This window comes from Marinobacter sp. S0848L (genome assembly GCF_023016065.1).
GTDB lineage: Bacteria > Pseudomonadota > Gammaproteobacteria > Pseudomonadales > Oleiphilaceae > Marinobacter.
On record NZ_JALKAQ010000015.1, the window covers coordinates 1 to 57,671 of the forward strand.

Genomic DNA, 57,671 nt, shown 5'->3' on the forward strand with positions numbered 1-57,671 from the left:
AGTTTGATGCGGGGTGGAGCAGTCTGGTAGCTCGTCGGGCTCATAACCCGAAGGTCGTTGGTTCGAATCCAGCCCCCGCTACCATATAAAAGAAAGGCAGATCAGTAGCTTACTGGTCTGCCTTTTTGCGTTTGGGATGGGGAGAAAATGGCCGCGATCCATTTTCCCGTTCATGGCATTTCCTTTCCTGTTGTCTGAATCGCTCGACGGCTTACCTGCACCTATTTATAATGCGCCGCTCCGCAGGAGAGTGGGCTAGCTAGCCCCGCCGAAGGCGCAACCTCCCATAAACGCTCAGGCACATGTACTGCGGGCATCGTTCAAAGCCGTCTGGAGAGAGGCTGCCAAGGCAGTCCACCGAAGGGGCAAGCAGAACCATGTTCTGTAAACTCTCAGGTATCAGGGACAGGGGGAGAGGCAACATGAATGCAGGAGCCCTGTATGTTGACCTCTATCTACATGATAGCGATTACCGCTGAAGCCATGTCTGGCGCCCTGGCCGCGGGCCGGCGGAATATGGATTTGTTCGGTGTCGCAGTGATCGCGTTTTTTACCGCCCTGGGCGGCGGGACCGTTCGCGACATCCTTCTGGGTAACTTTCCTGTGACCTGGACTCAGCATCCCCGCTATATCTACATGACCATTGCCGGTGGCCTGGTGACGGTTGTGATTGCGCGTTTCATGCGCCACCTCAACCAGCTTTTTCTCGTTCTGGATGCTGTCGGACTGGTGGCCTTTACGGTCATCGGGTGTAATGTCGCGCTGAGTTTGGGGTATGACACCGTTGTTGTTGTGATGGCTGGCATTACCACGGGCATCTTTGGCGGTATTATTCGAGACATTATGTGCAACCGGACTCCGCAGGTGTTGCGTCATGAGCTCTACGCAAGTGTTTCTTTGATTGTCGCTTTGCTCTACTTATTTTTAGTTCAGCAAGGCGTGAGTGAAAACATTACGCTGCTCGCGGCCTTCAGTCTTGGCCTTTTGGTGCGCATGGCGGCCATTCGCTGGAATGTTTCACTGCCAGTGTTCAATTACTCCCAAGACCGCTGGGCGGAATAGCTTTAAATCGCCTCACGCACGACCTTATTGGCCGAAGAGCATCCTGACCTCGTCTTAGCTGCCATATCGAAAAACGTGACATAAGTTCACATTACCCGCGCTCGAGTCATAAAGCTGACACATGTTCACGTCATGCTTTCGGCCAATCGAAATCGTCGCGGGAGTTTTTTGATGAAGCGCAGAGATTTTTTGGTAAAAAGTAGCGCCGCCGGGGTATCGCTGGTGGCGTTATCAGCCTGTAATGGTGCTGGGTCCGGGGGAGAAGAAGTAGTTACTGCCACTTCTGACGGCAATGCCGGAGGTTCGGGTTTAGCCGGAACGTCGGGGCTCGCAAAACCGGCTATGCCGGAATGGGGTGGGCCATCACCTTTTCAGCACAGTGTTGCTAGTGGCGATCCGCTGGCTCGACAGGTGATTTTATGGACCCGGATTACAGCTGAAGGGTTGGACGAAGTGCCTGTTATTGTTCGTGTATCACGAGATCCTGAGTTTAGCGATGTGGTATACGAAGGCGTGGGTTATGCCCGGTCGCAAGCGGATTACACCGTCAAAATCGACGCGATGCTCCCCGAAGCGAATACCACATGGTTCTATCAATTTGAGTCTCTCGGGTACTTCTCGGCAATAGGGCGAACCAAAACAACCGCCCACGGTGATCAGTCGGTGGAGCATTTACGATTGGCGGTCATGGCCTGCGCAAACTATTCCTATGGCTACTTCAACGCCTATCGAAAAGTCGCTTTTCGTCGTGATCTGGATGCGGTGCTGTTTCTGGGGGATTACATCTATGAATATGGCCCGGGTGAGTATGGTGATCCTGAGGTAGAGGCACTTCGACCGCTCGATCCTCCCCATGGAATCGTTACGCTGTCCGACTATCGGCGCCGTTACGCCCTCAACCGTACCGATCAAGATCTTCAGGAATGTCATCGTCAGCACCCTTTTATTTGTGTGTGGGATGACCATGAGTTTGCGGATAACACCTGGTCTGATGGGGCGGCCAACCATAACGAGGGTGAAGGCGATTTCAGTGACCGTAAGCGCGCCGCAGTTCAGGCCTATTACGAATGGATGCCTATAAGGCCTGTCTTGCCGGACCGGCAGGTGCGTATCTACCGGTCGTTCGAGTTTGGTCAGCTTGCTTCGCTGATGATGCTGGATACCCGTCTGATCGGCCGCGATCAACAAACCGATTCCCCGGTCACGGCTCGTGATCGAAACCGCTCTCTGCTAGGGGATGACCAGCAGAATTGGCTGTTCGAACAGTTGGAGCATTCTCAAACCCGTGGTGCCCAGTGGCATTTGCTGGGCCAGCAGGTGATGTTGGCGCCGCTCACTCTGGGCGCCCTGCCAGATACGGCCAACCTAGATTTGGGCGGCGGTGCGCAGGTGAATTACGACCAGTGGGATGGATACGAAACCAGTCGTCGCGCACTGTTGGGGCGTATTGAGGCGATGGGCTTGGATAATGCCGTCGTGTTGACGGGGGATATTCACTCGTCATGGGCGATGGATGTGAGTCTCGACCCCGGTAACTGGTTCGCCTATAACCGCTTCACCGGTGAAGGTTCCATAGCGGTTGAGTTCGTTACCCCGGCTGTTTCATCTCCTGGCGCACCGACCAAAGGAATATCGGATCTGGCCAAAGCATTTCTTATTCCGGCGAACCCACACATCAAATGGCTCGACTTCTACCATCGGGGTTACATGATTTTGGATGTCACTCCAGAGCGCTGCCAAGCTGACTGGTTCCATTTGGAAACGGTGTCTGAGCCCAGCAATCAAGAGCACTTTGCGATGGGTTGGTATACCGCAAGCGGAGATAACCACATTCAGGCGAGTAAAGTTCCCTGTGCACCCAAGCACAATGCCCCGCCATTAGCGCCCGAACACAACGTGCAACAGGAGGCTCTGGCATGAGTAACGATCGTCGCGCATTTTTGCGCCAGTTGTTAATTGGTGGTGCCAGTGTTTCAGCGTTGGCCGCATGTGGAGGGCAGGGCGGTTCCGAGGGTGGGGAGGATTTGCCTGACGATCCGCCAAAGGTAAACCCGGAGCCCGATGAGCCGCCCGTCGAGTCAGGGGGAGTAAAGGGTACTGAGTCGATGAGTTTTATTGCTATCGGCGACATGGGTACGGGTAATATTGGTCAGTACCATGTGGCTGAAGCAATGCGGCAGATTATCGAGGCCCAAGGATGTGATTTTGTTCTCGGTGCGGGAGACAACATCTACGAAGATGGCGTCACCTCCGTTGATGACAACGGTTTTCTGGACAGCTTTGAGTATCCGTATCAGAACTTGGATGTGCCCTTTTATATGTGCCTTGGAAATCATGATTGTGCCAGCACCATATTCGGTGGTGGTTCTGATAACCAGCGTGGCGACTACCAAGTAGATTACCATTACAGCGACAAGAGGTATTCCACAAAGTGGCGGATGCCAGCTCGTTTTTACAAAGAGTCCTTTGGAAAGCTGGCCCAGGAAAAGCCGTTTCTGGACCTGTTCGTGGTGGATTCCAATCCGTTGACCAGCTTTTACATCGATTTTGATGAGCGGTTCAACTGGAAGAATTATGGCTATCCTCAGCAGTTATGGATGAAAGAGGCTGTTAATGAGAGTGAAGCCCATTGGAAGATCGCCATGAGTCATGTGCCCTACCTTTCAAACGGTAAGCATGGCAATGCCGGGAATCTGGATGAAGGGATGCGGGTGATCTTCAGTAACCCGGATGCGGATGGGCAGCGCTATAAGCTGTTCTTGGAAGAGGCGTTCAGCCATAAGATAGATATGCTGGTAACCGGTCACGATCACTCTTTGCAATGGATTAAGCCGGTAGAAAGCATGGGGCCTGCGCATATTATCGTTTCTGGAGCCGGTGGCAAATCGGATAAATTCCAAGATCCAGAGCGCAACCCGACCCATTATCAGGCAGAGAATGAGCTGGGTTTTGTGTGGGTTCACCTGACGGAAGAGCGCATGCTGTTGGAGTTCTATCTCGTCAACGAAGACACTGGCGAATTTCGCTTGGGTTATTCTCGAGAGGAGACTAAGCCTGTGCAGGAGGTTGCGGCACCCACGCCTGCGTGAGGTGCCGTTCGGGGGCCGGGTGTTTGCCCGGCCCATGCCATTTTAAGCAATTTGTTTATAATTTTGTTCACTAAAAAAATTCCATAAGAGTATATTTGAGATAAGGCATTGCTGGTGGTTCGTAAAAGTCTTTTTAGACCTTTGAGTTCCTCAAGTCGGCATACACACCCTGAGACGTTCGCCTCTGCCCTGATTCTGTATATCTAGTTTTTGCATCAGTTTTGCAGTTCTTCATCTCAAGCAACCTTTGCGAACTGATCGCCAACGGCCTCGGGCATCGAGCGATCCAAACGATCAAACGAAGTCAGAACCAGCTTTGGTGCGGATATGAGAATCTGTGTGAGGAAAAACTGGCCGCGCAAGACTTCGTTGAATTGTGTGATCGTTATTCAGGGATTTTCCTGAGCGACGTGCCGCGGCTGTCTGGGGGAGTGTGGCAAGCGGCCATAGCCCGGGGCACCGAAGATGGTGCGACTCAGGTCGTGGCCGGTAAGTCTTCTTTAGAGCGTTCTCTTAGTCTTCGATTACCTCTCGTTCGAACCTGCCCAAAATAACCACCGTGACAAGTGCAAACCCCGTTAGCAAGCCGGCCAGCACCAAGGTGCCAAGCCCGCAGGCTACGCCTAGGGCCCCTGCAATCCAGATGGATGCGCCTGTGGTAATGCCCTGAACTTTGCCGCGGCTTTGTATGATGCAGCCAGCCCCCAAAAAGCCAATGCCGCCCACCACGCCTTCTACGATGCGAGTGGGGTCTATCCGGGCGGAAGGGTCACCTTCCGCCGTTGCCAGCAGAATGTGCATTCCCATCATGATGAAGGCAGAAGCCCCTAAAGACACCAGTATGTGAGATCGCAGCCCTGCGGGCTTGCCTCGTAACTCTCGTTCAAGGCCAAGTACGAAGGCAAGTCCTGCGGCCGAAAGCAGGCGAATGGTCATATCCAGCAGAGAAATTTCGCTCTCGTCCATAGTCGTCTCCGGAAATGAAAAGATGTGTTCATCTTGGAAAGAATAGCAGTTCCGGTTTGAAACGTTTGGGGTGTGCTTTCAAGGCCTTGGAGGGCGTCTAAATGCCGTTCGTTGGCCGAATTGACGTTTTTGCCGGTGGCGGCGTCATTTCTGCCATAGGCGAAAATGTGACGACGTACTCATAATGCAATGCGACGGACTATCACGTTTCTCAGTGGTGCCGGCACAAAACAACAAAAGATAAAAAACACGGAGCCCTTATAATGCGTTTAACTGCCCCGCTAACACTGCTTTTCATGGCACTGATACTCGCCGGCTGCATGGGTGAAAACGACAGTGCGGGTGAAAGTAAAGGCTCCGCAGAGCCCCAGAATTCCACGGTTCAAACCGAGCCCGAGAGTGAACCTTCAGTGACCGTGCCCGTCGAGGATGGCGCCAACCCTGTGGTATTCGTTGGCAGCAACTGGGACGGGGTTATCGATGTCATTGACGGCGAAAGCTACGTAAAGATCGGCCGCATCAACGGCATTCCGGACAAAGACGAGCGGATGCGGGAAATTTGGCTTAATCCGATCAAGCTGGCTGCTTTTCATGGCATCGCACTGTTGATCGGGGAGGGGCATAACCAATACGTCGATGACATGTACAGCACCCGCAACGGGGAGTTGTTGATTGTTTCCCGGCCGAGCTTTGCGGATGTGGTCGCCATTGATATTGCCTCAAACGACATCGTCTGGCGGTTTGAGGTTGACGGTATTCGCTCTGACCACATGGCGTTGTCTCCGGATGGCACAGAGGTGGCGGTCTCTGCTTCAACGGGCAAGGTTGTGCACATTCTCGATGTGTGGACCGGCGAAGAAAAAGCCCGTTTTCCAACCGGTAACTCCCCTCATGAAAACGTGTACTCGAAGGACGGCAAAAAAATTTATCACGCCAGTATCGGGCATGTGTTCACCGCGGCCGACCGTGGGGCACTTAAGAACATAAAAGGCGAGCGCATCTTTAAAGTAGTGGATACGGAGACTTGGGAAGATATTAAAAGCTTCGATATCAGTGAGAAACTGGCGGATGCGGGCTACCCCGACATGAGCCCGGCCATTCGTCCCATGGCGCACACCGAGGATGAAAAGTTCTTCTATTTCCAGCTTTCGTTCTTTCATGGATTTGTCGAATACGATATGGAAAACGACAAAATTACCCGAGTCGCGCACCTTCCCAACCAGGTTCCCAACTTACCGGTCGAGCTTTACGTAAATGACTCCGCACATCACGGCATCTCCATGGGCGGCGGTGACGAAAAACTGTGCGTTGCCGGCACCATGAGTGACTACGTGGCCATCGTTGATCGCGAAACCTTTGAATATGAATTGTTGGAAGGCCTGGGTGAGAAGCCTTACTGGATCACCCGCGACGCGTCGGGCGAGAACTGCTTTGTGTCCTGGAGTGGCACCGATCAGATGTCGGTGATCAACATTGAGCGAGCCGAGGAAGTGGTTCGAGTCGATGTTGGTGACCATCCACAGCGTATCCGTGAAGGCAGTGTGCCCGATGGCTGGACCACACCGTTCTGAACCCCGAAGCACTGGTAACAATTTACAGGAAATTCCATGAACAACTATAACGTCCGTTACGCATCTCGTTACCTGGGGGTGGCCCTTGTCAGTGTGGCTTTAATGGCTTGCGGGGGCGATCAAAGCAGCTCCGAAGACGCCTCTCCAGCGACGACTCCGTCTGAGCCAGAGTCATCGGTTGACGTTGGGCCGAGCGAGGCATTTTTCGCAAAACCTGAACTGGCACAGTGTGTGATCGACAGCCCGTTGCGAGACATCGGCAATGGCATGGATGCGCCTTCGGTGACGAATTCTGAAGCTATGGCCGCGCAGGTTATGGCCCAAGACGCCATCGGGGCGTGCGCCGCCAATCAGGAATTCCGGTTTGGCAGTGGGTTGTCAGACATTACCGGCCCCGTTGCTCTGAAAAGCGGCGCGGGCTGGGAAGATACCGGGCAGGTGATGCATGGTTTGCATCAGCGCCAATATGCCCGGGCGTTCGCCATAGAGTCGCCCTGTAACGGCAAACGAGTGATGTTTGTGTCAGCCGACATCGGCTTAATGTGGGGCTCTATTCGTAATGGCGTACTTGAAGCTTTGGCAGAAGATTCTGAGCTGGCCGCCAAATACACGGCTGAGAACCTCATGCTGTCCGCCACGCATACCCACAACGGCCCCGCCGGGTATGCGCACCACGAAGCCGGTAACGCATTGCACTTAGGGTTCGATTCTCTGGTCTATAAAACCATCGTCAATGGCATTGTGGATGCCATCGATCGAGCGCATCGAAATATCGAAGCCAATGACCAGACAGCACCGATCGAAATGGCCGTAGGCGAGTTGTTGAACACCAACATCAACCGGTCACGCCCGGCCTATGCCATGAACCCCGAGCAGGAGCGGCAGCAATACCTGAATATCCGGGGCGAAGAGGTGGATGTGGACAAAACCATGGTGCAACTGAACCTTCGCCGCAGAAGCGGTAGCCCGGTGGGTGTGATTAACTGGTTTGGTGTGCATCCAACGGTTATGGGGCCAGAAGTGCCTTTCGTGAGCTCCGATGTGAAAGGGTTTGCGTCGCTTGGCTTCGAAGAAATCATGGTCACGAAGTATCGGGCAGAACCGGGCGAAGACAGCTTTGTGGCGGCGTTTGCGCAAGCGGACGAAGGGGATGCGTCCCCGAACATATTTATTAACGAATTTCCGCATCCGGACCCTCGCCGGGGTGGCGGCGAAACCCCCATGGATTCGAACGCCATTTCCGGAACCAAACAACTGGCTCGTGCGCTTGAACTTTGGCAGGAAGGCCGGTCGTTGTCGGGCGGGGTGGATTACCGGTTGATGCATGTTCAGATGAACAAGATTACCGTCACCGATCCGAACGTTCTTTCCCGACTTGAGCATCCGCCGGAACTGGATGAGCCTAAAAAGCAAACCTGTAATGCCGCCCTAGGTGTGTCGTTTCCGGCCGGCGCGGAAGATGGGCCGGGGCCCATTAGTCAGGAAGGCTTAACCTGCAGCGCCTCACCCGAGCTGTTGCGCAGCGCCGCTGAGGACTTTTCCGGGTTAACCGAAATGGCCATGCCACTGAAGCTGGTCAGTGACCTGTTGTTGTGCAACGTGCAGCATTTACCCGTGCTGGGGCTCGGGTGCCATGCTGAAAAACCTATCTTGCTTCCCACCAACCTGGGTGAAATTGCGGGGGGGCTACCGAACAAGGTAGCCGGATTGCTGGGCTTAACCTCTAATTTCGAGCCAGCGGTGCATCCGTTGCAGATATTCCAGCTTGGCAATTTGGCATTGGTCGGTTTGCCATGGGAAGTCACCACCATGTCAGCCCGGCGTATAAGGAATATGGTTCAGGAAGAGTTGGCGCCGGTAGGCGTTGATACCGTGGTGATTGCCGGGCTCGTGAATGGTTACGTGCATTATTTGACCACCCGGGAAGAATACGCCAGCCAACAATACGAGGGCGCTTCAAACACGTTTGGCCCCTGGAGTCTTGCGGCCGTGATGCAGGAACTCTATAAGTTAACGGATTCGATGGTGCGGGGTACGGTTTTACCGGTTGGGCCGGAGTTACCAAAAGTGACGCCCGTGCTCCGCAGGCTTCCCTACATCCCCAGCGATAGCCCCGGTGAACAAGCGTTCGGAACCGTGCTTGCAGATGTGCCGGCGATCGCCGCACCGGGTGATGAGATCTCTGCCCGCTTTCAGGCCAGCCACCCCCGTAACGATTTGATGTTGAACGACAGTTATGCGTATGCAGAACGCCTCAACGAGGATGGCAATTGGGAAGTGGTGGCAACAGACCGTTCGCCAAATCTTTTATACACCTGGCATCCGAAATTCTTGCCTCCGTTTACCATGGAGCTGCCTTATACCGGCGCATCGGAAGCGTCAGTGAACTGGAACTTGCCAAGAAATCTGAAACCCGGCACTTATCGCCTCAGAACGAAAGGTGTCGCAAAGCCGGGCGGTGCCTGGGAGGGTGTGAGTGGCGCCTTTGAAGTGGCTGGAGCAAGCGAAGCGTGTCCGTAGAGCTTGCGTGAACTGGGGGCAGAGTTAGCCGGTAGAGTCGGTGGTCGACAACGCGTTTTGCGATACCGTACAGTTTCGCCCGGCGGCTTTGCCCTGATACAGAACGTTGTCTGCTCTTTTCATTAGCGAATCGTATGAATTATCGGTCGGTAGGAATGTGGCTACCCCCATGGTGGCGGTGGCCCTGAAGCTTACCTCATCGAGTTCAAATTCGGTTTGTTCGATCATTTTACGTATGCGTTCGGCGAGCGTTTCGGCATCTCCCAGATTCGTATTCGGGAGAATAATCGCAAATTCTTCTCCGCCAATGCGGCACCCGACGTCCAGTGGCCGTAGCTCCCGGCGCACCAGTTTTGCCGTGGTGGTGAGCACCAAATCGCCAGCGGCGTGGCCGTATTGATCATTGATGTGTTTGAAGTGATCAAAATCGAACATAATCACGGAGGTGGGCAGCCCCCAGCGAACGTATCCTGAAAGCTGTGCGTTTAGCTGAGTTCTGAAGTGTTTCCGGTTATAAAACCCAGTCATTTCGTCAGTTAGTGATTCTAGCGTCAGTCGCGCTTCTAACTCGCGCTGGTAGGTCACATCTCTAACCAATGCCATGGCTACTTTTACACCGTCTAAAACGATGGTGTTGATCATGATATCAACCGGCACTTCTTGCCCGTTGGAGCGCATGCCGGAAAAACGTTTTTCTTCGACCATAGGGCGCAGCACCGGTTTTTTAAAGTAACCATCGACGTGGTTTCGGTGGGCGTTGCGCAATGGTATGGGGATGATGGTGCTTAAATCTGCACCGTTCAGATCGTGCACAGCATAACCAAACATTTGGCTCGCGAGGCCGTTCACAAGAACGATTTTATGGTTCTTGTCAACAATAACTACCGCATTCGGCAACGACTCGATAAACGGCAACAGGAGATCGGATGTTGTGGTGAGCGGCGCATTATTGTTGGCTGGCATGGGCAGCTGTACCGGGTTGGGGAACCGTAAATATATGTACTCTTGAAGTATATATCGCGAACCTTTGAAATCCTATTCATTTCTATTGAAGCTTTAGATCGGTCTACGGTGAACTCGATATTTTGATGCAGCGCATCGGGACATCCAATGAAGAAAACACCGATAAGGCTCTGGTTTGGCGAACCTTTGGGCGTATAGTATTGCTAGTTTTTAGGAAAGTGAATAGTTTTGCTCGGTTATTAAAACCATAACGTGGTGGCCCTCAACCAATGACCTCTTATTTCATTCAGGCGTTTATCTATCTCTTGGCAGCCGTGATTGCGGTGCCCCTGGCCAAGCGACTCGGGCTGGGTTCTGTGCTGGGTTACCTGGTGGCCGGTGTGGTGATTGGCCCGGTATTTGGGCTTGTTGGGCAGGAAACGACCACTATTCAGCACTTCGCTGAGTTCGGCGTGGTCATGATGCTGTTTCTGATCGGGATGGAGATCGATCCGAAGGCGCTCTGGGCAATGAAAGTGCGATTGCTGGGGCTGGGTGGCTTGCAGGTGGTGTTAACGGCAATGGTCGGCATGGCAATAGCTTGGTGGGTGGGGCTTGTCTGGCAGACCGCTTTAACAATCGGCCTCATTTTCGCGTTATCGTCGACCGCGATTGTGCTGCAAACCCTGGATGAAAAGGGATTGACCAAAACAGAAGGCGGCCGCAACACGTTCTCGGTTCTGCTGTTTCAGGATATAGCTGTTATTCCGATGTTGGCGCTGATTCCCTTGCTGGCGCTGCCGAGCCTCATGGGTGGCGACGATTCAGTCTCTCATGCAGAATCCGGCCTGAGTCTGGTCGCACATCTGCCTGGGTGGGGGCATGCCCTGGTTGTGGTAGGGGCCGTTGGTGTTGTGATCGTTGGTGGTTATTACCTGAGCAGGCCACTGTTTCGTTACGTGGTGCAGTCAGGGCTGCGTGAGGTGTTCACGGCCACTGCGTTGATGTTGGTCATCGGCATTGCTGCTCTTATGAGTTTGGTGAATTTGTCACCCGCCTTAGGGGCGTTTCTGGCCGGAGTGGTGTTGGCCAACAGTGAGTTCCGGCATGAGTTGGAGGCGAACATTGAGCCATTTAAAGGGCTGTTGCTGGGTTTGTTCTTCATAACCGTGGGTGCCGGTATCAATTTCGATGTGTTGGCGGCCGAATGGGGCACGGTTTTATCGCTTGGAGTCGCGGTGATAGTCGGCAAAGCTCTGGTATTGTTGGTGCTTGCACAGTTGTTCGGAATCCGCAGCAGTAACGGCTGGCTGTTTACTCTGGGCCTTGCGCAAGCCGGCGAGTTTGGCTTCGTGCTGCTTACCTACAGTGTCCAAAATAACGTAATTTCTCCGGATGTTTCCCAGATTCTGTCGCTGGTCGTCGCGCTGTCCATGTTCCTCACGCCGCTGCTATTCATTGCTTATGACTACATGGTATTACCCCGTTACCGGCGCTCTGAAAGCAGTGAGCCAGAGGCCGATACAATTGACGAGGAAGCTCCGGTTATCGTTGCGGGCGTGGGACGCTTTGGCCAAATTGTGTGTCGTTTGCTGCGAGCTAATAATGTTCCCATTGTGGTGCTCGATCACGAGCTTGAGCAGATCGAGAACGTTCGCCAGATCAATATCAAGAGCTTCTTTGGAGATGCTAGCCGGCCCGATCTGCTGGAGAAATCCGGCATTGCGAAAGCGCGCCTGTTGGTGGTGGCGATCGACGACCGGGAACGGGCGGTTGCTATGGTGGAGCATGTAAAACGGTTTTTTCCCGGTGTCTGGGTGCTGGCCCGGGCATTTGATCGGGGCCATGGCTATCAGCTGCGGGCAGCCGGTGCCGATGATGTTGTCAGTGAAACCTATTATTCGGCGCTCGAGCTCGGTAGCCATGCACTCACCGCCATGGGCGTGCATCCACTGAGGGCCCGGCAGATGACGTGGACCTTCGTTGATAACGAGCGCGCCCATGAAGACGAATTGTTCGAGGCCTGGAAAGAGATCGAAGAAATTATTCATTTCAGCCCAAAGTATGGCGAGTTGTTTATGAAGCTGGAAGGGGCATTGAACAATGCGATGGATCGCGAATGGGGAGAGCCCAAGCCAGAAGATGTGCCTATTTGGACACCACCCAAAACATAATAGGTGCTATGGTGAGTTATGATGCAGCGGGTAGTCGCATGATTTCTTTGGTTTTGTTGGGGTAACTTTTCGCTTCATTGACGCGGTCCGCGTATTCGCCCATGGCTTGCGCTGAGTTTGCCGAGAGTGCGAGTAAAGCATCTGCGAGAACCAGTGTGACCTTGTTCATGGTTGTTCTCCTTTTCATGCTGGGTATTGTTAGCAGGCGAAAGCCTTGTTGCTGCCATTACCTTATAGACACGCAAACGACCAGCTTGTTACACCGGAGTGTGCGTTGCCTCAAGAGGCTATCTCTGGAATAATTCGCGCATTATATGGATATACAGAAAAGTTTCGCCGCGAGGCGGAGCAGACGTGGGTACGCGTTCTTACTCTAAAAGACGCGAAACGCCCGCGATCACATAAAAGGGCAGATCAGTAACAGGCTGATCTGCCTTTTTGTTTTCTGGGTGACAGTTGTTCCGGTGGCGCATGAGTGCCGGGGAGTGCGCCCGTTTTCGAACACACAACAGGAGCTTGTTATGTCCGCTCGGCTTTACAGTATATTTCGCCCGCTTCTCCAACTGGGCCTGATTACCCAGATTGCCATCGGCATTGTTGCTGGCGTGATTCTGGCGATCTTCCTGCCAGAAATGGCCCAGTCTTTCTCATTGCTCGGCCAACTATTCATCAAAGCTCTGAAGGCGGTGGCACCGATTTTGGTGTTCGTGTTGGTGATGACGGCGATTTCAGGTCACCAAAAGGGCCAGCCCACGAACATTCAGGATGTCATCATCCTATACGGAATAGGCACGCTGGTTGCCGCACTGGTTGCGGTCGGTGCCAGCTTTGCTTTCCCGACGGAACTGGTTCTGGATATTCCGGAAGTCAGTGGCAACCCACCGGGCAGTATTGTTGAAATTCTGCACAATCTGGTGTTGAGCGCGGTGACCAACCCGGTAACGGCGCTGATGGATGCTAACTTTATTGCCATTCTCGCTTGGGCGATTGCTTTGGGCTTGATGCTGCGTCACTCCAGTGAGGCCACCCGGAATGTGCTTAGTGATATGTCCGATGCCGTCTCCGGCGTTGTGCGCATGATCATTAGCTTGGCACCGCTCGGTATTTTTGGTCTTGTGGCCAACACCCTGGCCACGGCCGGCATTGGTGCGTTGTTAGGCTTCGGGCAGCTGCTTTCGGTGATTGTTGGCTGTATGTTGTTTGTGGCGTTGGTCACCAACCCGCTGATCGTGTTTTTCAAACTGCGCCAGAACCCATATCCGCTGGTGTTTGCGTGCCTGCGCGGTAGCGCGATTACTGCCTTCTTTACTCGCAGCTCTGCCGCTAACATTCCGGTAAACCTTGAGCTCAGTGAGCGCCTGAAGCTGGACGCAGATACCTATGCCATTTCAATTCCGCTGGGTGCGACCATCAACATGGCGGGCGCAGCCATTACCATTTCCGTGATCACGTTGGCGGTGGTCAACACGTTGGGCATCCCTGTGGACTTCCCGACTGCGTTGTTGCTGTGTGTGGTGTCTGCGCTGGCGGCTTGTGGCGTATCAGGTGTGGCCGGCGGTTCGTTATTGCTGATTCCCTTGGCAACCAGTCTGTTCGGCATTCCCACCGAAGTGGCGATGCAAGCGGTGGCGATTGGCTTTGTGATTAGCGTGGTGCAAGATTCCACGGAAACGGCGTTGAACTCCTCAACAGACGTATTGTTTACCGCGACGGCCAGCCGTGCCGCTGAAGCAAAAGCAAAAGGCAAGTGATGGTAGCGGATACTCGAAACCTTGTGTTTATCGGCATGCCGGGCAGTGGTAAAAGCACCGTTGGCGTATTGGTAGCCAAGCGCCTGGGGCTTGGCTTTGTTGATACGGACCTGCTAATCCAGCAGGAGGCGGGGCGTACCCTGCAGGACATTGTCGATCAGGATGGCTACGAGGCACTGCGCCAGATTGAAGAGCAAGTGCTGCTCGGGCTCGACGTGCAGGGGCAGGTCATCAGCACCGGTGGCAGTGCTGTTTACAGTGAAAGTGCCATGAAACATCTCAAAGCCAATGGTACCGTGGTGTTTCTGGATATCCCTCTGCAGTGCGTTATTGAGCGCATCGGAGATTACAGTCTTCGGGGGATTTCCCGGCGCCCTGATCAGTCGTTGTCGGATCTGTTTGACGAGCGTTTTGCGCTGTACACACAGTACGCCGATTTGACGGTTCAAGGCGAAGGTATGAATCAGGATCAGGTGTGTGAGGCTGTGATCACAGGGCTCGGAGCCTGAAGCGCATAGATTGTCGGATTTCTCTAAGGAAGGTGGTATGCCGAGGTTTTTGCACACAGCGGACTGGCAAATGGGGCGTTCCTATAGCCGGTTTGACATCGAAGACGGCGCGGCGCTGGTAGAAGCCCGCTTCGCGGGCATTGAAAAGCTTGCCCAATTGGCCAATGAACATCAGTGCGATGCGGTGCTGGTAGCTGGCGATGTATTCGATGCCCAAACCGTTTCGGATCGCACCATTCGCCGTGTGTTTAATGCCACCAAAGGCTTTGATGGCCCTTGGGTTATGCTGCCCGGCAATCACGATGCCGCACTGGCGGAAAGTGTGTGGACCCGGGCTCAGCGATTGGGTGCTTTACCAGACAACGTGCATCTGGCGCTGGAACCCGGTGTTGTTTCCCTCGAGGCTCAGGGGCTGGCAGTACTTTGCGCGCCCCTGACGCAACGCCATACCTACGGCGACCTGACAGAGCCCTTCTCGCAATACGAAACCCCGGATGAACTGCTGCGAATCGGCCTAGCCCACGGCAGTGTTCAAGGACTGTTGTCCGATGATATTGATGCTACCAATCCGATTGCACCTGATCGTGCGGAAGTCAGCCGCTTGGACTATCTTGCGCTAGGGGACTGGCACGGCACCAAGCGAGTCAACGAACGGACCTGGTACAGCGGCACCCACGAAGCCGAACGATTCCGTAATAACGATGCGGGCAATGCCCTCATCGTCGAGATTACAGGGCCCGGCGCCATCCCCTCCGTTACTCAGGTCGTGACCGGCCGGTACCAATGGCATCAATGGCGTGAAACGCTGGCAATCGAGTCTGACCTGGAAGAGCTTCTTAACCGGCTGACCGCCTTACCGGATGCGTCGGTGGTGGATCTTCGTCTTGACGGTGCAATCACCTTAGCCTGTGAAGAACGGTTACTAGAGGCATTGTCAGTTGCAGAGGCGCGATTCCGCAGCATTCAATGCGACCGCAGTAAACTTCAGCTTGAGCCCACAGAAGATGATCTCGCCGAATTGCATGCGGATGGTTACGTCGGTGAAGTGATCGGTGAGCTTCGCCAGCGCCAACAGGAGCAACAGAGTGAGGAAGCCCGGGATGCCTTGGCGATTCTCGCGAGCTTGCTTAAAGGACGAGCGCAGGAGGGTGGCCAATGATACTTCAGAGCCTGCGCATCGAGCAGCTGCGCCAGTTCCGGAACCCTTTTGTTCTGGGCAACCTGCAGCCGGGTTTAAACCTGATACATGGCCCGAATGAGTCTGGCAAAAGTACCCTGGTCAGGGCAATCCGTGCCGCTTTTTTTGAACGTTATCGCTCAACCGCGGTGGATGATCTGCGCCCGTGGGGAGATTCTGCCGCCGCGCCGACCGTGGCGCTGGAGTTTGAACACCAAGGCGAGCTCTGGCGGCTGACCAAAAGCTTCCTGCAGCGCAAACGGTGTGACCTCACCATCGGTACTAGCAGCTTCAGTGAAGACGAGGCAGAAGAAAAGCTGGCTGAATTGCTGGGCTATCAGTACCCCAAGCGCGGTGCCAGCAAAGCCGAGCACTGGGGGATCCCCGGTTTGCTATGGGTGGAGCAGGGTACCGGGCAGGATTTGGAGCAATCGGTTGAGCATGCCGGGGATCATCTGAAATCGGCTCTGAATTCTCTTGTTGGCGAGGTAGCCAGTTCTGGTGGTGATGAGGTTATTGAAGTGGTTCGCGCTCAGCGCAACCAGCTTCTGACCGGCACCGGAAAGCCGCGCGGTGAATACGCACAATTGGATAAAGATTGTTTGGCGTTCGAACAGACGATTGGTGAACTCAAAGAGCGCATCCTGCGGTATCAGGAACAGGTAGACCGTTTGGGAAAGCTCACCCGGGATTACGAACGTACTGAAGCGGAGCGCCCGTGGGAAGAAGTGCAGCGGCAGCTGGAACAAACTCAAGCGCGCTACCAACAAGTTCAGCAGTTGGAACAGCTGCAGGCTCAGGAGAAAGAAACGCTCGGTCAGTTGCTGCAGAGCCGGCGTTTGCTTGAGCAAAACAAAGAGTATCAGGAAAACGTGGGTCGGCAGCTGGCGGCACGCAAAGTCGAGTTGGATAAAGCGCAAGCCGATCTGCACAGGCTGGAACTGCAAAAGCCAGCGTCTGAGGCGCGGTTGCGCGACGCTAAGGCGGCTTATGAAACCGCTGCACAGCAAGTAAAACAAGCGCGTTTTCAGGAAGCCCGAACGCGACTGGCACAGGACGTAAGGCGATTGGAGCAGCGTATTCAAAGCCTGACACAAAATCTTGCCAAGGCCAGCGACTATCAGCAACAGCTTGAGCAAGCGCGCCTGCAGGCGCGGGAGAACCGGATTGATGCGGCCGAGGTAAAACGCCTTAAGACGGCGGAGCATCAATTGAGCGAGGCAACAATCCGTTCAAGCGCGATAGCGACGCGCTTTAGCTGGGATTTGGAGCCAGAACGTTCGGTTATTCTGGACGGCGATACTCTGAAAAATCAGGGTGAGCAGCAGTTGTTGGAAGAATCCAGTGTGGTGATTCCCGGGGTGGGTAAGCTGGGTATTACCCCGGGCGGCGAATCTTTGGCCAGTACCCGACGCACTCTCGCGACCTTACAGCAAACTGTCGCCGAGCTGCGCGCCTCCTTGGGTGTGGATTCGGTGGTATCTGCGGAGGAGCGGTTGTCGGCGTTTGAAAAAGCCGGTCGAGCGCAGCAGCACGCCGAAGAGTTGCTCAAATCGGTTGCACCTTCGGGTATGGACCCTTTGGTGATCGAACAACGTGAAGCACAGCGGGAATTGGAAGCTGCCAAAGAACAGTTGTCGGCTACACCCAATCCGGATGCTTCTATGGAGACGCCTGATCTGGCCACGGCCGACGTTGCGTTTGAGCGTGCCGCGGCTGCGTTAACGGTTGCAGAATCGGAAGATCAGGAGCATCGCACCGCACTGATGTCGGCTCAACAAGCCCGCGACACGGCGCAAGCAGAGTGGCAGCGGCTTGCCGACGAAGAGCAAAGCCCTGAGCGCCAGCAACAGTTGAAACAAATTGCGGAGGAATTGCTTGGTTTAGAGCAGAAAGCCAAGACACTTGAGCAAAGGCTGGAAAGCCGTTCCCGAGAAATCCTCGAGGCCCGCCCGGATCTGTTAAAGCAAGATATCGAGCGCTATCACAGCACCGTCAACAACCTTCGCCAAACCCACGAGGATCGCGGACGTGAGCTTCGGGATATTAAGGTCCGCTTAGAAGCTTGGGGTGCGGAAGGGTTAGAGGAGCAGCTTAATAATCAAGAGGCGGAGCTGGAATGGTGCAATCGCCGCTATCAAGAGCTACACCGTCGTGCGCAAGCGTTAGACCTGCTGTTGAACATGCTGACAGAGAAACGGCAAGCGTTGACGCGGCGCCTGCAAGCACCGCTACAGAAGCACCTGGATCACTACTTATCCGTGTTGTTTCCCCAAGCGACTCTCGAGGTGGATGAGCAGCTGCGCCCCGGAACGTTCACGCGAGGCTCTGAACTTGGCCAGGTGACGGAGTTGAGCTTTGGGGCCCGCGAGCAGATGGGCTTAATCAGTCGTTTGGCTTATGCAGATTTGCTGCGCGAAGCCGGCCGTCCAACTTTGGTCATACTGGATGACACGCTTGTTCACAGCGATGAAGAGCGGCTGGACGACATGAAACGTATTCTGTTCGATGCTGCCACGCGCCATCAGATACTGCTATTCACCTGTCATCCTGAAAAGTGGCAAGACCTTGGCGTACCGCCGGTGGATATCCAGGCGCTGAAATAGCCTGCTACGCTTACTCGAGGTGCAGCAAGGCCTGCTCTCCATTTCCCCTCAGTTAGCAAGGAGTTTCAAATGACGCTTCCGGTAATGATTAACGGCGAATGGTTCAAAGGGCAGGGTGCGGCGTTTTCGTCGCTGAACCCGGCTACCGGTGAGGTGTATTGGCAGGGCAATGCCGCCGACGAGGCTCAGGTTTCGGCGGCTGTAGCGGCCGCAAGAAAGGCCAGTACCCAGTGGGTGGGGTTGGGTTTTGATCAGCGAGTGAACATCGCCCGTAGATTTGCTGAATTGCTGGGCGAGCAGAAAGAGACGTTTGCCACCTGTATTGCTACCGAAACGGGCAAACCGCTCTGGGAAGCTCGAACGGAAGTGTCGGCCATGTTCGGGAAAATCGAAATTTCTGTAAAAGCCTATAACGAACGTACCGGCCAGCGCAGCAGCGAGGTTGCGGGCGCTCGGGCGGTGTTGCGCCATAAACCCCATGGCGTGGTGGCTGTGTTTGGCCCCTATAACTTCCCGGGCCATCTACCGAACGGACACATAGTGCCAGCGCTGATCGCGGGCAATACCGTGGTATTCAAGCCCAGCGAGTTAACCCCTGCCGTGGCCGGGAAAATGGTCGAGTTGTGGTTGGAAGCCGGCTTGCCGAGCGGCGTGTTGAATCTGGTGCAAGGTGCCAAAGATACCGGCATTGCGCTGGCAAACCATCGCGATATCGACGGTTTGTTTTTCACCGGCAGCTCCTCCACCGGGCAAATTCTGCACAAACAATTTGCGGGCAATCCCGGGAAGATTCTTGCACTCGAAATGGGTGGCAACAACCCGTTGATTGTTGACGAACCTGCGGATGTGCAAGCTGCAGTCTACGAAACCCTTCAGTCGGCTTATATCACCTCAGGGCAGCGTTGTACCTGCGCGCGACGATTGCTGGTTCCGGAAGGTGATTGGGGAGACCGTTTTTTGGCGGCACTCACGAAAGCGGTAGAGTCGATTAAAGTGGGCGGTGCTTTTGACGATCCCGCGCCGTTTATGGGGAGCGTGATATCGGAATCTGCTGCCGACGGTGTTCTGGCGGCACAAAAGCAACTGCTGAGCCGGGGGGCTGTGGCGTTGGTTGCCGGCAAGAAGCTCCGCCCGGGTACTGGCTTGCTGTCGCCAGCACTCATAGACGTTACACCGGTTGCTGACATCGAAGATGAGGAGGTTTTCGGGCCTTTGCTACAGGTGATTCGCTACCGTAATTTCGATGAAGCCATCGAGCGGGCCAACGATACCCGTTTCGGCTTGTCAGCCGGGTTGTTCAGCGACAGCGAAGAACGCTTTGACTATTTCTATCAGCGAATCCGCGCCGGCATCGTGAACTGGAACAAGCAACTCACCGGTGCATCCAGTTCCGCGCCTTTCGGTGGTGTGGGAGCCAGCGGTAATCATCGGGCCAGTGCCTGGTACGCGGCCGACTATTGTTCCTACCCGGTTGCCGGTATGGAGGCGGCGAGCCTTTTACTGCCCGATACATTCGCCCCGGGTTTGAAACTGAATTGAACGATTTGCCAGCGTTTGTAACTGACGCGGCGAAATGTTGACGAATTAACAACAAAAAGACAGACGTTTCTCGTATTAGTCATTCCGTCGGTTTTATAGAATTTCACAAATTCGACGGAAAGCTGGTGCGAGATGATCGAAAAACGCGTCATTAAAGTGTCAAAGGCGTGGATTGCCGCGTTTGCTCTAGGATTGGCGATGACAGGTTGTGGAGGCGGTGGATCGGGTGGATCTGACTCTTCGGCGTCTAATTCAGCCGGAACGAATAGTTCCGCCTCGACTGAACCGGGTAAGGGCTCGTCAGCCAATTCGGAGGGGACAACGGAGTCCGAAGCGGCAGAAGAGAGTCGTTCAGCGGTGTTGAGCTGGTCTGCACCTGCTACCCGCGTCAATGGCGATGGCATTGCCATGGGCGAGCTGGATAAATACGTGATCCGCTACGGCCAGAACATCGACGATCTCAATGAAGAGATTGTTCTTGAGGGGGCTGATTCCTACCCGGAAATGTCCCACACTGTAGAAAATCTCGATACGGGCGATTGGTATTTCACGATTCAGGTTCAGGATAAACAAGGGCTGATCAGCGAGCCTTCAGAGCCGGTGAGTAAAACCATCCAGTCTTGATACTCGGCTTCCCGTTACCCCATCGGGTCGGCAATCGGAAGCTTTAGGGTGAAGGTGGTGCCTTCACCCAGCATTGAATCCACGTAAATCTTCCCTTTATGCTTTTCCACAACGGTCTTAACGAACGCCAGGCCGAGCCCTGTGCCGTGGTTGCCTGCAATTTCGTTATGGCGCTGACGATGGTACCGGTCGAACAGATAAGGCAGTTCGCGTTCATCAATCCCTGAACCTTCGTCTGAAATGGCGAGTCCGGCAATGTGGCCTGCCTGGTATACCTGGATGGTAATCGTGGTTTCCGGCGCACTGTATTGAATGGCGTTGGTCAGCAGATTTATCACAGCCCGCTCCAGCAACTCGGCATTGCCCTGTAACCACAGATCTTCGGTATCGTTCAGTTCTAGGCGAATGTGCTTCTCGTAGGCCTGTTCACTGACGCTGTCGCGTGCGTTTTCAACAATCGCCAGCAGGTCGCAATCGTAAAACCGGGTTTCGGACAGCTGTTCTGCTCGGGCCAGGTTTACAAACTCTTCCGCCAGCGAATAGCTGCGCCGCGCCAGTTTACCGAGCTGTTCAATCTGGTATTCGTTGATGTTCGATGGGTCTCGTTTTAACTGCTCGATCAGCGCGAGCTGAGACACCAGCGGCGAGCGAACATCGTGAGATATGAAGTCGATCACCTGGCGATGCTGACGCTGCTGTTCGCGCAGTTCGGAAATGTCAGAGAGATTGGCAATGATGCCGGATTGTCCGTCTCCGGGAAGCGTCACCGGGGCCAAATGAAGGATAAAATCCCGGCCGTGCACTTTCAGGTTTACCGTGCGGCTTTCGTTAAGGGTGAGGGTTTCCGACACAATTTCGTGCCAGGCTGGCTGCTCTTTCGGGTCATGGCCTTGTAGCAGTTTGATCAGCGGCATACCGCTGAGACTGGGCATCGGTTCGCGAAACCAGTCTTCAATATGGCGATTGGCAAAGCGGATCACGGCCAGTTCATCAGTCACGATGATGCCGTCGGGCATGTGCTCGAAACTGTGTTGAATGAACGACTGCATCTGGCTAAGTCGTTTGTTTGCCAGCTGCACTTTCTCTAACCGAGGCGAGAACGCCTGAACGGAGTGCTGGATGGAATTCGTGTTGGTATCGCTTTCCAGTTCAAGATCACGCAAATATTGTTGGGTCACCTCGCGGCTCAGGTCATTTTTCAACGTCAGCCCCAGCACATAGGTTGAGCTACCCCGCTCGAGCTTGATCCAGCTTTGATTCAGCTGATGAACCCAGTGGCCTGCTTCGGACAAATGGGGGGCTTGCGCCATGGTCATACCATGGATTTGAAGCAGTTCTCCGTTCTCCCACAGTAACCAGCCTTCGGGTTCAAGAAAGGCTTGAAAATGTTCCAGCAATTGGGCCGGTTGCCTTTTCGCCGGTTGCGGCAGTGACAGGTGCGGGGTGCTCGCCATATCGTCCAGCTGTTGATTCAGGAAGCGGTTGGTCATGGCAAGCCGGTAGCCCGTGGCGATGGGGACCGCAAAGAGTATCAGCAGCACAGTGTTGATAATGGGTAGCTGAATCCGTAGATAAAACAGCAACAGAAGATAGCCGGCAATAAGAAGGCTACACAATGTCATACAGGCGATCAGCGTATAAGAAGGTGTCAGTCGCGGTAGCAGAAGCGCCAGAATGACTAGCACCAGTAGGCTAAGAGCGAAGCTGGTCCATTCGGGTGCCTCGGCAATAAGCAGACGCTGCTGGTCGGCGGAAAAAATGTTGGCTTGAAACTCTACGCCCGACAGGGGCAGGCCAAAGCCAGAGAAGGCAGTGGGTAAGATGTCACCGAAGCCCGCTGCTGTTGCGCCAACGAAAACCGTTTTCCCTGCAAACATCTCGTCGGAATGGCTGCCCTCGAGGACGGCAGCGTAAGAGGTACTGGGAATGGTTCCCGCGGCACCTGCTAAAGGTACTTTACGATAGTCTGCGCGTACGTTTACGTAAGCCGGAACGTCGTTCTCCGGCAAAGGCAGGTGGAGGCTTTGTTGCGCCAAAGCGAGTGTCGGCCACAAACGGTTCGCCATGCCGTTTCTCAAATAGATGCCTCGGGCAACGCTGTCGCTATCGAGTTCAACGTGGACATGGCCGAGCGCGCTGGCAGCGGTCGCTAGCTCGGGCGTGGGCAATTGCTCGCGGATAAGTTGGTGCGGTGGGTTGGCTGATAAAAACACCGGCAGGGCAACCCGGCCATGCCGGCTCATGGCTGCAGCGAGGGTCGGGTCGTCCGCGTGAGGTTCCGGAAACAGAAGATCGATCACGACTGCTTCAGCCCCCGCCTCGTAAAGCTCATCAATCAGCTGGGCGTGGCGTTTTCGAGGCCAGGGCCAGCGGCCGAGTTGACTGAGGCTGTACTCGTCAATAGCAACCACGGCGACTTTTTCGCTCACTGGGGCAGGCCATGTGGTGATGGCCTGATCGTAAAGCCATAACTCAAGGCGGTCGGGCAGTCCGGCGCTTTGAAATACAAACAAGCTGAGCAGCAACAGGAGGCCCAAAGCCCACGGCGCGTTTTTTATGGTAAGCCAGTCCTTGGTCATGGGCCTCGTGCTATTGCAGGTTCAGTCGGTGATTAGTCGAGATACAGCTCGCGGCCAGGGCCCCAACGGCTAGCCGCAGGCCCCTCGGAAACCGCCTTCACGCGCACAAAATACCGCCGCCCGGGAATCAGGCGTAACGAGGCTGTGGTGTCTGGCACATCGGCCTCTTTGATAATGTTCTGGAAGCTGGGTTCTTCAGAAAGCTGTAACCGATATTTCTCGGCGGAATCGGCTTGCTCCCAAAATACCCGGACCTGACTGTCCAGGTAATTGATGTTGATGATTCGAACCGGTGGTAGTGTACCGTTGACAGTGAACTGTCGGGCTTCCGAGGCTGCGAACGATGTGCCGCCCGCTTCGGTCGCCACCCGCCAGAAGTAGGTGCCCGGGCTTAGAGCTCGCGAGGGTAGCGCACGACCTTCCGGCGCCCATTCACTGGTGCTGACCAGATTCTCGAACGTTGGGTCGTGTGAAATCTCGACACGAGCGACCTCGTTAGCGCCATTCAGCTGCCAACGAAACTCCGGCATGTCATCATCGACACTGGTATCGTGCTCAGGACTGACGAGTGTCGGGGTTTTAGCCTGTAACGCCACTTCGATCGGAACCACCGAAGGTAGTCCCGCAATGCCGCGTCGATCAAGAGCGGCAACATGAACTTCGTATTGACCGTTGTCGAGTTGGTCGATCGGGAACTGACTGCTGGTGACACTGCGGCTTTGTACCCACCCACCTGAGGATGTTTCAAAAATATCGATTCGATGAGCGGGCGCAGGCGTAGTTTGCCAAGACAATTCCAGTGGTAGCTGGCTGACCACAGGCTCTACGGGGTTGATCTCGGGGGCTGGTGGCAGTTGGCGGATGCGCAAACGATCAGATCCTGTCGTCGCTACGCTTGCACCATAGCCCGCGGGAATGCGTTGCGATTTGCCGGGCCGCCCGAAATCTACAGCACCCTGCTGAACCTGAATACTGGTGCCATTGGCATTTGCCTGTAACGTAAATGCGGTGCCACGCACGGCGGCTACGGCCGATGGTGTTGTTAGTTCGAACCGGGCCCCGTTTTCACGAAGGGGTTTTACGCGGGAATGCACTTCACCTTTGTGCAGCCTGAGCCGTGTGTCTACCATGCCGGTTTTGCCGTACTGGGTCAGTCGGTTGAACATGAGCCGGGAGTTAGGCGAAACCCGTAGTTCCGAGCCATCGGCCAGTGTCAGCGTGGCTGAACCGGCGCCCAACAAAAGTTCGTCCCCGACCCGAATAAACGATTGCTTGGTCAGCGCAGTTTTTCGGCCATCAGACCCCGAAATGTGCTGAACGTTTCCGCTGACCGACGATACCCGAGCAGGCTCGGGCTGACGTTTGAGCCAGGCAATCGGTATGCGCAGTGATTGTCCAGCCTTAAGGCTGGTGTTAGCGGACAATCCGTTGTGTGCAAGCAGCCGGTAGCTGTCTCTGGGGTTTTGCAGAAACGATTCGGAAATGCTGGCCAACGAGTCATTCTTTTGCAGAGTGTAAATCCATTCCGGCATGGTTTCAGCCGAATAGGAAGGCGCAGGCGCGGAACCTTGAGCAACCGTCCACTCTGCCACAGCGAAACCGGGCACGACAGCAAGGGCCAGCGCGAGCCAGCAGGTCAAAAGGTTGCGCAAAGCAGGCACGATCGGCTCAGGCATGGGAAGCAAGGTCACTCGCACGTGCAGTTGCTACGGCTGGTTGAACGGTTTCCAAACGGTACCCCCGCTGATAGATGGTTTTAATCCGAAAACCGTTGTCCGGATTGAGCCCCAGTCGGCGGCGTAGTCGGCTGATGTGGGTGTCAACAGTACGAGTGTTGATGTCTCGCGCCACCCCCCATACTCGTTCCAGAAGTACGTCCCGTGTGAGCAGACGTCCCTGATTCTGGAACAGGAACAGAGTCAGGTCGAAATCTTTATCCGTCAGGGCCAGGAGTTCGCCGTGCAGGCGAATACTGCGCTGGTTCATGTTGACTTCGAACGGGCCAAAATTAAGCAGCTCTTTATCGCTATCCGGGTTACTGCGGCGTGCCAGAGCATTCAGCCGCGCGATTAATTCGGCAGCGCGGGCCGGCTTGGCCAGAAAATCGTCCGCACCGGCATCGAGTGCACAAACAATGTCGCTTTCGCTATCGTGCTGGGTCAGGAATATCGCCGGAATCGCCCAGTCGAGGTGGGTGCGCACGTTTTTCAGAACGTCGATACCCGTCATGTCCGGTATCTGCCAATCCAGAATGATCAGGTCGTAACTTCTATGCAGTACGGCGCTCAGGAAGGATTGACCGGTAGCAAAGCTGTCACATTTGTGCCCTTTGTCAGACACTATTGCTTGGATGTTTTGCGCTTGTTCAAATTCATCCTCAAGCAGAGCAATGCGCATTGAGCCTGGCCTCTATGGTGATACTTGGTGCGGGGTCGCTTTTGCAGAATGAAGAAATGGTGAACTCTGCAGCAACGCCAATTATCCCAGAAAAAGTGCAGTGTTTCAGTGACGATATGTACTATTCCGTAACACTAAAGCGGGTTTTCCATTGTCGTCATTAACTGTTTGTCGGCACGCGGGGAAATTACTGCAGCCCCAGAACCAACCTTTTTTGCTTTGACGACGAACCAACGGCGAAAAACAGTGGGGGCAGGGCACCGGTTTCTGGCTGGTGCCATCCTGGGGTTCGCTGTCTTCCATGGGGCGCGTGCCGGTGCACTTAGGGTAACGGGTGCAGGCATAGAATGGCCCGAATTTGCCCTCTCTTTGAACCATCGGCGTTCGGCACTTGGGGCAATGTATGCTGGTCTCGCTCTGGGGCCTGCCTGCGGGAGCGTACTGCTGGTCGATGAAGCCCCGTATTTCGTTTTTCAGGGTTTCAAGGAACGCTCTGGGGTCGTCTTCACCCCTGCGAATGCCTTCAAGCGTCGCTTCCCATACTGCCGTGCGGTCTGGTGTTCGAGCAGAATCCGGTAGCGCAGCAATCAGAGCTTTGCCTTTATCGGTGGCGCGAATGAACCGTTTTTCCCGCAGCAGATAATCACGCCGGAACAACGTATCAATGATCGCCGCCCGGGTTGCTTCTGTGCCTAGGCCATCGGTTTCTCTCAAGGTTTTGCGCAGTTCGGCATCCGCAACAAATCGTGCGATGTTGGTCATAGCCGAAAGCAGTGTGGCATCGGTGAAATGCTGGGGCGGCTGGGTTTTACGCTCTTTCACCTCAGCCTGTCGGCAGATGGTCGGTTCGTCACGTTCGAGCCGTGGCAGCGGAGGTTTCGGAGGCTCCCCGGTTTTATCTTTAAGCTTCAGCTCCAGCACTTTCCAGCCGGGGCTGAACACCGCTGTTTCCGTCGCGCGGAACTTATGCTCCTGTACTTGCACAGTGAGTTTGCCCTCCCGGTGGATGGCATCTTCACAGAATTGCATCAAGTAGTAGCGGCTGACCAGGTCGTAGATTTTCTGTTCCGCAGCCGTGAGCTTACCGTTCGCGGAGGGCCGGACGGTGGGAATAATCGCGTGGTGTGCATCAACCTTTTTGTCGTTCCAGGCTGCTGACTTGTGTTGGCTGTCGAGTTGTTCGGTGTGACCTGCCAGATCGGGTGCGGCCCGGCCAATGGCCTGGATCACCTGCTCGCGCTGATTAAAGTGCTCTTCGGGCAGGTAGCGTGAATCCGAACGCGGATAGGTAATAAGCTGATGTCGCTCGTAGAGATTCTGGGCCGTATCCAGCACCTCTTTTGCACCCATGCGGAACAAACGACCGGCTTCAATTTGCAGCGCCGAGAGCGACAGGGGCAATGGTGGCGGCTCGGGTCTGTCTCGAAAGCGTGAGTCCACAATGCGCCCGGGCCGGCCGTCCACGGCGTTGGCGATGTCGTTCGCAATGTCGCGATTGAGCAGGCGGCCTTCTTCATCCAGATGGTCCTGGAACTGATCGTCTGGTAGCCAGCGAGCGGTGAACGGCCGAGGGTCTGATTCTTCTTCCGACGCCTGAAACACACCCTCAATCCGGAACCAGGGTTTGGGCTCAAAGTGTTCGATGGTGTTGTCCCGCTCGACCACCAGGCCCAGAACCGGTGTTTGCACACGGCCAACCGAATAGACGCCCTGCTCGCCTTGTTGCTGATAGGTGAGTGTGTAAAACCGCGTAAGATTAATGCCGTAAAGCCAGTCCGCTCTTTGCCGGGCCAGAGCGGAGTGAGACAGGCTTCGGAACGCGCTGTTCTCTTTCGGGCTGGCGATGGCTCGGGCAACAGCATTGGGAGTCAGGTCGTTTATCAGTACACGTTTGACCGGCACCTTTGCGCCCACAAACCGAATAACCTCATCCACCAGCAACTGACCTTCGCGGTCCGGGTCGCCAGCGTGGGTGATCAGCCTGGCGTTGCGGATGAGCGATTCGAGCACTTTGAACTGCTGCTTAACGCTGTCCTTCGGGACCAGCTGCCATTGATCCGGATACAACGGCAAATCTTCGAGGCGCCAGCGTTTCCACGCCGGGTTGTAGCTGGCCGGTTCTGCTGGTTCAAGCAAGTGGCCAATACACCAGCTAACGGTGACCGATTCATGCCCTTCACCACAGCGTATCCAGCCTTGGCCTTTTTGATAGGGGCCGGGCAGGGCGGCGGCAATGGCACGTGCCAAACTGGGTTTTTCAGCTATATAGAGGTGCATGGTATTCGGATTCTATAAATGGCACCGGAATGTGGCCCTTTCGCTCATTGGTGTCAAGGTTCTGAGCTAGCACGCTTTGTGTAGTAGACTGGGTTTATATTGACGGGAGGGTAAGTGACTATGCAAGTTCAGAACGCCATTGAAACCAAGCTTGCCGACGCATTCGAAGTGCAGCATCTGATGGTGGAAAATGAAAGCCACATGCATTCGGTGCCGCCCAATTCCGAAACGCATTTTAAAGTGACGTTGGTTTCGGGCGAGTTTAACGGAACGATGAAAGTAAAACGCCACCAGTTGATTTATAAAGTGCTGGCCGAAGAGCTTGCAGGGCCAGTGCATGCCTTGGCGTTGCATTTGTATACGCCGGAGGAGTGGGCGAATACGGGGCAGGCAACACCCGATTCGCCAAATTGTATGGGCGGTTCCAAAGGCGATGCCTCGATGGCCGCCAAGCTGAAACAGGGAGTTAATTCATGAGCCAGTTTTTTCAAATTCATCCCGAGAATCCGCAAAAACGTTTGATCAAGCAGGCAGTGGACATCATCCGCAGCGGCGGTGTGATTGTGTACCCAACCGACTCCGGATATGCACTGGGTTGTCATCTGGGGGATAAGCAAGCCGCTGATCGAATCAAGCGCATTCGCCAACTGGACGACAAGCACAACTTCACGCTGGTGTGCCGTGATCTCTCTGATATTGGTGTGTATGCCAAAGTTGATAATACCCAGTATCGGCTCCTGAAAACATTTACCCCCGGGGCCTACACCTTCATTTTGGATGCAACCAGTGAAGTACCGCGCCGTTTGTTGCATCCCAAGCGTCGGACCATTGGTGTTCGTGTGCCAGACAACGCGATTGTGCGGGATCTGTTGGGTGAATTGGGTGAGCCGATCATGAGCAGCACGTTAATATTGCCGGGTGAAACCGAGCCCATGACAGACCCGGAAGACATTCGTGACGCTTTGGAGAAAGAGCTGGACCTGATTATTGATGGCGGGTTTTGCGGTATGGAAGCCACCACGGTGGTGAACTTTACCGGAGATGTACCCGAAGTGACCCGAGTCGGCAAGGGCGACCCCGCACCGTTTGAAGGGTAACGCTCTAAGGTGTACTTGAACGTCCGGCTGGAAATCAGGCCCGGGCGTTCAAGTTAAAGGCATAGCGCTGTGAGTTGCTCGTGGCCACGGGCTGATTGACGCTGGTGTTTCGGCGAAGGCTGTCGTACCGATGCAGTACATCCTGCAGGCCGTTAAATTGTTGGTTTTCACTCACCAGTGCGCTTAACAAAGAGTTGCGAACGCCGTAAGCCTGGTTCAGCTTCAGCGCGTTATCCATAAAATGCAGCGTCGGTTCACTGACGCTCAGGCGACTGAAGGCGTCTGTGAAATCCCGGTTGTTGTTCAGGTCTTGTTCAATTTTCCCTCGAATCTCATCGGGTACCTTTCCTTCGACAACCGTTCTTCCGTCTTCGCCTTTGCTTACGTTCAGAGCGGTAGCAGGGTGTACGTTGTACTCGGCAAGTTTGTGCCGCAGCGTGTCCCGGATGTACGAAAGATCCTGTGCCACGGTTTGTTTATATTGATTCAGTGGTAGTTTTTGCACCTTTACGTCAGCAGGGTCTAGCGCCTTTTGTTCCGATGGCGTGAAGCGATCGCCATCCGGGCTGCCGGTAGCTTCGAGCTTCGAAGTGTTAGTCGTCACTCCGTCGCCGGGGTTACCTGTGGGTGCCTGACGGGTGTCCATGGCTTGCTGAAAACGGGTACTGGCTTGGATCAATGATGTCAGCAACGACATGGTCTGTTTCCTCCTGGGTGGCAAAAATCTGCCGGATTTCCGATGCCTGAATGGTCTATTAGCTAAGCAGCAGTTTTCGTGCCAGCTCGTGCAACGTTGGTTTAAAGAAAGGTGATGTTTTGTAAGGAGGCTATCTAATTGTTGGGTTGAATGATCTGGGTCACTAAAAATAGAAACAGAATCTATAAAGTTATGGCTCGACCTGCCGTCATATCCTGTATTCCTCTTTTGATGATCCGCCCCCGGAGCAACATGAAAAAACACTATTCCATTCGTTTCCTATTGTTGTCCGCACTGGCAACGGCGTTTTCCGTGATATTGGTTTTCACGGTGGTGTTCAGCGCCCAGTCTCAACGTGCGCACTTGGAAGACTACAGTCAGAAATACGTTGAAGGCTTAGCGAAATCGTACTTTGATGGCCTGAATACCATGATGCTGACAGGCACTATTAGTAATCGGGATATGTTGCGTGACAAGGCGATAGCGTCTGAAGAGGTTCTGGATGTTCGGGTGATTCGCAGTGATCAGCTGAATGCCATGTTTGGTGCTGGCAGTGCATCGGAGCGCAAACGCGAACCTTTGGACAAGCGTGCGTTGGCGGGCGAACGCGTGGAGCAGTTCTCCAGCAATGAGGATGGGCGAGTGTATACATTGGTTGAACCGGTCATTGCCCGGTCAGACTACCAAGGTGTGAATTGCCATAGCTGCCATCAGAGCGAGGAAGGAGATGTTCTGGGCGCTATCCGAGTGGATTACTCGCTGGCGAAAAGCGATGCCCGGCTTCAGAAGCAGCTCCTCTTTGGTGGAGGGGTGCAAACCGCCATATTGCTGACGATCTTCATGCTGACCGCTTTGGTGTTGGGCCGATTGGTTTTCTCGCGCTTGCGTCGATTGCACGACAGTATGGATGAAATCTCCCGCAACTCCGATCTCTCGGTTGAACTCGACGTGTCCCGCAACGACGAAATTGGTTCTGTTTCGCGCGCCTTTAACCGAATGATGGCCAAAATTCGCGAGAGCATGCATACCGTCATGGAAAATGCCGCCGAAGTGGAAGCCGCGGCACGTTCGATCTCTGCAAAAGCCGAAACAACGGAGCATGAGGTGCTGGCGCAGAAAGACAATACCGATCAGGTAGCCAGTGCCACGACCGAGATGGCAGCTTCTGCGGTACAGGTTCGGGAGAACGCTGCCGATACTGCGCGGAAGTCTGCAGACACGGCTGGATCTGCAGAGGCCGGCGAGCAATTAGCCCGTAATGCGGTTCAGGGTATTGAATTGCTTAATGCTGAAGTTCAAAAAGGCGCCGGGCGCATTGAAGAGCTTGATCAGCGCACAACCGAAATGGCGTCTCGTTTGGAGCTGATTTCCGAAATTGCCGACCAGACTAACCTGCTTGCCTTGAACGCTGCGATTGAGGCGGCTCGAGCGGGTGAGCAAGGGCGAGGCTTTTCAGTGGTGGCAGATGAAGTTCGGGCGCTGGCTTCTCGCACACAAGATGCGACCGATGACATTCGCAAAACCATTGATGGCCTAAAACACGAAGTCGTGGATTGCGTGGGCACGATGCGCCATGCCTCAGAACTGGCGCAGAACCAGGTAGACGCCATTCTTACAGTCGAAAGTGAGTTGCAAAGCATTGCCGCTGCGGTGCGAGAAATCACCGGCTTGAACGAGCAGATGGAAAACGCTTCGTACGAGCAAAGCTCTGTTTCTGAGTCGATCAATCAGAACGTCATCGAAATCAGCCGTTCAGCCGAGCAAACCTCCAGCGATGCGCAAGACACCGCCCGCATAGCCGGAGATCTTCTGAACATGGCGGAAACCCTGCGCAAAACCGTAGAACAATTCCGTTTGTCGCGGTAATAATCTGGCCGGGGTATTAACCCCGGTGATCAGAGACGAACGGATTCGTGGCTTTTTCGTGGCCAAATGTGGACATGGGGCCGTGGCCCGAGATGAAGCTCACACGGTCGCCCAGCGGGAAAAGCTTTTCGCGGATAGAGCGGATTAACGTGCCGTGATCGCCTTTCGGGAAGTCGGTTCGGCCAATGGATCCGTTAAACAACACGTCTCCTACCAGCGCCAGTTCAGAATTCCGGTGGTAGAATACAACGTGGCCCGGGGTATGGCCGGGGCAGTGCAGCACTTCTAATGTCTGGTTGCCAACGGTGGCCGTGTCGCCATCCTCCAGCCAACGGTCTGGCGTGAACACTTCCGGCGTTGCGAACCCGAACATCTGGGCTTGCATGGGCAGCCCTTGAATCCAGAAATTATCTTCTTTCTGAGGCCCCACAATGGGAATGTCGGCGATCTTGGCCAACTCGGCCGTGCCGCCGGCATGATCAATATGAGCATGGGTTAGCAGGATCTTTTCAACGGCCACGCCTTCTTCTTCAATTGCTGCCTGAATACGGTCCAGATCCCCGCCGGGATCAACCACGGCGGCTTTCATGGTGTCTTCGCACCAGATCAACGTGCAGTTTTGTTCGAACGGCGTTACCGGCACAATGCGGTACTTAAGGGACATAATCGGCCTCAACTTGTATTTTGACGCTATGGTAATGGTATTTGGCCGCAGGCTCGAGTTTTCAAGTTGAAGCCGTGGCTGCGCTAACTTCGATAGTAGGTACAAACTTGAAGACTTATCTGGACAAGATACGGAGAGGCGAGCCGGTTAACTACCCCGCGTTTCTGAAAAAGCTACCTGAACGAGCGCGTCGGGTGCACCGGGACCTCTTCGAGACTCGGAAGGTTTCGGTGAACCGGTGGTTAGTGACGGTGATCGATGATGCAACTTTTTCTAAACTAGTTGAGACTGCAGAGGCGCCTGTCAATCGCTTGGAAGCGGCCAAACAGGGCGACTCTCACCGCCATGTAACGGCAGTGAGCTTTGTGCTTGCGTATCATCAGAGGCAACCCGGCCCTCGGCCAGATACAGTCGTCGTTGTCGGCGGCGACGTGGATATGGGTTTCGTGCCAGCCACCAATGTATTGGTGATCGAAAATGAGGAAAACTTCTATCGTTACCGGCGCATGCTCGAATTTTCCAGCGAGGTACTGGGTATTCCATTAACGCTGGCCAACTGTGATGTCGTGTTGGGTGGAGGTAATCGGATTACTCAGCCTTCTAGCCTGCAATGGTTGGCTGGGTATCGAAAGGTATATTGCGCCTTTGACTACGATATGGGTGGCTTGCAGATGTTCACTACCATGGATCGTGTACTGCGCGACAAAGCGTGCTTTGTGCAACCGTCAGAGTGGAAGCCTTGGCTGAGCCGTTTCCGAATGCTGCCTAAAACCACCGAACGGTTTACAAAAGCCGTTTCGCTGGCGGAAGATCTGGGGTTTGTTGATTTGGCGCGAGCGTTTCGCAGCACGGGTAAATTTATGGAACAGGAGATGATTCTGGATGACTGATTCACAGGCGAGCCTTAGCGCGTTCACCTTTGGCGTTCGCCGCTTGGTGTTGGTGGATTCGGCCGGCTTCTGTTACGTGGAGATTCCCGTGACTCATCACGGCCTGATTTTGGGGCCGGGGAACTTGGGTAAGTCCAGTCTATTGAATTCTTTACGCTTGTTCCTGTTGCCTGAAAACAACTTTAAGAACAGCCGGAAGAAGTTTGCGTTCCGTAATGCCAGCGCCGGTAGCTTCTATAGCAATGAAGAAAGCTACCAGCATTATTTTCCCGGTAAATTCAGTTTTCTGATTATGGAAGCTGAAAACCCCGCCGGTACCCATTGCCAGATTTTGTACCGGGATAACAGCAGCCAGCTGAGTTATGGTCGGGCCTTTGTGCCAGTGCCTTATGAGCAGTTACGGCCGCTTTTCTGGAATGGTGATGACCCAGACGGCATTGGTCAGGCAGTCCCAGAATTATCCTTCAGCCGGCTATCCGAATCTCTGAAAAAGCTGTCGAAAGACACTCGTTTCGTGAATGACCCAGCTCGGTTGAAATCGATGCTGTATAGCAGCGAGCTGATGAACGCAGATGCTGTTCGCTACTCTGTTCTGCCCTTGGGCGAGTCGGATGAACGGAAGGTGCAATCGCTGCGCACCTTGATTTTGCTGCTGTTTGAAATGAAGGCGGATGATCGCGCCATGGCCAACGCGGTGGCCAGTATTGTCGAGGCTGATAAGAAGTTTTCAGACGATGCCTTTGATTTCAATATCGATGAATTCCTGAATCATCATGATCACCTAAAACAGCAGCAAAACCAGCTCAATCGGATTGAAAAAGAACGCCCGCGCTTCGAAAAACTGAACGGTGCGTATCAGAAGTATCAAGCGCTGTTGCGAAGCCAACATGATTTTGCAGCTTTTCGTGAGGGGCTCACTGCTGCATTGGAACAAGTAGGCGCACAGCGACGAACCGCGGTGGAAGCCTATAACGAGCAGAATGAAACCCTGAAGCATGTCGTGCAAACCCTGAAAAAGCTGGAACAGGAAACCAATAGCCTGAAAGGGGAGGTGCGTGCGGCTGAACGAAACCTGAAACGTGCCGAGCAGGACAAACAAAATGGCGAGTTGCTCATTGCCCAATACGGCTCCATGACGCTGCAGGAAATCGATGATGTCTTAAAAGAAGACAGGGAAAACAAACAGAGCCATCTGAACGCTTTGAAAAGCGCCGCGCAGGCGGAGATTCGCCTGGCTAAGATTGACACCCAGAAACACAATCTGGAAAGCAAACTGGCCGCATTGGCGGAACGGGAAAGCAAGCAGCAGTGGCAATTGCAGAACCAACTGGATGAGGCTGTCGCAGCTCCCTTGCGTGCCGTAGACCCGAAGCTGATGCTGGCCAGTCCCGGGCAAACGCTGGATTCTTCGAGTAAATCCGTTATCGAAGCCTTTGCCAATTTGTTTGCCCCCAACGGCAACGGGTACGACTGGTTTGATATCGAGTACCCGGGGCAACCAGCGCGGCAGGAAGACTATGCGGAACAACGCCGTCGCCTGGAAGGAGAACTGAACGGGTTGGAGAAAGAGCGTTCGGAGCTGGTCGACACCGCGGACAACGAGCAGGACCGACCCCGGTTGATTGAGCGCACGGAAAAAGAACTTCGGGCCATCGATAAAGATCTGGAGACGCTAGCCCGCTACCCAGCCGCACAAACCACCCTGCGAGATGCGACCGAAGAGCGTAAAGCCGCGGAAGAGACGCTGGCCAAGCTGGATGAGCAAGCCCGGCTTGAGCAGGAGAAAATGGATGCGGTGCAGCAAAAGGCTGCGAAAGCCCGGGCCGAGAAAGAACGCATCGAGGAACGGGAGCGGGAACTGGCGCAACTGAGCCGAAGCGTGGGTACGGCAGAGCACCGGTTCCAGCACCTGAAAGCGGTTCAGGCTGAGCAGCCATTAGCGGTGGAAAAGGTGTCCGTGGCCGCCTTTGATGACCTGCAAAACCAGCTGGATGAGCTGGAAGCGCTGCGCCGGAACATTCTCGATCATTTGCGCCAGTTCGTGTACTTGAGTGTGTATGAAGATACCGCCGGTGAACTGCAAAAAGACAGCCCATCCTCGGCGGTTATTCGCGACACCTTTAAAGGTCTGTCAGACTTGTTTGCCGCTCTGACCGAGCGCTGGCGCGTGCTGGACGAGCAGATCTCGGTTCATAACGAAACCGTGGCCAGCTACGTGCAGGCGCTGACCTCCAACCACGAATTTATCAGCCGTTTCGAAGCTCAGCTCAATCGGGAGCTGGAAGGGGTACAGATTAACGACTTGGTGGAAATTCGGGTGGATATTCACACCGACCCGAAGTTCCGCAATCTGGTGGAAGAAGCCAACAACATCGACCCTTATGGCAACCAGCTTCAGTCCGAGGCTTTTTACGACCGGCTGCGGGTGTTCGTGGCGGATTTCTTCGGTGAGCAGGGCAGCAAGCGCCTGACCATGGATAAGGTGATTACTGGCATTTCCTACCGCACCCGCAAAGAAAATGCCACCAGTCTGGATAAGAAGGGGCAGTCAACGTCCACGACCGCGCTTATCAATCTGGAACTGGTTTATCGGTTGCTCAAGCGAGTGTTGTACCCGGGCGTGAAATTGTCGTTCCCGATGGTGCTGGATGAGCTGGCCAGTGTGGATGTCAGTCAGATGCCGGGACTGCTTGACCGGCTCAGTCAGCAGGGCTTTAACCTATTCTCTGCTGCCACTCACAGCGCCAGCGCCGAAGTGATTTATCTGATTGGCCGCCATTTGGAAGTGGGGCAGATGCGTACGTCGCGTCCTTATAGCCCGCAACGGACATTGGTGTTCTGGGGCGGAGCTGAAGGCTTTACCAGCGGTGAGCCAGTCAGCCATTGGGCGGATCATACCCAGAACAGCCTGTTGGAGCTGGCGGATGAGTAAGCGTTTCAGCACGCTGGATACCACCCGGCTGTTGTTTGATCACCCGAAGATTCTGTTTCGGTTGATTGAACGAATGGACCGACACGAAACCCGTTACGTTCGGGAAAGTGACTTGGTGGCTGAAGTCTTGGCCTATTCAAGCAGTTTGTCAGGCGCCGACCGCGATCGTGTAAGGCTGGCCATAAACACAGAAAACCTGTTTCGCTCGGGCCTGGTGATCGACATCATCAAGGCCGAAGGCGAGCGCCGGCTGGTGTTTCAGGATGCGCTGATCAACCTGATGCGGGCTTGCGATGCGTCGCTGTATCAGGAGCTGACTGATGCGCGGTTGCGGGGCCATCTAGTGACCCTGCGGGATGTCAGAGCTCGATTGGAAATGAGCAGTTTCAGCGAGGTTGATCCGGATTTTACCGAGTTAAGGGATGACCTCAATGAGCGGGTCAGCCAGCTGATCGGCTTGTTACGTCAGAACGTTCTGCGCATGCAGAGCATTAGTGCCCAGTTTGCAGAGCTGTCGGGTGATGCCAGCCGGGCGCCGGAGAGATTTCTTGAGTTCCGGCAGAACCTGTTGGAACAGATAGTGACTTTGTATGAACGTCACATCAAACCTACCTTGGTGTTTTTGAATCCCGATACGCGGCTTCCCGATGGCAGCAATCTGTTCGAAACTCTGGAAGCCATGGTTCGCTTGCTGGAAACCCACGGCGACCACAATCTGGCCGACCAGCTGTTTCGTTCATCCCTCAGCCTGAATGCACTCTACAAGCCGATTCAAGCGGTGGCCCACGAAGTGGAGCACTTCCTGCGCAAAACCCGCCGGGGCATGGTGCAATACAACGCCATGGAGCATTTCTATGGCAAGCTAAGGGAGCTCAAAGGTGAAACTGAAACCTTGAGCCTGCGCCGGAAATGGCTTGAAGGCGGCGAGTTCGCCCGAAGCACTGGCTTTCTGGTGGGGTTAAGAGCGCAGCAGCGCCCGAAACATTATGCCTTTGGCAATTCGCCCAGTTATTACCAGTTGCTGTTCAGTGAGCTGGATCTACGCATAGCGGATTTGCGCCGTAAGGCAGAAATACCGGAGTTACAGCACGTGGAGGGCAGTGGCCGCATGGCGCGAGTGGATGTGCAGCGCATCAATCAGCTCTATCAATGGCTGGAAACGCTGGAGCTTCGGCCAACCAACGATTTGGTGCGAGAGCTACATGGCCGGTTGGAAGGGTTTATCCCGGGGTACCGGTTCCCGGATTTATTGGCCGCTCTGAATCGCATGGTGAATACCCCGCCTGATGGTTTTCAGGTGGTCACCACCAACCGGTTCCGTGCACTGGAAACATCGCAAGAAGCAGTGGATAAGACAGAACCGGCCTCTGAACAGTTTGTTTATCGTAAGCGTCGATTGGAATTACAAGCAGAGAAACATCATGACTGACCTGAACAGCCTGCAAACGGACCAGCACCATAGTAGCTTCGATGAAGTCCTGCCGGCCCACAGTGCCGCTCTATACCGGGAATTTCAGGCTGGACGTGTCATTGTTCGGGAGCTTTGGGACAACAATCGCTCCGAACTGGTGGCGAACCCTTTGTATAACCTGCTTTACAACCACCTGTCTCATTTCCGGACGTTTTACGAACATCTCGGATGCGAGCTGGTGTTTAACGATGACGGCGCCTTTTTCTTCCTGAAAGAAAGCAGTGACGATGAAGCCGAAGAGCACGATGAGAATGCCTTCCGAGTACAAGTGGTTCTTCTGTTAATCGGTCGATATTTCGCCCGCAGTGGCCGTGATCTTGAGTATCTGGCGCGCCCTGATGCGGGGCTCGGGGAGCAGGATTTGATCGCGATGGGCGCCGATGACGAATATCTGGAAATCCTGCGTGCGGCCCGCTTTGAAAAAGGGCTATCGGAAGCACTGGACTACTTGGTTAAGCGTAACCTGATATTTAGTAGTGGTGCGAACCGGCACTTTTTAAGTTCCGCCGGAATGCATTTTCTCGAAGAGCTGGTCCGGGAATATGAGCAAGCATAGGCTTGTTTGGCCTGTAACACTGGCTTTGCTGGTAGCAGGCTTGATAGCCGCCTTCTCCAAACCCATGATGGTAGAGGAGCGGTTAATTTCTATATCTGCTCACGATCAGTTCAGGCAGCATCCCGAATTACTCGAACAGCCGTTGCCCATTCAGGCACTGCTGCTGGATTACCAAACAGATTCCTTGCTGTGGCTAAAAACACTCTCCGCCTTGCATGTGTACCCCGAACACACGCCCATGTTGCTTGAGCTTTTTGGTGATGAGCCTGAATTCAGGCGGGCATTGAGGGCACAGGGCGAGAGTCTTATTCCGGCGGTTATTCACTTCTATCGAAATCCCGTAACCAGCATTGAAGTCTTGAACCGCATTTCCGGTGGCGATGCAGCATTAAGTCCCGAGCAGCGCGCTTGGCACGCAGTGAATTTCGCAAATCAAGAGGGTGATGATTTCACCGGTCAGTTTCGCGTGGCACCGGACGGCGCTATTGAATGGATCTGGACTGAGCGAATCACCGAAGGGATTACCCAGTTCTTCACCAGTGGCATTCGCACGCTGGAAACCCGATACCGCACCGATCAGGAGATTCGCGCCAGCGATTTGGGCTGGGCGGCTGTAGACGCGGTGATCATTGGTAGCGCAGTGAAATTTCTAAAAGCAGGCAGGGTAGCCGCGAACACAGCCCGATCGGCTTCTGTAACCACACGAACAGCCAGCTATTCCGCCAGACTGGCTCGTGCTGGCCAAGTAACATCGGCGATGGTCAGCAACGCAAAATGGCCGGCGTTGATAGCATTCGGCTATGTGACGGTGAAACACCCCGCCTTTCTCAATGACCTGTTTGCCGGTGCTGCGTCGGTACTGGGAGTTCCTGCTTGGGCAGTGCAAGTACCCGGCTGGTTTATCATAATCCTGCCACTTCTGATTGTGCTGCGGTGGCTGTTTCGTGCGGCTCGTTTAGTAGTTCCTGCTCGCCAATCCTAACTAAAGCGCACAGTTTCATGACTGCTAAAATACCTTTCACGCAGGCAAAACGACTAATCAAAAGGAGTGCTGTTTTCATGAAAACACTATTGCAGGTTGATTTCCCCTTCGATGGACCCTTCGGGCAAGAAATGACGGAGGCAATGAAAGATTTGGCTGAATCCATAGCCAACGAACCCGGGCTCATTTGGAAAGTTTGGACAGAAAACCCGGCCACGAAGGAAGCCGGGGGTATTTATCTGTTTGAAGATTCAGACAGCGCCCATAAATACCTGGAAATGCACACTGCTAGGCTCAAGAGTTTCGGTGTTCCTGTGGTGAATGCCAAAGTATTTCAGGTCAATGAAGCGCTCACAAAGATTGATCGCGGGCCGGTGTGACATTAGGGCCTGATCAAGCAAAAAGAGATTGCTCGATAGGAGTCTTGCCGGACAGAGCGCACATTAGCCGCAGTCGGGCTTTACGGGCATTCAGGTGAGGCGCCTTGAGTGCGCCCATAGAGACTTGCTCCGCCAGCGAACCTCGATATTCATAAACCTCTGCCACGCGGCCCCAAAGGGTTGAGGATGTAACCACAACCGGTACTCCGGCGTTGATCGCAGCTTGCAGCGGTTCAACCCAATTTGGCGGGATATGACCACGGCCAATAGCGTCAATGACCAGACCTTTGGTGCCACTGGCTACCGAGGCTTCAAGCAGTGCCGGCGACGCGTCGATCGCGACGGGCAGAATGTCTACTCGCGGCAGCTTCTGGCCAGGTGTGATGGTGGAAGGACGCTGCAGCCGATGGTTCAGACGAACCTCATCGCCGTCGACGAAACCCAGAGGACCAACTCCGGGGGACGCAAAGCCGTTAAGCTGATAGCTGCTGACTTTACGTACAGAGGCTGCTGAATGGATTTCTTCATTGAAGACAACAACTGTGCCTGCGCCTCGGGCTTCGGTCGCGCTGGCAACCTTTATAGAGTCGCGTAGGTTAGGACCTGCATCGGAACCGGGCGCATAAGGCACCCGTTGGGCACCGGTAACCACCAATGCGGTGTCGTTCAGATCCAGAGTGGTATCCAAAAAATAAGCCGTATCTTCCAGAGTGTCAGTCCCTTGTGACACAACTAATCCGGCAACCTCCGGACGCTCTGACAACTCCAAACACAGAGTTCTTAGCTGCAACAGATCGGCGGTGGTAATGGCATTGCTGGGTTTCTGGAAGAGCGTGATGACTTCAACCGGGCCATCGCTCTCGATCTTCAAGGTGTCCATTAGCTCTTTACCCGAAAGAGCACCAGCAATGGCACGCCCGGAACTATCAGGAAGACTGGCAATAGTGCCGCCCAGTGAAATGAGTACAACGGTATTTTTCATGCGGCATCCTAATTTTAATTGCGGTGTCAGCAGGCGCCAAGGCAAAGCAATCAGATGATGGTGATGATAAGTAGGATGGTACCCCCGGCAGGACTCGAACCTGCTACCTTCCCCTTAGGAGGGGGACGCTCTATCCAGATGAGCTACGGAGGCATTTCAGAAGAGGCGGTATCATAACGGGCATCAGCCCGTGGCTCAAGGGGCCACAGGCTGACGCTCACGCAGTTGGCTCAGAATTGCCTGCTCATTGGATTCTCCTTTTGCCGTCAGCACCTTAAACGCTCGCTGCCGTTCAATCATCGCTTTTTCAAAGGTGTTGACCAGCTCATCCAGAGAAACCTCCCGAATCGCGGCCGCCAGTTTTTCGCGGCTATTGAATTCGTTGTTTTCCCGATCAATCTCTCGCCAGTAGCGGCCAGATACATCGCCAAGCTGCCGGTCGCGGGCCATCATTTTGCTGACCACGGCTTGTTTTTCACGGCTCAGTTGCTCGGGCGACAGCTTGGCGAGCCTGGCTTTAAAGCGTTTAGCAAACTCGTTTACCGCGCCGTCGATCTCAGCGCCACTGGCTTCGGGGGATTGGACAACCAGCCCCAGAGCCGGGGTTTCCAGAATCTCGAACGCAGTGGCGTACACAATGTAGCCGAGCTGTTTGGTGGTTCTTATTTCTTCATAGAACGGGCTGCTGATGATCTGGGCCAACAGCCGGTAGCGAGCGCGTTCTTCGTACGATCGGTCTTTGCCTTGCAAGTACAAGGTATAGCCTGTGTCGGGGTGCTCTACGTTGAGAACCGCTTCGGTTTCGCCCGACGGCAACTGTCTGACCCGGGAGCGTGCTACATCTACGTGTTCACTGTTTCGAAGCACAACCGCGTGTACCTGTTTGGCCAGGTTCAGGGCTGTTGCTTCGGTCAGGTTGCCGTGTGCCAGCATCACCGGGTCCATGGATTTGGTGAACTCTGAACCAAACTGCATCAGCTCATTAAAGGTGACAGCTTTAGCGGCCTCGAGTTTTTCGCTTACGGGATAAGTCCCGTTCAGCAAGGCCGTTTGTACAAACTCGGAGGTTTGCTGAACCGGGCGGTTTTTCGATTTGTTCTCAAGTCCATCAATCAACCGCTGGCGGGCAATGCGATAACGCTGCTCGGTGATCATCGGGTCGGCAAATTCCAACATAATCCGATTGAGTAATTCGTGGAGTTTGTCGTTGTATCCGCCTACCCGAATGGTCACGCCGCGCAGGTGAGGGTATACGCTGTAATTAAGGCCAGCGAGCTGCGCGGAATAAGCCCAGGCATTGAGGTTGGTTTTGATGGCATCAACCAGCAATTGCGTCAGCACCGTGTTGCGGGCAGAAGCGCGGGCAATGGGGCTACGCAGGCTGATGAACACGTTGGCTTTCGGGCTGTTGAAACGGGTGTCCCGGGCGTACCACACCTGCAGGCCGTCAGAGCCACGAAGCTGAGTAGGGTGGGGCATGCTGTTGCCGGTCACCATGTCCAGGTTTTCGGGTACCAGTGGGTTGGCGGGTGGCAACGCCAACTGGTCTGCCAACGTTGGGTTCGCTGCTGCCGGTATTTGCAAAGCCTCCTGCTTCCAAGGGGTTTCATACCATTGGGTCAGTTCAGGGTTGTTCAGGTTTAGATCCGGCGCAGATACCATGACGGCGAGATTGTCGGGTGTCAGTCGCTCCAGAATCGTCTGGTATTGCTCAGGTGCATAGCGCTCCATTAGGTAGGGGGCGCTCAGAATATCTTTGGCGGGATAGTCGCGGAGCAGGCTGGATAAACGCATGGCCTCGCGTACCGGTTCGCTTCGTTCGTGAAAGCGGAAATCGATAAGCGCCAGTTGCTTCATCTCTTCAAAACGCTCTTGGCTGATGCCATTTGCTTTGATCAAGTCGATGTAGCGGAACACCAGAGCCAGAATGTCATCTTGCTGTTTAAGACCTTCACGGGTAAGCGACATGCTGATGTTAAACGTTGCGTGAGTACCGGTGTCCATGCCCAACCCGGCGGAAAGGGTTTCGACCAGGCCGGCGCGTTTGAGGGCATCGAACAGGCTGCCAGGGCCTTCGTGGCCTAACAGGTTGGCCACGTACGAGGCAGGTTTTGTGGCGTAGTTGGCCCGTTGTGACGGGATCGGGAAGGCGAGGGACAAGCTCCGGCTGTCTTTGAGGGTTTCAGCCAGAATGCGTTTCGGCAACTGTTCGGGGCTGTGAAGAGGCTCAGGGTGTTCGATCACTTCCAGCTTGCGGTTGGCGATGGCGTTGAAGCGCTGCGTCACCATGCGTTCAAGTTCGTCCAGAGACTGTGGCCCGTATACGGCCAGAGACATTACGTTGGCCGAATAGTTTTCTTCCCAAAACCGGATTAGGTCAGGGCGCAGCGGATTGGCGTCGGTATTCTCGAGTGTGGTCAGGTTGCCCACAGAAAATTTGCTGAAGGCGTGATGCGGATTGCCGGCAGCTTTTCTGACCGACAGCAGGCGTCGCCCGTCTTCTTTTAGTTTGGCGCTGAATTCGGAATGAACAGCGTTCCGTTCACGGTCTACCAGTTCGGGCGTGAACAGAGGGTGAGAAAACTGCTGGGCAAAACGATCCAGTGCGGCTTCCAGAAACTCGCTTTCAACATCGAAAAAGTAGTTGGTGTTTTCGAACGCGGTGAACGCATTGTGGCTACCGCCGTGGCTGCGAATAAATTGCTGATATTCGCCCGCATCAGGATACTTTTCTGTGCCCAGGAAAAGCATGTGCTCGAGGAAATGGGCCATGCCTTCACGGTCGCTGGGGTCGTTTCCGCTTCCGACCGCTACGTTAAGAGAGGCGGCGGCTTTGTCCGCCTCGGCATCCGACACCAAGATGACGCGCAGGCCGTTCTTCAATTCCAGATATCGATAGCTATTGGGATCATTGGGGCTTTTGCGGGGCTCGGTTTCCGCATAGGCGGGCGCACCGGGCAGTAAACTGGCCAGTAAAAGCAACAATGGGGGCAAGCGATACAAACGTCGGAACAGGGGGCGTTTAACGGTCATGAGGCCTCATCGAATCGGTGTTCGGTTGTTAGGACTTAGTGAACTTGGCCGGCGCTACTACTGTCGGGCTTTTGGGACAGGGTTTTCTTGGCCAGGTCCGCCGCTTGGTCTGCATCCAGTTCTCCGGAAGCAATGCGCTCGAGCACGGTCGCCATGATGGCAACAGACTGGCGGTAGTCCGCGAATTCTTTCTGGAACGCTTTATCGATCGCCTTATAAACCGCTTCTATTTTTTCTTCTCTTGAACCTTTGTCGGCAGCGGTATCGTTGATTGCCTTCAAGCAGGCACGGGCAATGGCGATGTAACGTTCGGTATTAGGGTTGTCTTTCGGCATGGCTGCTTTGATAAACCTTGGAATGAATGGGTGACTGTTAGAGACGCCGAAAGGCGCCGGAAGTTCCCGATTATCGCATTGCCGGCGGTTGGTTGCATTGCTCCCTCGTAATTTACGGAATTTGGGCCATCAGCGTTGAATTCCTGTGCTAGTCTCAAAACGAGTATGTCGGATAATTAGTCATGATTTCTCTCGGTTTTTTGGTGCAACTAGAGTAAAAGCTCTATCAAAAACAATGGGTTAAAGAGCAAAAGCTCTAATAAAGTTCGATACATGTAAGCTGCAATTAAGTAGAATGCGTGCGTTCCATAACCGGACTACGACTTTTGTCGTAGTGGTGTGGTGTGACATATGACAATAAATAAGTAACACGTAGGACGGATCTTCTATGAATTATTTCCTTACAGGTGGCACCGGTTTCATCGGTCGTTTTTTGGTAGAAAAGCTGTTGGCCCGTGGCGGAACGGTGCACGTTCTGGTGAGGGAACAATCCCAGGGCAAGTTGGATGATCTGCGCGAGCGTCTGGGTGTAGACGACAGCCGAATTAAAGCGGTTATTGGCGATTTGACCAGCACCCGGTTAGGTATTGATGGCGCTGCTATGGACGCTTTGGAAGGAAAGATTGACCACTTCTTCCACCTGGCCGCCGTGTATGACATGGGCGCAGACGAAGAAGCTCAGGCTGCCACCAACATTGAAGGCACCCGTGCCGCTGTTCAAGCCGCCGAAGCGATGGGGGCCAAGCGCTTCCACCATGTATCTTCTATCGCCGCTGCGGGTCTTTTCAAAGGCACTTTCCGTGAAGATATGTTCGAAGAAGCGGAAAAGCTCGACCACCCCTACCTGCGCACCAAACACGAATCCGAGAAGGTGGTGCGTGAAGAGTGCAAGGTGCCGTTCCGCATCTACCGCCCGGGTATGGTGATCGGCCATTCCCAAACCGGTGAGATGGATAAGATTGACGGCCCCTACTACTTTTTCAAGATGATCCAGAAGATCCGTCATGCCTTGCCACAGTGGGTGCCGACCATTGGCTTGGAAGGTGGCCGACTTAACATTGTCCCGGTCGACTTCGTGGTCAATGCCATGGATCACATCGCGCATCTGGACGGTGAAGATGGCAACTGTTTCCACCTGGTGGATTCGGACCCTTATAAAGTGGGTGAGGTTCTTAACATCTTCTCCGAGGCGGGCCATGCGCCTCGTATGGGGATGCGCATCGACTCCCGTATGTTTGGATTTATCCCGCCGTTTATTCGCCAGAGCGTGAAAAATCTGCCGCCGGTCAAACGCATCACAGGTGCACTCCTGGATGATTTGGGCATTCCGGCTTCTGTGATGTCCTTTGTGAATTACCCGACCCGTTTCGACACCCGCGAGCTGGAGCGCGTGCTGAAAGGCACCGATATCGAAGTTCCGCGCCTGCCCAGCTACGCCGCTGTGATTTGGGATTTCTGGGAGCGTAACCTCGATCCGGACCTGTTCAAAGATCGCACCCTGAAGGGCACGGTTGAGGGCAAGGTTTGTGTGGTGACCGGTGCAACTTCCGGTATCGGTCTGGCGACCGCCGAGAAGCTGGCAGAAGCCGGCGCAATTCTGGTGATTGGCGCCCGCACCAAAGAAACATTGGATGAAGTAGCGGCGCAGCTCGAAGCGAATGGCGGCAACGTTCACGCGTACCAGTGTGACTTCTCCGATATGGAAGATTGTGACCGTTTCGTGAAGACGGTTCTCGACAACCACGGGCATGTGGACGTACTGGTCAACAACGCCGGCCGCTCCATTCGCCGTTCCTTGTCTCTGGCGTTCGACCGTTTCCACGATTTCGAGCGTACCATGCAGCTGAACTACTTCGGTTCTGTGCGTTTGATCATGGGCTTTGCACCCGCCATGTTGGAACGTCGTGGAGGTCACGTGGTGAACATTTCATCCATCGGTGTGCTGACGAACGCGCCTCGCTTCTCGGCGTACGTGGCCTCCAAATCGGCTTTGGATGCTTTCAGTCGATGTGCCGCTGCAGAATGGTCGGATCGCAACGTGACCTTTACCACCATCAACATGCCGTTGGTGAAAACACCCATGATTGCACCGACTAAAATCTACGATTCGGTACCAACACTGACGCCGGAAGAAGCCGCAGACATGGTGGCCGATGCCATTGTGCACCGTCCGAAGCGAATTGCGACGCGTTTGGGTGTGTTTGCATCGGTACTGCACTCGCTGGCACCGAAGGTGGGTGAAATCGTGATGAATACCGGTTATCGGATGTTCCCGGATTCAGCTTCGGCGGCGGGCACCAAGACAACCGAAAAGCCGAAAGTGTCTACCGAGCAGGTGGCGTTCGCGGCGATTATGCGCGGTATTCACTGGTAAGGTGAGTTGCAGTGCAACAAAAAACCCGCCTTGTTGCGGGTTTTTTGTTGGCTTTAAAAAATGTCATTCAAGATTATTCGTCGTTACTCGGCACCGGCGGTGGCGGAAAACCTCCCAGCTCTTGCCAGCGGTTCACAATGCCGCAAAACAGGTCTGCGGTTTTCTCGGCATCGTAAGCGGCGGAGTGTGCCTCTTTGTTATCAAAGGGAATTCCGGCCAGTTTACACGCTTGCGCCAGCACGGTATGGCCATAGGCCAGCCCGGCGAGTGTGGCGGTATCAAACGTTGAAAACGGGTGGAACGGGTTGCGTTTGATGTCCGCGCGCATGGCGGCGGCAAACACAAAATTGTGATCGAAGGTGGCGTTATGGCCCACCAGCACGGCGCGTTTGCAGTCGAATGCTTTAACCGCTTTGCGGATAGGCGAGAAGATCTCACTCATGCCTTCACGCTCCGGAACCGCCTCGCGCTCCGGGTCCCACGGGTCAATGCCAGTGAAGTCCAGGGCCGATTGCTCGAGGTTTGCGCCTTCGAATGGGTCAATTTGCTGAAGGTGGGTTTCGCCACGGTGTAGTTTGCCGTCTTCATCCATGGTCAGCATGACCGCTGCGATTTCCAGCAAAGCGTCTCTTTCCGGGTTGAAGCCGGCAGTTTCGACATCCACCACGACGGGCAGAAAGCCTCGGAAACGCTGGGACATAGGGTGAAGCGGTTTGTTTTCGTCAGACACGCGAACTCCAATGTTCGTGTTGTAAATTAAAAGATGATCAAGCCATACGCCAGTGAACGGTTTCACCGGCTTTGAGCGGCACGATGGTTCCGTCTGCCAGCGGCAGGTGCTCGGGCATAGTCCAAAGCTCGCGCACTAAGGTTATGGTGTCCGTATTTCTCGGCAAGCCATAGAAGTCGGCACCGTTGAAGCTGGCAAAGGCTTCCAGTTTGTCCAGAATGCCCAGTTCTTCAAAGATTTCTGCATACAAACCGATGGCGCCGTATGCGGAGTAGCAGCCGGCGCAACCGCACGCCGCTTCCTTCTTATCGCGGGCATGGGGCGCTGAATCGGTACCCAGGAAGAATCTCGGATCGCCACTGGCCACCGCTTCCCGCAGGGCTTCCTGGTGCTTGTTGCGCTTGAGGATGGGCAAACAGTACAAGTGCGGGCGAATGCCGCCAACCAGCATGTGGTTGCGGTTATACATCAGGTGCTGCGGTGTGAGTGTTGCGGCCAGGTTGTCACCGGTATGGCGGCGCACAAACTCTGCAGAATCAGCGGTGGTGATGTGTTCCAGCACCACTTTCAGGGACGGGAAGGCTTCCAGTGTGGGGGCCAGTACCCGGTCCAGAAACACCTTTTCCCGATCGAAAATGTCGATATCCGCATCGGTAACCTCGCCGTGTACCAGCAGCAACATGCCGCATTCGGCCATGGCTTCGAGTACGGGATAGATGTTTCGAATATCCGTTACTCCGGAAGCGGAATTGGTGGTGGCGCCGGCGGGGTAGAGCTTCGCTGCAACTACGCCCGCAGCTTTGGCTTCGCGGATGGTTTCTGGCGTTGTGCTTTCGGTCAGGTAGAGCACCATCAAAGGCTCAAAATTTGTGCCGGTTGCAGCCTTTAGAATCCGCTCCCGATAGGCGGTAGCCGCTGCTGCATCGGTTACCGGTGGCACCAGGTTGGGCATGATAATGGCTCGGCCGAAACAAGCGGCGGTTGCCGGTACAACACTGTTTAATACCTCGCCATCTCGAACGTGCAAGTGCCAGTCGTCGGGGCGGGTGATGGTCAGTTGTTTGCTCATGAGATATTCGCCAGGCAGCTCTTAAAAATTTTGCGAATTATATCAGAAGGCCGCTTCGAATGTTTTCGATCTGAATGTGTTTCTTGGGCTCAAGTATTGTTCAAAACGGCCGTTACTCAATAAGCAATTGAGTTAACGTGTGCTGGGGGTTGGGGCGCCTTTATGATGAAATTTAAGCGCGGTTCTGCAAAAGAGGGCGTCGTAGCGATTGCGGGCGCGCTTCTGGTGTGGACGTTTACTTCCCCAACAGTGGCATCCAGTTATGGCGCGGGTATTGAGAATAGCCGTTGGTATCTTTCGGAATCGGTCTTTGAATGCTCGTTGGTGCAGGAAGTGCCGGGATTCGGGCGCGCGGTCTTCAGTCACCGGGCCGGAGAAGATCTTGCGTTCTACCTTGAGTCCACGGTCGCATTGATGAAGCCGGGGCGGGGGCAGCTTGTGGTGGAAGCGCCTGTTTGGCGGCCTGGCGTAGCACCAAAGCCGGTAGGCGCTGTTAAGGTTTCGGGTGACAAACGCGCCGTCAGCGTAGGGGCCAGAGAGGCGAGCATCATGGCTCAGGGGTTGCTGCAGGGTATGCAGCCAACACTGACGCGGACCTCCCGTTTTGACCAAGGCTCGGTGCGAGTATCCCTGTCAAATGTGAACTTTTCCGAGCCCTATTCGGGATACCAGCAATGTGTTTCGGGTTTGTTGCCGGTGAATTATGACCAGATTCGCCGCTCCCGAGTGCCTTTCGCCAGTGGTGGTTCAGAACTCTCCGTAGCAGACAAAACGCTGCTGGATAACATCGTGAGCTACGTGATGGCAGATTCCACTGTCGAGCGTATTTTGGTTGATGGTCACTCGGACAGTGTGGGTAGCAGAATAGACAACCGCGCCCTTTCAGAAGAACGTGCGAATAGGGTTGCGGAATATTTGAAAGCCCAGGGTCTTAATGAGGAACTGCTGATTGTCCGCAGCCACGGCGATCAATTTCCGGTGTCGCGCCGTCATCGGGAAAACCGCAGGGTCACGATTCGGTTGCAGAGGCAGGGCGAGCGCCCTGAATTTCAGCAGGCTAGCGGAAACGGAAGAGATTTCTCGGGCTGAATCGCTATTTACTTAGTAGACCGCGTCCAATACCTCGAGGTGAGCGACCACGCTTTCCCCGAGGGCTCTCAGATGATAACCCCCTTCCAGTGTTGAGATGACCCGATCATTGGCATGATCACGGGCAACACTGACGATCATTTCAGTCAGCCAACGATAATCTTCTGTTTCCAGATTTGTTTCTGCCATCGGGTCGAGCCTGTGGCCGTCAAAGCCTGCGGATACCAGCACCAACTGCGGGCGGAAATTCTGAAGCTTTTTCAGCCAAGCCGATTCCACCCGTTTGCGGTACTCGGCGGAAGAGCAGTTTGCTTCGATCGGAGCATTGATGATGTTGTCGGGTTGTCGGTGCACGTGGCTGTGCGGGTACAGTGGGTGCTGGAAACTTGAGCACATCATAATACGCTCGTCGCCGCTGACGATATCCACGGTTCCGTTCCCTTGGTGCACATCAAAGTCGATGATGGCGACTCGTTCCAGTTGATGGAAATTGAGCGCTCTTAACGCGGCTAACGCAATATTGTTGTAGAAGCAAAAGCCCATGGATTTGGTGCGTTCGGCATGGTGTCCGGGAGGGCGTGCGCAAACAAACGCATTGGTAACCTGACTGCTCATAACCATATCAACGGCCTGAATGTTCCCACCGGCGGCCAAACGGGCGGCGCGCAAGGTGTCGGGCATCAGTGAGGTGTCCGGATCGGTAAACACCCGGCCCCGTGTGGGTGCCATCAGGTCGAGTTGCTGCAAGTAAGGCTCGGGGTGGACCATCAGCAATTGATCACGGGTAATTTCCTCGGGCCGCACCCAATCGAGGTTTTGCTGCAGGTCGGTGTCAGCAATGTGCGCCAGAATGCTTGAAATACGTTCCGGGCTTTCCGGATGTTCCGGGCCCATGTTGTGTTTCAGGCAATCATCGTGAGAAAAGAATGCGGTGGTCATGCTGAGAGTCTAAGCCTGAGTCCGGTTGCTAGTATCGTCATGTTAACAAGGATATTGGGGGGATGGGTGCTACTTTCGTCTAATAAAGGCGGGATGTCAGGCCGGATCGACGATTTACATCAGCAAATACCGATCTAAGATAAGGTATACATTGATAAGTCACCTGTTTTGCTGAGATTCTTATCTACGTAGCCACCGCTTGGATCAGGGAGAGTTCTCTTGAGTACCCGTTATCTGGAAAGTTTGTTCAATCCTGACTCCATTGCTGTCATCGGTGCCTCCGAGCGCGCAGACAATCTGGGCGGTATGGTTTTGCGGAACATGCTCGGTGGCGGCTTCCCGGGGCGCATGGTGGTGGTGAACCAGAGCGACTACGACAACGTTCATGGCGTTCCTTGTGTCGCAAAGGTATCGCAGCTGGATTTCACGCCCGACCTTGCGATTGTGTGTACTCCGCCTGATACGGTTCCCAAAATGATCCGAAAACTGGGCGAGAGCGGTGTAAGAACGGCAATTGTGATGACTGGCGGTATGTCTCGTACCCACAGTAAAACCGGTCAGCCTCTGATGTATTCCGTACGCGACGCCGCAAGAGAAACCGGCATTCGGGTCTTGGGGCCAAACACCATTGGTCTGATGGTGCCGGCTCGTCATCTGAACGCGACCTATGCGCACATGGGGGCCATTCCCGGGCGTGTGGCGTTTATTGGCCAGTCGGGCACTATTGCCAGTTCCGTGCTGGACTGGGCATTCGCTCGGGGCGTGGGCTTCTCGTATTTCCTGACTCTGGGCGATGGCATGGATATCGATCATGACGATTTGATCGATTATCTTGCGCAGGACAGCCAGACCCGGGCCATTCTGTTACATATTGAAAGCATTCCCAATCCTCGTCGGTTTATGTCTGCGGTTCGGGTTGCTTCCCGCACCAAGCCGGTTATTGCGGTTAAGTCCGGGCGGGTGCCCGAGTCTGAATGGATTCCCCACGACCTTCCTGCCGGGGTCTCTCACAGTGACCCGATATACGATGCCATGCTGCAACGGGGCGGTGTGCTGCGCGTTGACGGGTTGGGGCAGATGTTTGATGCACTCGAAACCCTTACCCGCATGCGGCCTTTACGCCGGGAATCTCTGGCTATTCTCGCGAACGGCGTGGGCCCGGGTGTGTTGGCGGTTGACCGGTTGTCTCACCTGGGAGGAGGGCTGGCGGAGCTGTCTGATACAACCCTTGAAGAGCTGGGGAAACTATTACCACCTTACTGGACGCGCAAAAACCCCATCGATTTGAACTACGATGCGTCCCCCGAGCTTTATGGGAAAGCGGTTAAAATCCTGGCCAAAGACCCGAACATTGCGAATGTTCTGGTGATGTACGCACCAACGCTGGTTCAGGACAGTCTCCAGATTGCCGATGCCGTCGTGCAGGCATCGAAAGGGACCCGGCTCAATATTTTCACCTGTTGGCTGGGGCATAGTACGGTGATGGATTCCCGAGAGGAGTTTTACCGGGCTGGCTTACCATCATTCTTTAACCCGGAAAAAGCCGTTACCGCATTCATGCAGCACGTGAAGCATCAACGGGTACAGAGGCTTTTGAGTGAAACGCCGGAATCGTTCACCGATCACTTTGCAGACCGGGCGAACACGCGTTCTCTCGTTGCCAAAGCACTTCGCGATGGCCGTAAGCATTTATCCAGCCGTGAAGCCCGGCAGGTGATTCGGGATTACGGCATAAACGCCATCGAAACCGTGTATTGCGACGATGTTGAGGAAGTGCTTGAGATGTTTGCGGTAGAACGCCGGCCCATTGATCTGACCGTCGTGCATGAAGAGGTCTGTTATCCCTTCCTGGAACTGACCCCTACGCAGCGCCGTTATAAAGGCACGATCAAGAATCTGAATAGCGAACAGGCGATTATCGATGGTTGTCGGTTCCTGATCGAAGAGTACAAGGAACATTTTCCCGATAGTGGCTTCTTGGGCTTTGGCATGCAGCACTCCTATCAGCATATTGGTGGCATAGAGTTCAGCGTAGGTATCACGCGGGACGAGGTGTTCGGTCCTTTGGTGGTTTGTGGTGCTGCGGGCGCCCAGATTAACATCACCACTGACCGCCAGATTGCCCTGCCGCCGCTGAATATGGTGCTGGCGCGGGAATTGCTGCGCCGGACCTATATGTACAAACTACTGAAAGAGCACAGTTTGCGGCCCCAGGAAGACATACGGGCGGTGTCCGAAACACTGGTAAAGCTTTCGCAAATCGTTATCGATATTCCGGAAATACGTGGCTTGGAAATCTCTCCGTTGCTGTTCAACGATCAGGGAGCGATTGCCGTCAGTATCGCTGTCGATCTGGATGACAAGCCTAGCCGGCCCATTATTCAGGCCTACCCGAGAGAGCTTGAAGAGTGGATTGTGCTGCCTAAATCCGGGCGGCGAGTCATTATTCGCCCGGTTTTGGCGCAAGATGAGCCGGCGCATCGCGCTTTTCATGAATACCAATCGCCGGAATCGATTCGCTACCGGTTTTTCCAGTACCGCAAGCACTTCTCCCGTGAAGACGTTGCCCAGATGGTGCAAATCGATTACGACCGGGAGATGGTGTTCATTGCCAATGCCAAAAAAGAAAACGGTGAGGGGGAGGAAACGCTCGGCACGGTGCGGGTATGGACCGATGCCGACAATCTTCGCAGTGAATTTGCGGTCATGGTTGATGATCGAATGAAGGGCGAAGGTTTGGGCGTTGCTTTGATGCAGAAAATGATCGAATACTGCCGAAGCCGGGGCACCATGGAGATGGTCGGAGATGTGCTGCCCGAAAACCGCCCTATGCTGCAGCTGGCGGAACAGCTTGGGTTTGACATCAAGTTCAACCCGGTGGAAGAAGTGATGGACTTGAGGCTGGTGTTGAACGAGCCAGAAAAAGACTGGCAGAAAGAACGGCTGAAAAAGCGGGGGGGCTAACCCCTCCCGCTTTAACGTGGGTTCTGCTTATTCTTCGACAATGGCGGATCGGTCTTCGCCACCAAGGGCTTCCAGCAGGCCCGGGATCATCCGCGATAGCTCCAGGGTCATGATGGTAAAGGCCGCGTCGAACTTGGCCACGGCATCGTCTACATCGACATCGTCCAGTTGCTCCTGCAGTGTCTCACCAAACTTCAACCGGCGAATGCCCAGTTCTTCATCCAGCACTAAGTGCACGTTGTTGTCCCAGGTTACCGCCAGCTTGGTTACCTGCATGCCGGTTTCCAGATGATTGCGGATTTCGTCGGCCTTCAGGTCCAGGCCCTTGCAGCGAACAACACCGCCGTCTTCGGATGGGTCTTTCAGTTCACACTCGTTGCCCAGCTCAATGGTGGCGGGCAGGTCGATGGTTTCGGTCAGCCAGCCGGTAAAGGTAAAGGCGGGTGCCTGTTCAACCGCAGGTGGTCGGACGGGCAGTGAACCGAGCGTTTTTCTGAGCGTCGAGGCCAGATCTTCGGCTTGCTTGGCAGAACCGGCATCGACAACCAGTACGCCGTCTTTCGGGGCCAGATACGCGTAGCAGCGGCGATTGCGGGAAAAGGCCTGTGGCAGCATCTCCAGCATGACCTGCTCTTTGATTTCGTCTTTTTCTTTGCGGCGAACTTTCCGGCTCTGCTCGAGTTCAATGGCTTCCGCGCGCTCTTCCACGGCTTCTTTGACCACCGGGCCGGGTAAAATCTTCTCTTCTTTACGCAGGGCAATCAGGTGGTAGCCGTTGGCGCTGTGCACCAGCAATTCGCCATGCTTACCGAGTGGCGGAACCCAACCCTGACGCATGGTTTCTTGCGGGCCGCAGGGCTTGAACGCATCGGCTTGCAGTTTCTCTTCGAGATCTTCAGCCGTAATGTCGAAGGGTTTGGTAAAGCGAAAAACTCGGGCGTTGCGAAACCACATGGGGTTTATGTCCTTGCTAATTGTTTGGGGCGTTTAGGAAAAAGGGGAGGATAATACGGCTACCGGCAGGCAGCCGTAAAGTTACCGGTAAGGCATGTTTAGATTTGCAGTATCTCGACCACGACCGTTTTAATTACAAAACCGATAACGCCGGTGCCGAGGACTGCAAATAATGCAATGGTGCCGAATCTTCCCGCTTGTGATTTTTTGGCAAGATCCCAAACAATGAATCCCATCCAGCCAATAAGGCCCGTCACCAGAACCGCCATTGCGATCTGGGAGAATACTGCTTCGTTCATGCTTACTCCGATATCAACAGAAATGTACGAGTGCGAGAATGATCAGCTCTGTTCATCGCGCAAGAAAACCCAGTTGTTTTTATCGGATTGTTCTTCACTGAAGTAATAACCATCCAGGTCAAAGCCTTTGAGGCTTTCGGATTGCGTGATGCGGTTTTGGATGGCGTAGCGGCACATCAAACCGCGCGCTTTTTTGGCATAGAAACTGATGATCTTGTACTTGCCGTTCTTGAAGTCTTTAAACTGAGGCGTGATCAGCTGGCCCTGCAAATTCTTCTTCTGAATACTTTTGAAGTATTCGTTAGATGCGAGATTTACGAGCACCTGATCGTCTTTCTCCAGCAGAATGTTAACGGCTGATGTTAGTTTGTCGCCCCAGAACGCATAAAGATCTTTGCCACGCTGGTTCTCGAATTTGGTGCCCATTTCAAGACGGTATGGCTGCATCAGGTCCAGCGGTTTGAGCAAACCATAGAGGCCAGACAGTATTCGTAAATGTTTCTGGGCAAAGATGAAGTCGTCTTCGCTAAAGCTTTCGGCATCCAGCCCGGTGTACACGTCACCTTTAAACGCCAGTACGGCTTGGCGCGCGTTCTCGGGCGAAAAAGGGGTATGCCAATTGCGGAAGCGATCGGCGTTGAGTTGGCCCAGTTTATCGCTGATGCTCATCAGGTTGCTGATCTGATGCGGTTCCAGTTCCTTCAGTTGATCAATCAGTTCACACGCATCGTCCAGGTAGTCCGGTTCGGAGTAGGTTTCTGTAGCCAGAGGGCTCTCGTAATCCAGAGTTTTAGCGGGAGAGATGATCATCAACATGTTAGCGGATCCTTTATTGCAAAAACGTGAGTAGCTGGGCTTGGGTAAAGGGCCAGCCAAGTTCGGTGCCGGTGTCTTGCCGGCGCAGAACCGGGATACGAGTACCGTACCGTTCAACTAACGCTTCGGATTGGGCGATATCCACCACATCCACGGGAATCGGCTCCGGCATCGGGGTGTTCACCAGGAGCGCCTCGGCCAATTCACACAGGTGGCAGTTGGATGTGGTGTAGAAGATCAGTTCCATTAGTTTTTCGGCTGTGCGTCAATTTGCTGGCCGGTGACACCTTCGCTGTCTTTCCCCATCAAGTAGAGATAAACAGGCATAAGCTGTTCCGGCTCTGGGTTTTTCTTCGGGTCTTCCGCAGGGTACGCGAGCACGCGCATTCCTGTGCGGGTCGCGCCCGGGTTCAGGCTGTTCACGCGAATGTTGTTGCGCTCGTCGTCCAGCTCGTCGGCCAATAATTGGGAAAGCCCTTCTACGGCGAACTTCGATACCGCATAGGCACCCCAGTAGGCGCGTGCCTGGCGGCCGACACCGGAAGAAGTGAAGATCATGGAGGCTGCGTCTGACTGCCTGAGCAGAGGAATCATCGCCCGGCTAAGCATGAACGGTGCCGTGGCGTTAACCTGCATAACTTTGTTCCAGGTTTCCGGGTCATACAGCTCTACCGGGCTCCGTGCGCCCAGAACGCCTGCGTTGTGGAGCAGGCCGTCGAGGCGCCCGAAGTTTTCTTCGATGGTCATCGCCAGTTCTTCGTAATCTTTCATGGCGGCACCTTCGAAGTTCATTGGAACCAGTGCAGACTGAGGGTGCCCGGCGGCCTCGATTTCGTCGTACACTTCTTCCAGCCGGGACAAGGTGCGCCCCACCAGAATGACGGTGGCACCATGGGCCGCATAAGCTTTTGCGGCCGCCCGGCCGATGCCGCTGCCAGCGCCGGTAACCATGATAATGCGGTTTTTTAGAAGATCGGCGGGTGCCTGGTAATCATGCATAACCTGTCTCCGATATCTGGCCAATTCCAGCCACATTGTGGCCAGTCAATGAAATAATGTGAGCGCTATTGTAACAGCTTTGCCAAGTCGCTGACGGTATCGGCGATGGCGTCGGCTTGCCACAGATCAACGGTTTCCGGTTCTTCAATGTAACCGTACCTAACGGCAATGGTGTACATGCCCGCGTTACGGCCGGCTTCTATATCCCGTACGTGGTCACCTACGTAGATAGCCTGTTCCGGAGCCGCATTGATTTCTTTGCAGGCCAAAAACATGGGTTCCGGATGAGGCTTGCGCTCGGTTACGTGATCCGGGCAAATCAGGGTTGCGCACCGTTCCTGCAGGCCAAGCGCCTCAATCAGCGGCGCTGCAAATCGTACCGGCTTATTGGTAACGATACCCCAGGGAATGTCTCTGGCTTCGAGGTTCAGCAACAGCTCATTCATGCCTTCAAATAGGGTGGTTTCGACGGCTACACCCGCTTCGTACAGGTCCAGAAAGGCTGTGTGCTTGTCCAGATAGCCTTCATGCTCGGGCTCCAGATTAAAGCCGAGGCGGACCATGGCGCGAGCACCGTTGGAGACCGACCTGCGAATATACTCCGCCGCGAGGGGCTCCAGTTCGTGCTGTTGGCGCAATTGGTTAAGGCAGCGAATGAAATCCGGTGCGGTATCAATCAAAGTGCCGTCCAGATCAAACAGCACTGCCGAGGGAGGCTGTTTAATCTTCACGGATATCCTTGGCATGCATCAGGTAATTGACGTCTACATCACGGCCAAGCTTGTAACTTTTGGTGATGGGATTGTAGGTCATACCGGTGAGTTCGCGGATGTCCAGACCAGCCTGACGCAGATAATCCGACATCTCCGAAGGACGGATGAATTTGTTCCATTCATGGGTGCCCTTGGGAAGCATGTTCATGATGTACTCGGCGCCGACTATGGCAAACAGGAACGATTTGGGGTTCCGGTTAATGGTAGACACAAACAAGTGGCCACCCGGTCGTAACATGGCAGCACAGGACTGAATCACTGAGGCGGGGTTGGGGACGTGCTCAAGCATTTCCAGACAGGTAACCGCATCGTACTGACCGGCATGCTCCGGGTCTTTGGCCAGTGCTTCGATGGTGGTCTGGCGGTAGTCGACTTTCACGCCGGATTCCAAACCGTGCAGTTTAGCGACCTGCAAGGGCGCTTCGCCCATGTCGATTCCGGTCACGTGGGCACCGCGAAGTGCCATGCCTTCGGACAACAAACCACCACCGCAGCCTACGTCCAGCACGCGTTTTCCGGCTAGGGAAACCCGTTCGTCAATGAAGTTCAGACGCAGAGGGTTAATATCATGCAGTGGCTTGAATTCACTGGTCGGATCCCACCAGCGACTGGCGAGCGCTTCAAACTTGGCAATCTCGTTCTGATCTACGTTTTGGTTGCTCATGCTTGCCCCTGAGAAAAATTAACTGAGAATATGTTGTTGCCAATCGCGAACCCGAAGCATCAGGTCCGGGACATCAATTCGGGTTAACCGGCCGTCCTGCAATTGCGGCACGCCGTGGATCCAGCTATGGCTCACGGCCCGGCCATGGTTGCTGTAAACCAAATGCGAGGCGGGGTCGTAGACCGGCTGAATGAACGGGTCACTGAGGTCTACCGCAATCAAGTCCGCTAACTTGCCGGCGACCAGGGAACCAAGTTCCTGTTCCCGGCCAAGGGCGCGGGCGCCGTTCAGGGTCGCCATTTCCACAGCCGTGTGAGCCGACAGGGCGGTGGC

47 protein-coding genes, 2 tRNA genes and 2 riboswitches (1 of these 51 running past the window's edge) are annotated in these 57,671 nt (G+C 54.5%); of the genes, 25 read left to right on the forward strand and 24 right to left on the reverse strand.

Annotated elements, in window-relative coordinates; genetic code table 11:
* Positions 1-7 precede the first annotated feature (7 nt).
* The 4 genes from MWU64_RS14290 to MWU64_RS14305 all read left to right on the forward strand — a co-directional run bounded on the left by MWU64_RS14290 (position 8) and on the right by MWU64_RS14305 (position 4,151).
* Positions 8-84, forward strand: a tRNA-Met gene (locus tag MWU64_RS14290).
* A 149-nt stretch (positions 85-233) separates the two neighbouring features.
* A riboswitch (glycine riboswitch) is annotated at positions 234-320 on the forward strand.
* Positions 321-419: riboswitch (glycine riboswitch) on the forward strand.
* A gap of 22 nt (positions 420-441) precedes the next feature.
* On the forward strand, positions 442-1,062 hold the full coding sequence (locus tag MWU64_RS14295) for a trimeric intracellular cation channel family protein (protein ID WP_247065055.1): 621 nt from the start codon (positions 442-444) through the stop codon (positions 1,060-1,062).
* Positions 1,063-1,233: 171 nt separating this feature from the next.
* Positions 1,234-2,982 carry an alkaline phosphatase D family protein gene (locus tag MWU64_RS14300; RefSeq protein ID WP_247065056.1) on the forward strand — a complete coding sequence of 583 codons (1,749 nt, stop codon included), beginning with the start codon at positions 1,234-1,236 and terminating at the stop codon, positions 2,980-2,982.
* The gene (locus MWU64_RS14305; protein WP_247065057.1) at positions 2,979-4,151 is read left to right on the forward strand and encodes a metallophosphoesterase; all 1,173 of its coding nucleotides are present in this window, start codon (positions 2,979-2,981) and stop codon (positions 4,149-4,151) included. The genes MWU64_RS14300 and MWU64_RS14305 overlap by 4 nt, the downstream gene beginning before the upstream one ends.
* A 513-nt stretch (positions 4,152-4,664) precedes the next feature.
* Here the strand turns inward: MWU64_RS14305 and MWU64_RS14310 are convergent.
* Positions 4,665-5,117 carry an MgtC/SapB family protein gene (locus tag MWU64_RS14310; protein ID WP_247065058.1) on the reverse strand — a complete coding sequence of 151 codons (453 nt, stop codon included), beginning with the start codon at positions 5,115-5,117 and terminating at the stop codon, positions 4,665-4,667.
* A gap of 263 nt (positions 5,118-5,380) precedes the next feature.
* Between MWU64_RS14310 and MWU64_RS14315 the strand changes: the two genes are divergently transcribed.
* Both MWU64_RS14315 and MWU64_RS14320 read left to right on the forward strand, forming a co-directional pair.
* Positions 5,381-6,688: a hypothetical protein gene (locus tag MWU64_RS14315; protein WP_247065059.1), complete on the forward strand. Its 1,308-nt coding sequence runs from the start codon at positions 5,381-5,383 to the stop codon at positions 6,686-6,688.
* 36 nt (positions 6,689-6,724) lie between these two features.
* Positions 6,725-9,208 carry a neutral/alkaline non-lysosomal ceramidase N-terminal domain-containing protein gene (locus MWU64_RS14320; RefSeq protein WP_247065060.1) on the forward strand — a complete coding sequence of 828 codons (2,484 nt, stop codon included), beginning with the start codon at positions 6,725-6,727 and terminating at the stop codon, positions 9,206-9,208.
* A gap of 24 nt (positions 9,209-9,232) precedes the next feature.
* On the opposite strand, the gene MWU64_RS14325 is transcribed toward MWU64_RS14320, so the two are convergent.
* Positions 9,233-10,171 carry a sensor domain-containing diguanylate cyclase gene (locus MWU64_RS14325; RefSeq protein WP_247065061.1) on the reverse strand — a complete coding sequence of 313 codons (939 nt, stop codon included), beginning with the start codon at positions 10,169-10,171 and terminating at the stop codon, positions 9,233-9,235.
* Between the two features lie 269 nt (positions 10,172-10,440).
* On the opposite strand from MWU64_RS14325, the gene MWU64_RS14330 reads away from it, so the two are divergent.
* On the forward strand, positions 10,441-12,324 hold the full coding sequence (locus MWU64_RS14330; RefSeq protein WP_247065062.1) for a monovalent cation:proton antiporter-2 (CPA2) family protein: 1,884 nt from the start codon (positions 10,441-10,443) through the stop codon (positions 12,322-12,324).
* 16 nt (positions 12,325-12,340) lie between these two features.
* Here the strand turns inward: MWU64_RS14330 and MWU64_RS14335 are convergent, their stop codons facing one another.
* Positions 12,341-12,493, reverse strand: coding sequence for a hypothetical protein (locus tag MWU64_RS14335; protein ID WP_247065063.1), 153 nt, complete (start codon positions 12,491-12,493; stop codon positions 12,341-12,343).
* 352 nt (positions 12,494-12,845) lie between these two features.
* On the opposite strand from MWU64_RS14335, the gene sstT reads away from it, so the two are divergent.
* From sstT to MWU64_RS14365, 6 genes are all read left to right on the forward strand, one after another.
* Positions 12,846-14,075, forward strand: coding sequence for a serine/threonine transporter SstT (gene sstT / locus MWU64_RS14340; RefSeq protein WP_247065064.1), 1,230 nt, complete (start codon positions 12,846-12,848; stop codon positions 14,073-14,075).
* Positions 14,075-14,584, forward strand: coding sequence for a shikimate kinase (locus MWU64_RS14345; RefSeq protein ID WP_247065065.1), 510 nt, complete (start codon positions 14,075-14,077; stop codon positions 14,582-14,584). Before sstT ends, MWU64_RS14345 begins: the two co-directional genes overlap by 1 nt.
* Positions 14,585-14,621: 37 nt before the next feature.
* On the forward strand, positions 14,622-15,743 hold the full coding sequence (locus MWU64_RS14350; protein WP_247065066.1) for a DNA repair exonuclease: 1,122 nt from the start codon (positions 14,622-14,624) through the stop codon (positions 15,741-15,743).
* Positions 15,740-18,367 carry an AAA family ATPase gene (locus MWU64_RS14355; RefSeq protein WP_247065067.1) on the forward strand — a complete coding sequence of 876 codons (2,628 nt, stop codon included), beginning with the start codon at positions 15,740-15,742 and terminating at the stop codon, positions 18,365-18,367. Before MWU64_RS14350 ends, MWU64_RS14355 begins: the two co-directional genes overlap by 4 nt.
* 69 nt (positions 18,368-18,436) lie before the next feature.
* Positions 18,437-19,906, forward strand: coding sequence for a succinylglutamate-semialdehyde dehydrogenase (gene astD / locus MWU64_RS14360; RefSeq protein WP_247065068.1), 1,470 nt, complete (start codon positions 18,437-18,439; stop codon positions 19,904-19,906).
* Between the two features lie 132 nt (positions 19,907-20,038).
* Positions 20,039-20,530, forward strand: coding sequence for a fibronectin type III domain-containing protein (locus MWU64_RS14365; RefSeq protein ID WP_247065069.1), 492 nt, complete (start codon positions 20,039-20,041; stop codon positions 20,528-20,530).
* 14 nt (positions 20,531-20,544) lie between these two features.
* Here MWU64_RS14365 and MWU64_RS14370 read toward each other — a convergent pair whose 3' ends face one another.
* The 4 genes from MWU64_RS14370 to MWU64_RS14385 form a co-directional block, all read right to left on the reverse strand.
* Positions 20,545-23,109, reverse strand: a complete 2,565-nt coding sequence (locus MWU64_RS14370; protein ID WP_247065070.1) for a CHASE2 domain-containing protein — start codon at positions 23,107-23,109, stop codon at positions 20,545-20,547.
* A gap of 32 nt (positions 23,110-23,141) precedes the next feature.
* Positions 23,142-24,785 (reverse strand): FecR domain-containing protein, encoded by a 1,644-nt coding sequence (locus tag MWU64_RS14375; protein WP_247065071.1) that lies wholly within the window; start codon positions 24,783-24,785, stop codon positions 23,142-23,144.
* The gene (locus MWU64_RS14380; RefSeq protein WP_247065072.1) at positions 24,778-25,506 is read right to left on the reverse strand and encodes a response regulator transcription factor; all 729 of its coding nucleotides are present in this window, start codon (positions 25,504-25,506) and stop codon (positions 24,778-24,780) included. Before MWU64_RS14380 ends, MWU64_RS14375 begins: the two co-directional genes overlap by 8 nt.
* Before the next feature lie 105 nt (positions 25,507-25,611).
* Positions 25,612-27,783 (reverse strand): DNA topoisomerase III, encoded by a 2,172-nt coding sequence (locus tag MWU64_RS14385; protein WP_247065073.1) that lies wholly within the window; start codon positions 27,781-27,783, stop codon positions 25,612-25,614.
* A gap of 120 nt (positions 27,784-27,903) precedes the next feature.
* Between MWU64_RS14385 and MWU64_RS14390 the strand changes: the two genes are divergently transcribed.
* Positions 27,904-28,260 (forward strand): BolA/IbaG family iron-sulfur metabolism protein, encoded by a 357-nt coding sequence (locus MWU64_RS14390; RefSeq protein ID WP_247065074.1) that lies wholly within the window; start codon positions 27,904-27,906, stop codon positions 28,258-28,260.
* Complete coding sequence (locus tag MWU64_RS14395) at positions 28,257-28,880, forward strand: L-threonylcarbamoyladenylate synthase (protein ID WP_247065076.1); 624 nt, start codon at positions 28,257-28,259, stop codon at positions 28,878-28,880. Before MWU64_RS14390 ends, MWU64_RS14395 begins: the two co-directional genes overlap by 4 nt.
* Before the next feature lie 34 nt (positions 28,881-28,914).
* On the opposite strand, the gene MWU64_RS14400 is transcribed toward MWU64_RS14395, so the two are convergent.
* Complete coding sequence (locus tag MWU64_RS14400) at positions 28,915-29,577, reverse strand: hypothetical protein (protein WP_247065077.1); 663 nt, start codon at positions 29,575-29,577, stop codon at positions 28,915-28,917.
* A 252-nt stretch (positions 29,578-29,829) separates the two neighbouring features.
* Between MWU64_RS14400 and MWU64_RS14405 the strand changes: the two genes are divergently transcribed.
* Complete coding sequence (locus MWU64_RS14405; protein ID WP_247065079.1) at positions 29,830-31,443, forward strand: methyl-accepting chemotaxis protein; 1,614 nt, start codon at positions 29,830-29,832, stop codon at positions 31,441-31,443.
* A 16-nt stretch (positions 31,444-31,459) separates the two neighbouring features.
* Here the strand turns inward: MWU64_RS14405 and MWU64_RS14410 are convergent, their stop codons facing one another.
* Positions 31,460-32,107 (reverse strand): MBL fold metallo-hydrolase, encoded by a 648-nt coding sequence (locus MWU64_RS14410; protein ID WP_247065081.1) that lies wholly within the window; start codon positions 32,105-32,107, stop codon positions 31,460-31,462.
* A 107-nt stretch (positions 32,108-32,214) separates the two neighbouring features.
* On the opposite strand from MWU64_RS14410, the gene MWU64_RS14415 reads away from it, so the two are divergent.
* From MWU64_RS14415 to MWU64_RS14440, 6 genes are read left to right on the forward strand one after another with little or no spacing between them, the layout of a single operon-like run.
* On the forward strand, positions 32,215-32,997 hold the full coding sequence (locus MWU64_RS14415) for a hypothetical protein (protein WP_247065083.1): 783 nt from the start codon (positions 32,215-32,217) through the stop codon (positions 32,995-32,997).
* Positions 32,990-35,929 carry a hypothetical protein gene (locus tag MWU64_RS14420; RefSeq protein ID WP_247065085.1) on the forward strand — a complete coding sequence of 980 codons (2,940 nt, stop codon included), beginning with the start codon at positions 32,990-32,992 and terminating at the stop codon, positions 35,927-35,929. Before MWU64_RS14415 ends, MWU64_RS14420 begins: the two co-directional genes overlap by 8 nt.
* Positions 35,922-37,358 carry a hypothetical protein gene (locus MWU64_RS14425; protein WP_247065087.1) on the forward strand — a complete coding sequence of 479 codons (1,437 nt, stop codon included), beginning with the start codon at positions 35,922-35,924 and terminating at the stop codon, positions 37,356-37,358. The genes MWU64_RS14420 and MWU64_RS14425 overlap by 8 nt, the downstream gene beginning before the upstream one ends.
* Positions 37,351-37,956, forward strand: coding sequence for a hypothetical protein (locus MWU64_RS14430; protein WP_247065089.1), 606 nt, complete (start codon positions 37,351-37,353; stop codon positions 37,954-37,956). Before MWU64_RS14425 ends, MWU64_RS14430 begins: the two co-directional genes overlap by 8 nt.
* Positions 37,943-38,938, forward strand: a complete 996-nt coding sequence (locus MWU64_RS14435) for a hypothetical protein (RefSeq protein ID WP_247065090.1) — start codon at positions 37,943-37,945, stop codon at positions 38,936-38,938. Before MWU64_RS14430 ends, MWU64_RS14435 begins: the two co-directional genes overlap by 14 nt.
* Before the next feature lie 17 nt (positions 38,939-38,955).
* Positions 38,956-39,318, forward strand: coding sequence for a monooxygenase (locus tag MWU64_RS14440; protein WP_247065092.1), 363 nt, complete (start codon positions 38,956-38,958; stop codon positions 39,316-39,318).
* Between the two features lie 13 nt (positions 39,319-39,331).
* Here the strand turns inward: MWU64_RS14440 and MWU64_RS14445 are convergent, their stop codons facing one another.
* From MWU64_RS14445 to MWU64_RS14460, 4 genes are all read right to left on the reverse strand, one after another.
* Positions 39,332-40,300: an asparaginase gene (locus MWU64_RS14445; protein ID WP_247065094.1), complete on the reverse strand. Its 969-nt coding sequence runs from the start codon at positions 40,298-40,300 to the stop codon at positions 39,332-39,334.
* A gap of 76 nt (positions 40,301-40,376) precedes the next feature.
* Positions 40,377-40,453: transfer RNA gene (locus MWU64_RS14450), tRNA-Arg, on the reverse strand.
* 42 nt (positions 40,454-40,495) lie between these two features.
* Entirely contained in the window at positions 40,496-43,333 is a 2,838-nt protein-coding gene (locus MWU64_RS14455; protein ID WP_247065096.1) for an insulinase family protein, read from the reverse strand.
* Positions 43,334-43,368: 35 nt separating this feature from the next.
* Positions 43,369-43,668 carry a hypothetical protein gene (locus MWU64_RS14460; protein WP_247065098.1) on the reverse strand — a complete coding sequence of 100 codons (300 nt, stop codon included), beginning with the start codon at positions 43,666-43,668 and terminating at the stop codon, positions 43,369-43,371.
* A 388-nt stretch (positions 43,669-44,056) separates the two neighbouring features.
* On the opposite strand from MWU64_RS14460, the gene MWU64_RS14465 reads away from it, so the two are divergent.
* Positions 44,057-46,042, forward strand: coding sequence for an SDR family oxidoreductase (locus tag MWU64_RS14465; RefSeq protein ID WP_247065100.1), 1,986 nt, complete (start codon positions 44,057-44,059; stop codon positions 46,040-46,042).
* A gap of 73 nt (positions 46,043-46,115) precedes the next feature.
* On the opposite strand, the gene rnt is transcribed toward MWU64_RS14465, so the two are convergent.
* On the reverse strand, positions 46,116-46,772 hold the full coding sequence (gene rnt, locus MWU64_RS14470) for a ribonuclease T (RefSeq protein WP_247065101.1): 657 nt from the start codon (positions 46,770-46,772) through the stop codon (positions 46,116-46,118).
* Between the two features lie 37 nt (positions 46,773-46,809).
* Positions 46,810-47,841 (reverse strand): dihydroorotase, encoded by a 1,032-nt coding sequence (gene pyrC / locus MWU64_RS14475; protein ID WP_247065103.1) that lies wholly within the window; start codon positions 47,839-47,841, stop codon positions 46,810-46,812.
* A 162-nt stretch (positions 47,842-48,003) separates the two neighbouring features.
* On the opposite strand from pyrC, the gene MWU64_RS14480 reads away from it, so the two are divergent.
* Positions 48,004-48,930 (forward strand): OmpA family protein, encoded by a 927-nt coding sequence (locus MWU64_RS14480; protein WP_247065105.1) that lies wholly within the window; start codon positions 48,004-48,006, stop codon positions 48,928-48,930.
* 12 nt (positions 48,931-48,942) lie between these two features.
* Here MWU64_RS14480 and MWU64_RS14485 read toward each other — a convergent pair whose 3' ends face one another.
* The gene (locus tag MWU64_RS14485) at positions 48,943-49,869 is read right to left on the reverse strand and encodes a histone deacetylase family protein (RefSeq protein ID WP_247065107.1); all 927 of its coding nucleotides are present in this window, start codon (positions 49,867-49,869) and stop codon (positions 48,943-48,945) included.
* Positions 49,870-50,088: 219 nt separating this feature from the next.
* On the opposite strand from MWU64_RS14485, the gene MWU64_RS14490 reads away from it, so the two are divergent.
* Positions 50,089-52,833 carry a GNAT family N-acetyltransferase gene (locus MWU64_RS14490; RefSeq protein ID WP_247065109.1) on the forward strand — a complete coding sequence of 915 codons (2,745 nt, stop codon included), beginning with the start codon at positions 50,089-50,091 and terminating at the stop codon, positions 52,831-52,833.
* Between the two features lie 27 nt (positions 52,834-52,860).
* Here the strand turns inward: MWU64_RS14490 and rdgC are convergent, their stop codons facing one another.
* From rdgC to MWU64_RS14530, 8 genes are all read right to left on the reverse strand, one after another.
* Positions 52,861-53,787, reverse strand: a complete 927-nt coding sequence (rdgC, locus tag MWU64_RS14495; RefSeq protein WP_247065111.1) for a recombination-associated protein RdgC — start codon at positions 53,785-53,787, stop codon at positions 52,861-52,863.
* Positions 53,788-53,885: 98 nt separating this feature from the next.
* A complete protein-coding gene (locus MWU64_RS14500; protein ID WP_247065112.1) occupies positions 53,886-54,086 on the reverse strand; it encodes a DUF2788 domain-containing protein in 201 nt (66 codons plus the stop codon).
* Positions 54,087-54,128: 42 nt separating this feature from the next.
* Positions 54,129-54,902: a peroxide stress protein YaaA gene (gene yaaA / locus MWU64_RS14505; RefSeq protein WP_247065114.1), complete on the reverse strand. Its 774-nt coding sequence runs from the start codon at positions 54,900-54,902 to the stop codon at positions 54,129-54,131.
* Between the two features lie 13 nt (positions 54,903-54,915).
* On the reverse strand, positions 54,916-55,149 hold the full coding sequence (locus MWU64_RS14510; RefSeq protein WP_114333934.1) for a glutaredoxin family protein: 234 nt from the start codon (positions 55,147-55,149) through the stop codon (positions 54,916-54,918).
* Complete coding sequence (locus MWU64_RS14515; RefSeq protein WP_247065116.1) at positions 55,149-55,901, reverse strand: YciK family oxidoreductase; 753 nt, start codon at positions 55,899-55,901, stop codon at positions 55,149-55,151. The genes MWU64_RS14510 and MWU64_RS14515 overlap by 1 nt, the downstream gene beginning before the upstream one ends.
* A gap of 65 nt (positions 55,902-55,966) precedes the next feature.
* The gene (locus MWU64_RS14520) at positions 55,967-56,647 is read right to left on the reverse strand and encodes an HAD family hydrolase (RefSeq protein WP_281496401.1); all 681 of its coding nucleotides are present in this window, start codon (positions 56,645-56,647) and stop codon (positions 55,967-55,969) included.
* Entirely contained in the window at positions 56,622-57,338 is a 717-nt protein-coding gene (gene ubiG / locus MWU64_RS14525) for a bifunctional 2-polyprenyl-6-hydroxyphenol methylase/3-demethylubiquinol 3-O-methyltransferase UbiG (RefSeq protein WP_247065120.1), read from the reverse strand. Before ubiG ends, MWU64_RS14520 begins: the two co-directional genes overlap by 26 nt.
* Before the next feature lie 18 nt (positions 57,339-57,356).
* Positions 57,357-57,671: the 3' portion of a TRZ/ATZ family hydrolase gene (locus tag MWU64_RS14530; protein ID WP_247065122.1), read on the reverse strand. Its footprint extends 1,014 nt past the window's final position; the window shows 315 of its 1,329 coding nt (coding positions 1,015-1,329); its start codon lies off the right edge, out of view; it ends in the stop codon at positions 57,357-57,359.

Bases quoted from the DNA above. Each gene is read 5' to 3' on its own strand.
- sstT (WP_247065064.1), top strand. From the start codon at position 12,846: ATGTCCGCTCGGCTTTACAGTATATTTCGCCCGCTTCTCCAACTGGGC.
- MWU64_RS14510 (WP_114333934.1), bottom strand. From the start codon at position 55,149: ATGGAACTGATCTTCTACACCACATCCAACTGCCACCTGTGTGAATTG.
- MWU64_RS14445 (WP_247065094.1), bottom strand. From the start codon at position 40,300: ATGAAAAATACCGTTGTACTCATTTCACTGGGCGGCACTATTGCCAGT.
- MWU64_RS14435 (WP_247065090.1), top strand. From the start codon at position 37,943: ATGAGCAAGCATAGGCTTGTTTGGCCTGTAACACTGGCTTTGCTGGTA.
- MWU64_RS14375 (WP_247065071.1), bottom strand. From the start codon at position 24,785: ATGCCTGAGCCGATCGTGCCTGCTTTGCGCAACCTTTTGACCTGCTGG.
- pyrC (WP_247065103.1), bottom strand. From the start codon at position 47,841: ATGAGCAAACAACTGACCATCACCCGCCCCGACGACTGGCACTTGCAC.
- astD (WP_247065068.1), top strand. From the start codon at position 18,437: ATGACGCTTCCGGTAATGATTAACGGCGAATGGTTCAAAGGGCAGGGT.
- MWU64_RS14315 (WP_247065059.1), top strand. From the start codon at position 5,381: ATGCGTTTAACTGCCCCGCTAACACTGCTTTTCATGGCACTGATACTC.
- MWU64_RS14300 (WP_247065056.1), top strand. From the start codon at position 1,234: ATGAAGCGCAGAGATTTTTTGGTAAAAAGTAGCGCCGCCGGGGTATCG.
- yaaA (WP_247065114.1), bottom strand. From the start codon at position 54,902: ATGTTGATGATCATCTCTCCCGCTAAAACTCTGGATTACGAGAGCCCT.
- MWU64_RS14420 (WP_247065085.1), top strand. From the start codon at position 32,990: ATGACTGATTCACAGGCGAGCCTTAGCGCGTTCACCTTTGGCGTTCGC.
- MWU64_RS14350 (WP_247065066.1), top strand. From the start codon at position 14,622: ATGCCGAGGTTTTTGCACACAGCGGACTGGCAAATGGGGCGTTCCTAT.
- MWU64_RS14365 (WP_247065069.1), top strand. From the start codon at position 20,039: ATGATCGAAAAACGCGTCATTAAAGTGTCAAAGGCGTGGATTGCCGCG.
- MWU64_RS14295 (WP_247065055.1), top strand. From the start codon at position 442: ATGTTGACCTCTATCTACATGATAGCGATTACCGCTGAAGCCATGTCT.
- MWU64_RS14500 (WP_247065112.1), bottom strand. From the start codon at position 54,086: ATGAACGAAGCAGTATTCTCCCAGATCGCAATGGCGGTTCTGGTGACG.
- MWU64_RS14335 (WP_247065063.1), bottom strand. From the start codon at position 12,493: ATGAACAAGGTCACACTGGTTCTCGCAGATGCTTTACTCGCACTCTCG.
- MWU64_RS14345 (WP_247065065.1), top strand. From the start codon at position 14,075: ATGGTAGCGGATACTCGAAACCTTGTGTTTATCGGCATGCCGGGCAGT.
- MWU64_RS14485 (WP_247065107.1), bottom strand. From the start codon at position 49,869: ATGACCACCGCATTCTTTTCTCACGATGATTGCCTGAAACACAACATG.
- MWU64_RS14410 (WP_247065081.1), bottom strand. From the start codon at position 32,107: ATGTCCCTTAAGTACCGCATTGTGCCGGTAACGCCGTTCGAACAAAAC.
- MWU64_RS14390 (WP_247065074.1), top strand. From the start codon at position 27,904: ATGCAAGTTCAGAACGCCATTGAAACCAAGCTTGCCGACGCATTCGAA.
- MWU64_RS14380 (WP_247065072.1), bottom strand. From the start codon at position 25,506: ATGCGCATTGCTCTGCTTGAGGATGAATTTGAACAAGCGCAAAACATC.
- MWU64_RS14330 (WP_247065062.1), top strand. From the start codon at position 10,441: ATGACCTCTTATTTCATTCAGGCGTTTATCTATCTCTTGGCAGCCGTG.
- MWU64_RS14400 (WP_247065077.1), bottom strand. From the start codon at position 29,577: ATGTCGTTGCTGACATCATTGATCCAAGCCAGTACCCGTTTTCAGCAA.
- MWU64_RS14465 (WP_247065100.1), top strand. From the start codon at position 44,057: ATGAATTATTTCCTTACAGGTGGCACCGGTTTCATCGGTCGTTTTTTG.
- MWU64_RS14355 (WP_247065067.1), top strand. From the start codon at position 15,740: ATGATACTTCAGAGCCTGCGCATCGAGCAGCTGCGCCAGTTCCGGAAC.
- MWU64_RS14455 (WP_247065096.1), bottom strand. From the start codon at position 43,333: ATGACCGTTAAACGCCCCCTGTTCCGACGTTTGTATCGCTTGCCCCCA.
- MWU64_RS14325 (WP_247065061.1), bottom strand. From the start codon at position 10,171: ATGCCAGCCAACAATAATGCGCCGCTCACCACAACATCCGATCTCCTG.
- MWU64_RS14385 (WP_247065073.1), bottom strand. From the start codon at position 27,783: ATGCACCTCTATATAGCTGAAAAACCCAGTTTGGCACGTGCCATTGCC.
- ubiG (WP_247065120.1), bottom strand. From the start codon at position 57,338: ATGAGCAACCAAAACGTAGATCAGAACGAGATTGCCAAGTTTGAAGCG.
- MWU64_RS14520 (WP_281496401.1), bottom strand. From the start codon at position 56,647: ATGCCAAGGATATCCGTGAAGATTAAACAGCCTCCCTCGGCAGTGCTG.
- rdgC (WP_247065111.1), bottom strand. From the start codon at position 53,787: ATGTGGTTTCGCAACGCCCGAGTTTTTCGCTTTACCAAACCCTTCGAC.
- MWU64_RS14460 (WP_247065098.1), bottom strand. From the start codon at position 43,668: ATGCCGAAAGACAACCCTAATACCGAACGTTACATCGCCATTGCCCGT.
- MWU64_RS14425 (WP_247065087.1), top strand. From the start codon at position 35,922: ATGAGTAAGCGTTTCAGCACGCTGGATACCACCCGGCTGTTGTTTGAT.
- MWU64_RS14430 (WP_247065089.1), top strand. From the start codon at position 37,351: ATGACTGACCTGAACAGCCTGCAAACGGACCAGCACCATAGTAGCTTC.
- MWU64_RS14310 (WP_247065058.1), bottom strand. From the start codon at position 5,117: ATGGACGAGAGCGAAATTTCTCTGCTGGATATGACCATTCGCCTGCTT.
- MWU64_RS14305 (WP_247065057.1), top strand. From the start codon at position 2,979: ATGAGTAACGATCGTCGCGCATTTTTGCGCCAGTTGTTAATTGGTGGT.
- MWU64_RS14480 (WP_247065105.1), top strand. From the start codon at position 48,004: ATGATGAAATTTAAGCGCGGTTCTGCAAAAGAGGGCGTCGTAGCGATT.
- MWU64_RS14440 (WP_247065092.1), top strand. From the start codon at position 38,956: ATGACTGCTAAAATACCTTTCACGCAGGCAAAACGACTAATCAAAAGG.
- MWU64_RS14515 (WP_247065116.1), bottom strand. From the start codon at position 55,901: ATGCATGATTACCAGGCACCCGCCGATCTTCTAAAAAACCGCATTATC.
- MWU64_RS14405 (WP_247065079.1), top strand. From the start codon at position 29,830: ATGAAAAAACACTATTCCATTCGTTTCCTATTGTTGTCCGCACTGGCA.
- MWU64_RS14320 (WP_247065060.1), top strand. From the start codon at position 6,725: ATGAACAACTATAACGTCCGTTACGCATCTCGTTACCTGGGGGTGGCC.
- MWU64_RS14370 (WP_247065070.1), bottom strand. From the start codon at position 23,109: ATGACCAAGGACTGGCTTACCATAAAAAACGCGCCGTGGGCTTTGGGC.
- MWU64_RS14395 (WP_247065076.1), top strand. From the start codon at position 28,257: ATGAGCCAGTTTTTTCAAATTCATCCCGAGAATCCGCAAAAACGTTTG.